Origin of the sequence: Halorientalis sp. IM1011, from assembly GCF_001989615.1 — an archaeon.
Classification (GTDB): Archaea; Halobacteriota; Halobacteria; order Halobacteriales; family Haloarculaceae; genus Halorientalis.
The window spans coordinates 111381-165469 of sequence record NZ_CP019067.1 but is presented as its reverse complement, the minus strand read 5'-3'; the positions used below and the strand labels follow the sequence as shown (position 1 = coordinate 165469).

60 protein-coding genes, 2 tRNA genes and 1 pseudogene (2 of these 63 cut by a window edge) are annotated in these 54089 nt (G+C 65.7%); 33 read left to right on the top strand and 30 right to left on the bottom strand.

Going from position 1 to position 54089, the window contains the following annotated elements:
• Positions 1 to 1545, bottom strand: the 5' portion of a protein-coding gene (locus BV210_RS00850) for a TrkA family potassium uptake protein (protein WP_077204815.1). It extends 87 nt beyond the left edge of the window; the window shows 1545 of its 1632 coding nt (coding positions 1-1545); its start codon is at positions 1543 to 1545; the stop codon falls past the left edge of the window.
• Positions 1546 to 1634: 89 nt separating this feature from the next.
• On the opposite strand from BV210_RS00850, the gene BV210_RS00845 reads away from it, so the two are divergent.
• Positions 1635 to 1874, top strand: a complete 240-nt coding sequence (locus tag BV210_RS00845) for a CDGSH iron-sulfur domain-containing protein (RefSeq protein WP_077204814.1) — start codon at positions 1635 to 1637, stop codon at positions 1872 to 1874.
• An 18-nt stretch (positions 1875 to 1892) separates the two neighbouring features.
• On the opposite strand, the pseudogene BV210_RS00840 reads toward BV210_RS00845, so the two are convergent.
• A pseudogene (locus BV210_RS00840) lies at positions 1893 to 2672 on the bottom strand (enoyl-CoA hydratase/isomerase family protein); the annotation flags it as partial.
• Positions 2673 to 2932: 260 nt separating this feature from the next.
• On the opposite strand from BV210_RS00840, the gene BV210_RS00835 reads away from it, so the two are divergent.
• From BV210_RS00835 to BV210_RS00805, 7 genes are all read left to right on the top strand, one after another.
• Positions 2933 to 3676: an ABC transporter ATP-binding protein gene (locus tag BV210_RS00835; protein WP_077204812.1), complete on the top strand. Its 744-nt coding sequence runs from the start codon at positions 2933 to 2935 to the stop codon at positions 3674 to 3676.
• A 1-nt stretch (position 3677) separates the two neighbouring features.
• Positions 3678 to 5087: a hypothetical protein gene (locus tag BV210_RS00830; protein ID WP_077204811.1), complete on the top strand. Its 1410-nt coding sequence runs from the start codon at positions 3678 to 3680 to the stop codon at positions 5085 to 5087.
• 111 nt (positions 5088 to 5198) lie between these two features.
• Entirely contained in the window at positions 5199 to 6596 is a 1398-nt protein-coding gene (locus tag BV210_RS00825; protein WP_077204810.1) for a response regulator, read from the top strand.
• 81 nt (positions 6597 to 6677) lie between these two features.
• Positions 6678 to 7463, top strand: coding sequence for an HAD-IIA family hydrolase (locus BV210_RS00820; RefSeq protein ID WP_077204809.1), 786 nt, complete (start codon positions 6678 to 6680; stop codon positions 7461 to 7463).
• Between the two features lie 96 nt (positions 7464 to 7559).
• Positions 7560 to 8156: a DJ-1/PfpI family protein gene (locus tag BV210_RS00815; protein ID WP_077204808.1), complete on the top strand. Its 597-nt coding sequence runs from the start codon at positions 7560 to 7562 to the stop codon at positions 8154 to 8156.
• A 50-nt stretch (positions 8157 to 8206) separates the two neighbouring features.
• Entirely contained in the window at positions 8207 to 9463 is a 1257-nt protein-coding gene (locus tag BV210_RS00810; protein ID WP_077204807.1) for a PQQ-binding-like beta-propeller repeat protein, read from the top strand.
• Positions 9464 to 9465: 2 nt separating this feature from the next.
• Positions 9466 to 10296, top strand: a complete 831-nt coding sequence (locus tag BV210_RS00805) for a hypothetical protein (protein ID WP_157525742.1) — start codon at positions 9466 to 9468, stop codon at positions 10294 to 10296.
• A gap of 9 nt (positions 10297 to 10305) precedes the next feature.
• Here BV210_RS00805 and BV210_RS00800 read toward each other — a convergent pair whose 3' ends face one another.
• The 4 genes from BV210_RS00800 to BV210_RS00785 form a co-directional block, all read right to left on the bottom strand.
• Entirely contained in the window at positions 10306 to 11097 is a 792-nt protein-coding gene (locus BV210_RS00800; protein WP_077204805.1) for a cyclase family protein, read from the bottom strand.
• Positions 11098 to 11146: 49 nt separating this feature from the next.
• Positions 11147 to 12046, bottom strand: a complete 900-nt coding sequence (locus BV210_RS00795) for a phosphatase PAP2 family protein (protein WP_077204804.1) — start codon at positions 12044 to 12046, stop codon at positions 11147 to 11149.
• Between the two features lie 164 nt (positions 12047 to 12210).
• Positions 12211 to 13131 (bottom strand): arginase, encoded by a 921-nt coding sequence (gene rocF / locus BV210_RS00790; protein WP_077204803.1) that lies wholly within the window; start codon positions 13129 to 13131, stop codon positions 12211 to 12213.
• A gap of 30 nt (positions 13132 to 13161) precedes the next feature.
• Positions 13162 to 14079 (bottom strand): NAD-dependent epimerase/dehydratase family protein, encoded by a 918-nt coding sequence (locus BV210_RS00785; protein ID WP_077204802.1) that lies wholly within the window; start codon positions 14077 to 14079, stop codon positions 13162 to 13164.
• Positions 14080 to 14234: 155 nt separating this feature from the next.
• Here BV210_RS00785 and BV210_RS00780 point away from each other — a divergent pair, with 155 nt between their 5' ends.
• From BV210_RS00780 to BV210_RS00770, 3 genes are all read left to right on the top strand, one after another.
• The gene (locus tag BV210_RS00780; protein WP_077204801.1) at positions 14235 to 14768 is read left to right on the top strand and encodes an Rrf2 family transcriptional regulator; all 534 of its coding nucleotides are present in this window, start codon (positions 14235 to 14237) and stop codon (positions 14766 to 14768) included.
• A gap of 196 nt (positions 14769 to 14964) precedes the next feature.
• Positions 14965 to 16128, top strand: coding sequence for an NAD(P)/FAD-dependent oxidoreductase (locus BV210_RS00775; protein WP_077204800.1), 1164 nt, complete (start codon positions 14965 to 14967; stop codon positions 16126 to 16128).
• A gap of 322 nt (positions 16129 to 16450) precedes the next feature.
• Positions 16451 to 17086, top strand: a complete 636-nt coding sequence (locus tag BV210_RS00770; protein ID WP_172824866.1) for a rhomboid family intramembrane serine protease — start codon at positions 16451 to 16453, stop codon at positions 17084 to 17086.
• Positions 17087 to 17118: 32 nt separating this feature from the next.
• On the opposite strand, the gene BV210_RS00765 is transcribed toward BV210_RS00770, so the two are convergent.
• Together BV210_RS00765 and cdd are read right to left on the bottom strand one after the other, a co-directional pair.
• Entirely contained in the window at positions 17119 to 17964 is an 846-nt protein-coding gene (locus BV210_RS00765) for a nucleoside phosphorylase (RefSeq protein WP_077204798.1), read from the bottom strand.
• Entirely contained in the window at positions 17961 to 18350 is a 390-nt protein-coding gene (gene cdd / locus BV210_RS00760) for a cytidine deaminase (RefSeq protein ID WP_077204797.1), read from the bottom strand. The genes BV210_RS00765 and cdd overlap by 4 nt, the downstream gene beginning before the upstream one ends.
• Before the next feature lie 96 nt (positions 18351 to 18446).
• Here cdd and BV210_RS00755 point away from each other — a divergent pair, with 96 nt between their 5' ends.
• On the top strand, positions 18447 to 19247 hold the full coding sequence (locus BV210_RS00755; protein WP_077204796.1) for a hypothetical protein: 801 nt from the start codon (positions 18447 to 18449) through the stop codon (positions 19245 to 19247).
• Here the strand turns inward: BV210_RS00755 and BV210_RS00750 are convergent.
• Positions 19244 to 20590, bottom strand: a complete 1347-nt coding sequence (locus BV210_RS00750; protein ID WP_077204795.1) for a phosphomannomutase — start codon at positions 20588 to 20590, stop codon at positions 19244 to 19246. The two genes, BV210_RS00755 and BV210_RS00750, sit on opposite strands and share 4 nt — an antisense overlap.
• A gap of 53 nt (positions 20591 to 20643) precedes the next feature.
• On the bottom strand, positions 20644 to 21084 hold the full coding sequence (locus BV210_RS00745) for a DUF5793 family protein (protein ID WP_077204794.1): 441 nt from the start codon (positions 21082 to 21084) through the stop codon (positions 20644 to 20646).
• A 115-nt stretch (positions 21085 to 21199) separates the two neighbouring features.
• Here BV210_RS00745 and BV210_RS00740 point away from each other — a divergent pair, with 115 nt between their 5' ends.
• The 7 genes from BV210_RS00740 to BV210_RS00710 all read left to right on the top strand — a co-directional run bounded on the left by BV210_RS00740 (position 21200) and on the right by BV210_RS00710 (position 28015).
• The gene (locus BV210_RS00740; RefSeq protein ID WP_077204793.1) at positions 21200 to 21805 is read left to right on the top strand and encodes a hypothetical protein; all 606 of its coding nucleotides are present in this window, start codon (positions 21200 to 21202) and stop codon (positions 21803 to 21805) included.
• A gap of 117 nt (positions 21806 to 21922) precedes the next feature.
• Positions 21923 to 23554: a type II/IV secretion system ATPase subunit gene (locus tag BV210_RS00735; protein WP_077204792.1), complete on the top strand. Its 1632-nt coding sequence runs from the start codon at positions 21923 to 21925 to the stop codon at positions 23552 to 23554.
• A 1-nt stretch (position 23555) separates the two neighbouring features.
• Positions 23556 to 25973: a type II secretion system F family protein gene (locus BV210_RS00730; protein ID WP_077204791.1), complete on the top strand. Its 2418-nt coding sequence runs from the start codon at positions 23556 to 23558 to the stop codon at positions 25971 to 25973.
• Between the two features lie 36 nt (positions 25974 to 26009).
• Positions 26010 to 26672, top strand: a complete 663-nt coding sequence (locus BV210_RS00725; RefSeq protein WP_077204790.1) for a class I SAM-dependent methyltransferase — start codon at positions 26010 to 26012, stop codon at positions 26670 to 26672.
• 152 nt (positions 26673 to 26824) lie between these two features.
• A tRNA-Gly gene (locus tag BV210_RS00720) sits at positions 26825 to 26895 on the top strand.
• Between the two features lie 398 nt (positions 26896 to 27293).
• On the top strand, positions 27294 to 27545 hold the full coding sequence (locus BV210_RS00715) for a hypothetical protein (RefSeq protein WP_077204789.1): 252 nt from the start codon (positions 27294 to 27296) through the stop codon (positions 27543 to 27545).
• The gene (locus BV210_RS00710; protein ID WP_077204788.1) at positions 27542 to 28015 is read left to right on the top strand and encodes a nucleic acid-binding protein; all 474 of its coding nucleotides are present in this window, start codon (positions 27542 to 27544) and stop codon (positions 28013 to 28015) included. Before BV210_RS00715 ends, BV210_RS00710 begins: the two co-directional genes overlap by 4 nt.
• Before the next feature lie 5 nt (positions 28016 to 28020).
• Here BV210_RS00710 and BV210_RS00705 read toward each other — a convergent pair whose 3' ends face one another.
• Complete coding sequence (locus tag BV210_RS00705; RefSeq protein WP_077204787.1) at positions 28021 to 28707, bottom strand: phosphoribosyltransferase; 687 nt, start codon at positions 28705 to 28707, stop codon at positions 28021 to 28023.
• Positions 28708 to 28779: 72 nt separating this feature from the next.
• On the bottom strand, positions 28780 to 29208 hold the full coding sequence (locus tag BV210_RS00700) for a hypothetical protein (protein ID WP_077204786.1): 429 nt from the start codon (positions 29206 to 29208) through the stop codon (positions 28780 to 28782).
• 69 nt (positions 29209 to 29277) lie between these two features.
• Here BV210_RS00700 and pdhA point away from each other — a divergent pair, with 69 nt between their 5' ends.
• Positions 29278 to 30423 carry a pyruvate dehydrogenase (acetyl-transferring) E1 component subunit alpha gene (gene pdhA, locus BV210_RS00695; RefSeq protein ID WP_084802531.1) on the top strand — a complete coding sequence of 382 codons (1146 nt, stop codon included), beginning with the start codon at positions 29278 to 29280 and terminating at the stop codon, positions 30421 to 30423.
• A gap of 61 nt (positions 30424 to 30484) precedes the next feature.
• Here the strand turns inward: pdhA and BV210_RS00690 are convergent, their stop codons facing one another.
• The gene (locus tag BV210_RS00690; protein ID WP_077204784.1) at positions 30485 to 31318 is read right to left on the bottom strand and encodes an HD domain-containing protein; all 834 of its coding nucleotides are present in this window, start codon (positions 31316 to 31318) and stop codon (positions 30485 to 30487) included.
• Between the two features lie 50 nt (positions 31319 to 31368).
• Positions 31369 to 31842 carry a redoxin domain-containing protein gene (locus tag BV210_RS00685; RefSeq protein WP_077204783.1) on the bottom strand — a complete coding sequence of 158 codons (474 nt, stop codon included), beginning with the start codon at positions 31840 to 31842 and terminating at the stop codon, positions 31369 to 31371.
• Positions 31843 to 31978: 136 nt separating this feature from the next.
• On the opposite strand from BV210_RS00685, the gene tatA reads away from it, so the two are divergent.
• Positions 31979 to 32299: a twin-arginine translocase TatA/TatE family subunit gene (gene tatA / locus BV210_RS00680; RefSeq protein WP_077204782.1), complete on the top strand. Its 321-nt coding sequence runs from the start codon at positions 31979 to 31981 to the stop codon at positions 32297 to 32299.
• A 93-nt stretch (positions 32300 to 32392) separates the two neighbouring features.
• On the opposite strand, the gene BV210_RS00675 is transcribed toward tatA, so the two are convergent.
• Positions 32393 to 32869 carry a cupin domain-containing protein gene (locus BV210_RS00675; RefSeq protein WP_077204781.1) on the bottom strand — a complete coding sequence of 159 codons (477 nt, stop codon included), beginning with the start codon at positions 32867 to 32869 and terminating at the stop codon, positions 32393 to 32395.
• 81 nt (positions 32870 to 32950) lie between these two features.
• On the opposite strand from BV210_RS00675, the gene BV210_RS00670 reads away from it, so the two are divergent.
• Positions 32951 to 33023, top strand: a tRNA-Arg gene (locus tag BV210_RS00670).
• A gap of 495 nt (positions 33024 to 33518) precedes the next feature.
• On the opposite strand, the gene BV210_RS00665 is transcribed toward BV210_RS00670, so the two are convergent.
• The 4 genes from BV210_RS00665 to BV210_RS00650 all read right to left on the bottom strand — a co-directional run bounded on the left by BV210_RS00665 (position 33519) and on the right by BV210_RS00650 (position 35731).
• The gene (locus BV210_RS00665) at positions 33519 to 34520 is read right to left on the bottom strand and encodes a potassium channel family protein (RefSeq protein ID WP_077204780.1); all 1002 of its coding nucleotides are present in this window, start codon (positions 34518 to 34520) and stop codon (positions 33519 to 33521) included.
• Positions 34521 to 34655: 135 nt separating this feature from the next.
• A complete protein-coding gene (locus BV210_RS00660; protein WP_077204779.1) occupies positions 34656 to 35051 on the bottom strand; it encodes a hypothetical protein in 396 nt (131 codons plus the stop codon).
• Positions 35052 to 35102: 51 nt separating this feature from the next.
• Entirely contained in the window at positions 35103 to 35378 is a 276-nt protein-coding gene (locus tag BV210_RS00655; RefSeq protein ID WP_077204778.1) for a hypothetical protein, read from the bottom strand.
• The gene (locus BV210_RS00650) at positions 35378 to 35731 is read right to left on the bottom strand and encodes a winged helix-turn-helix domain-containing protein (protein WP_077204777.1); all 354 of its coding nucleotides are present in this window, start codon (positions 35729 to 35731) and stop codon (positions 35378 to 35380) included. Before BV210_RS00650 ends, BV210_RS00655 begins: the two co-directional genes overlap by 1 nt.
• A 114-nt stretch (positions 35732 to 35845) precedes the next feature.
• On the opposite strand from BV210_RS00650, the gene BV210_RS00645 reads away from it, so the two are divergent.
• Both BV210_RS00645 and BV210_RS00640 read left to right on the top strand, forming a co-directional pair.
• Positions 35846 to 36406, top strand: coding sequence for a DoxX family membrane protein (locus BV210_RS00645; protein ID WP_084802530.1), 561 nt, complete (start codon positions 35846 to 35848; stop codon positions 36404 to 36406).
• A 27-nt stretch (positions 36407 to 36433) separates the two neighbouring features.
• On the top strand, positions 36434 to 36823 hold the full coding sequence (locus BV210_RS00640) for an SHOCT domain-containing protein (RefSeq protein ID WP_077204775.1): 390 nt from the start codon (positions 36434 to 36436) through the stop codon (positions 36821 to 36823).
• Between the two features lie 227 nt (positions 36824 to 37050).
• Here the strand turns inward: BV210_RS00640 and BV210_RS00635 are convergent, their stop codons facing one another.
• A complete protein-coding gene (locus BV210_RS00635; RefSeq protein ID WP_077204774.1) occupies positions 37051 to 37467 on the bottom strand; it encodes a DUF302 domain-containing protein in 417 nt (138 codons plus the stop codon).
• A 424-nt stretch (positions 37468 to 37891) separates the two neighbouring features.
• Positions 37892 to 38179, bottom strand: a complete 288-nt coding sequence (locus BV210_RS00630) for a ubiquitin-like small modifier protein 1 (RefSeq protein ID WP_077204773.1) — start codon at positions 38177 to 38179, stop codon at positions 37892 to 37894.
• Positions 38180 to 38300: 121 nt separating this feature from the next.
• On the opposite strand from BV210_RS00630, the gene BV210_RS00625 reads away from it, so the two are divergent.
• Complete coding sequence (locus BV210_RS00625) at positions 38301 to 39239, top strand: haloalkane dehalogenase (protein ID WP_077204772.1); 939 nt, start codon at positions 38301 to 38303, stop codon at positions 39237 to 39239.
• On the opposite strand, the gene BV210_RS00620 is transcribed toward BV210_RS00625, so the two are convergent.
• The 4 genes from BV210_RS00620 to BV210_RS00605 all read right to left on the bottom strand — a co-directional run bounded on the left by BV210_RS00620 (position 39236) and on the right by BV210_RS00605 (position 44199).
• Complete coding sequence (locus BV210_RS00620) at positions 39236 to 40201, bottom strand: halocyanin domain-containing protein (protein ID WP_077204771.1); 966 nt, start codon at positions 40199 to 40201, stop codon at positions 39236 to 39238. The two genes, BV210_RS00625 and BV210_RS00620, sit on opposite strands and share 4 nt — an antisense overlap.
• 191 nt (positions 40202 to 40392) lie before the next feature.
• Positions 40393 to 40791: a hypothetical protein gene (locus BV210_RS00615; protein ID WP_077204770.1), complete on the bottom strand. Its 399-nt coding sequence runs from the start codon at positions 40789 to 40791 to the stop codon at positions 40393 to 40395.
• A gap of 90 nt (positions 40792 to 40881) precedes the next feature.
• Positions 40882 to 43482 (bottom strand): heavy metal translocating P-type ATPase, encoded by a 2601-nt coding sequence (locus tag BV210_RS00610; protein ID WP_077204769.1) that lies wholly within the window; start codon positions 43480 to 43482, stop codon positions 40882 to 40884.
• 120 nt (positions 43483 to 43602) lie between these two features.
• A complete protein-coding gene (locus BV210_RS00605) occupies positions 43603 to 44199 on the bottom strand; it encodes an AsnC family transcriptional regulator (protein WP_077204768.1) in 597 nt (198 codons plus the stop codon).
• Positions 44200 to 44355: 156 nt separating this feature from the next.
• Between BV210_RS00605 and BV210_RS00600 the strand changes: the two genes are divergently transcribed.
• Positions 44356 to 44748 carry a hypothetical protein gene (locus BV210_RS00600; RefSeq protein WP_077204767.1) on the top strand — a complete coding sequence of 131 codons (393 nt, stop codon included), beginning with the start codon at positions 44356 to 44358 and terminating at the stop codon, positions 44746 to 44748.
• Positions 44749 to 44769: 21 nt separating this feature from the next.
• Here BV210_RS00600 and BV210_RS00595 read toward each other — a convergent pair whose 3' ends face one another.
• Together BV210_RS00595 and BV210_RS19620 are read right to left on the bottom strand one after the other, a co-directional pair.
• On the bottom strand, positions 44770 to 45342 hold the full coding sequence (locus BV210_RS00595) for a peroxidase-related enzyme (RefSeq protein ID WP_077204766.1): 573 nt from the start codon (positions 45340 to 45342) through the stop codon (positions 44770 to 44772).
• Between the two features lie 43 nt (positions 45343 to 45385).
• The gene (locus tag BV210_RS19620; RefSeq protein WP_157525740.1) at positions 45386 to 45547 is read right to left on the bottom strand and encodes a hypothetical protein; all 162 of its coding nucleotides are present in this window, start codon (positions 45545 to 45547) and stop codon (positions 45386 to 45388) included.
• 80 nt (positions 45548 to 45627) lie between these two features.
• Between BV210_RS19620 and BV210_RS00590 the strand changes: the two genes are divergently transcribed.
• Positions 45628 to 46116 carry a metal-dependent hydrolase gene (locus BV210_RS00590; RefSeq protein WP_077204765.1) on the top strand — a complete coding sequence of 163 codons (489 nt, stop codon included), beginning with the start codon at positions 45628 to 45630 and terminating at the stop codon, positions 46114 to 46116.
• A gap of 25 nt (positions 46117 to 46141) precedes the next feature.
• Here the strand turns inward: BV210_RS00590 and BV210_RS00585 are convergent, their stop codons facing one another.
• Positions 46142 to 46393, bottom strand: coding sequence for an MTH865 family protein (locus tag BV210_RS00585; protein WP_077204764.1), 252 nt, complete (start codon positions 46391 to 46393; stop codon positions 46142 to 46144).
• Positions 46394 to 46556: 163 nt separating this feature from the next.
• Between BV210_RS00585 and BV210_RS00580 the strand changes: the two genes are divergently transcribed.
• Positions 46557 to 48332: a bifunctional UDP-sugar hydrolase/5'-nucleotidase gene (locus BV210_RS00580; RefSeq protein WP_077204763.1), complete on the top strand. Its 1776-nt coding sequence runs from the start codon at positions 46557 to 46559 to the stop codon at positions 48330 to 48332.
• 61 nt (positions 48333 to 48393) lie between these two features.
• Positions 48394 to 49542, top strand: coding sequence for a rhodanese-like domain-containing protein (locus BV210_RS00575; protein WP_077204762.1), 1149 nt, complete (start codon positions 48394 to 48396; stop codon positions 49540 to 49542).
• A 7-nt stretch (positions 49543 to 49549) separates the two neighbouring features.
• Here BV210_RS00575 and BV210_RS00570 read toward each other — a convergent pair whose 3' ends face one another.
• Complete coding sequence (locus BV210_RS00570) at positions 49550 to 50335, bottom strand: sulfite exporter TauE/SafE family protein (RefSeq protein ID WP_077204761.1); 786 nt, start codon at positions 50333 to 50335, stop codon at positions 49550 to 49552.
• Positions 50336 to 50539: 204 nt separating this feature from the next.
• Between BV210_RS00570 and BV210_RS00565 the strand changes: the two genes are divergently transcribed.
• From BV210_RS00565 to BV210_RS00550, 4 genes are all read left to right on the top strand, one after another.
• Positions 50540 to 52240, top strand: a complete 1701-nt coding sequence (locus tag BV210_RS00565) for an acyl-CoA carboxylase subunit beta (protein WP_077204760.1) — start codon at positions 50540 to 50542, stop codon at positions 52238 to 52240.
• A gap of 72 nt (positions 52241 to 52312) precedes the next feature.
• Positions 52313 to 52507: a hypothetical protein gene (locus BV210_RS00560; protein WP_077204759.1), complete on the top strand. Its 195-nt coding sequence runs from the start codon at positions 52313 to 52315 to the stop codon at positions 52505 to 52507.
• 134 nt (positions 52508 to 52641) lie between these two features.
• A complete protein-coding gene (locus tag BV210_RS00555) occupies positions 52642 to 53307 on the top strand; it encodes a helix-turn-helix domain-containing protein (protein ID WP_077204758.1) in 666 nt (221 codons plus the stop codon).
• 54 nt (positions 53308 to 53361) lie between these two features.
• On the top strand, positions 53362 to 53580 hold the full coding sequence (locus BV210_RS00550; protein ID WP_077204757.1) for a helix-turn-helix domain-containing protein: 219 nt from the start codon (positions 53362 to 53364) through the stop codon (positions 53578 to 53580).
• A 36-nt stretch (positions 53581 to 53616) separates the two neighbouring features.
• Here the strand turns inward: BV210_RS00550 and BV210_RS00545 are convergent, their stop codons facing one another.
• Positions 53617 to 54089: the 3' portion of a 3-keto-5-aminohexanoate cleavage protein gene (locus BV210_RS00545; protein WP_077204756.1), read on the bottom strand. The gene runs 412 nt beyond the window's last position; only the last 473 of its 885 coding nucleotides appear in the window; its start codon lies beyond the right edge, outside the window; it ends in the stop codon at positions 53617 to 53619.

Below are 54089 nucleotides of genomic sequence, written 5' to 3'. Positions count from 1 at the left end.
TGAGAGATCGGTGATCACCTTGCCGCTTCGTTCGACTGCGATCACGGTACAGCCAGTCTCGGCGCGGATGTCGGCACCGGTGAGCGTCTCACCGACCAGTGATCCCGCGTCGAACCGCACGACCTCGACCTGTTTGTCGTAGGAGATGATGTCCTCCTCGAAGATGGTCGAGGCGAGCATCCGGCCGCTGACGGTCGCCAGCGCCAGGACGTAGTCGGCACCCGCCCGGTAGAGTTTGCGGACGCTCTCGGTCTGGTCGGCGCGGGCGATAATCTCGACGTCGGGGTTGAGCTCGCGCACCACGAGCGCCGCGAAGATCGTCATCGTGTCCGAGGACAGCGCGAGGATCACCGTGCTTGCGTCCTCGACACCGGCCTCGCGGAGCACGTCCTTCTCGGTCACGTCGCCGACGATGTCGACGGCTCCGTTTGCTTCCTTGTCGACTGTCGTACAGGGGATGCCCTCGGCGCTGACGCGTTCTCTGACGGTCGAGCCGACTTCGCCGTGGCCGCAGACGACGACGTGCCCGCGTCGACGGCGGCGCTTCTCCGAGAGCGTCATCTCCTTGAGTGGTTCGAGCTGGCGCTCGTGGCCGGCGACGAGCAGGATGGTCTGTTCGTCGAGTCGCGCGTCGGGCGAGGGTGGGCTGGTGAACTCGCCCCGGAACCACGCGCCGATGACGTTCGCGCCGGTTCGCTCGCGGATGCCGCTCTCGGCGATGGTCTCGCCCACCAGTTCGCTGTCCGAAAGGATCGGCAACTCGACGATCTCGAAGTCCTCGCCGATCTCGACGGCGTCGCCGACCTCGGCGGTGATCCCGGTCGTCACCTTGCTCGCGAGGCTCTCGCCGATGAGCCGCCGCGGTGAGAATACCTGATCGGCTCCGGCGTAGCGGTGGTAGCTCGCGATGTCCGGGTCCTCGACGAACGTGATACATCGCACGTCGGAAGCGACGGCTTTGGCCGTCAGCACGATGCTGGCGTTGGTCGAGTCGTCCACGTCCGCGACCAGCGCCCGCGCGGATTCCAGATTCGCCGCTTCGAGCGTCTCCGTCGACTCCGGATCGCCGTGGATCGCCGTCACCCCGTCCTCGATCAACTCCGCGGCACGCCCCCGGTCCGGTTCGAGGACCACGTAGGGCACGTCGAACACCTCGAGTTCGTCGATGAGCATCTCGATGCGCGTGGAGTAGGCACAGATCACGACGTGATTCTCGACCCCGTCGACTGCCGTCGGCGGCGTCGTCGAAATCGTCTCCTCGAACATCGGGAACAGCAGGACCGGCAGTGCGAGAAAGATCAAGACCACACCGGTCAGGTCCATGACGATCACCAGCAGGTTCGTCTGCCAGGTGTCCCACGTCGAGGCGTCCGAGCCGAACCCCGTCGTCGTGAACGTCTCGACGACGATCTGGAGCGATTTCAGGAAGGTGCGGTCGATCCCCTCGTAGGTCGCCATCGCCCAGTGGTAGAGCAAGGCGTAGCCCAGCATGATCCCGCCGAGCGCGAGAAGGTAGTACGCGGTTCGGCGCTGCCACGTGTCCATCGCTACCGGAGCCAACGGCCACCCGACCCTTACGCTTTCTGACAGCGACCGGGGCGGGCCTTTTTGGACGGCCCGGTCCACGCTACCGTATGGCGCGCGAGATCACTCACGAGGCGACCGGTCCGAAGATCGTGGACGAGGACGATATCGGCGAGAAAGGCGACATCGCGATCTGTATGTGCGGGCTGTCGGGCGATTACCCGTTCTGTGACGGCTCACACGAGGCGACGGCCGACGAGGACGACGGGACCCTGTACAAGTACGAGAATGACGACGACGAAAATCCGCGCCACGAGATCGCGGAGATGGTGTTCAGCGACGCGGAATGAGAGCAGGCGAACCGCCGGCTACTTGCCCTCGAACTCGGGTTCCTGATCGGTGACGAAGGCGGTGATGCCCTCGCTCAGGTCTTCGGTGTCCAGCAGGTGGCCGAAGGCACTGGCCTCCAGTTCGAGGCCCGCCTCCATGTTGTCCCACCCCTCCCGCATCGCGCGCTTGGTGTACTTCTGGGCGATGGGCGGGCCGCCGGCGACGTTCTCGGCGAACTCGAGGGCTTTCTCCTCGAACTCGTCGTCGGGATAGACCTCGTGTAGAAATCCGAGTTCGTGCATCCGTTCGGCGGGGATGCGCTCGGCGGTGAAGACGACGTACTTGGCCGCGCTCTCGCCGACGAGGCGCTGGAGGCGCTGGGTGCCGCCCCACCCCGGAAGCAGCCCGAGGTTGTGCTCGGGCAGGCCCATCTCCGAGGACTCGCTGGCGACCCGGAGGTCGGCACACATCGAGAGTTCGAGGCCGCCGCCGAGGGCGTAGCCGTCGATGCCGGCGATCACGGGCAGGTCGGTTTCGCGGAACTTGCCGAACACGCGCTGGCCGTAGCGGGAGTGTTCGACGCCCTCGCGGTTGTCCATCGCGCCGTTGGAGGACACGTCCGCCCCCGCCGAGAAGGCCTTCTCGCCCTCGCCGGTGATGTAGATGGCGCGGACCTCCTCGTGGTCTTCGAGTACGTCGACGGCCTCGTCGAGTTCCTCCAGCATCTGCGCGCTGACGGTGTTCATGTCCTCGGGTCGGTCGAGGACGAGGTGGCCGACGTAGTTGCCCGGTGTCTCGATGCGAATCGTCTCGAACTCCGTGTCGATATCGGTCATGGTGATCCCCCGTGGACCGCGCGGTCCACTCTGTCGCTGTGATTGCCCACGACCGGCCTAACCCTTCGGCGTCGGATGTGGGGCCGTTCAAATCACGAGGCCCGAACGAAGTGAGAGCCTCGGAACGGACGAGCGGCGAACGCAGTGAGCCGCGAGCCGCGAACGAAGTGAGGGTCTCGGGACGACCTCGCCATCCAAAACCCCGGCAACGTTTTTCTCACTGGCCCGACACCAGTCAGGGGATGACCGCCATCGAGACGGACGGGTTGACCAAGCGCTACGGTGACGTGGACGCGCTGGTGGATCTCTCACTGACCGTCCCCGACGGCGAACTGTTCGCCCTGCTCGGCCCCAACGGCTCGGGCAAGACCACTACTATCGAAATCCTCACTGGCCAGCTCGAACCGACCTCGGGGACTGCCTCGGTGCTGGGCCACGACCCCGTCAGCGATCCGATCTCGGTTCGCCAGTCGGTCGGCATCCTCCCCGAGCGCGAGGACCCGCCGAGCTTTCTGACGCCCCGGGAGTACCTGGAGTTCGTCGGGAGCGTCCGTGACCTCGACGACGTGAGTACCCGTATCGACGAGTGGGCCGAGCGCTTCGAGTTCGCCGGCCTGCTCGATACGCTCTCGACGGACCTCTCGGAGGGGGAGCGCCAGCGCGTGATGCTCGCGGCCGCGTTCGTCCACGAACCCGATCTCGTCTTCATCGACGAACCCCTCGTCAACCTCGATCCGCTGATGCAGGAACAGATCAAGGGCCACTTCCGGGAGTACGTCGAGCGCGGCAACACCGTCTTCCTCTCGACGCACTTCATCGAGGTGGCCGAGGAACTCTGTACCCGGGTCGCCATCGTCAGCGACGGCCGCCTCGTCGCCGAGCGCGACCCCCGCGAACTGGGTGAGGGCGAGCGCCTGCTCGACGTGTTCCGGACGGAAGTGAACGACGCGGCGGCCGACGCGCCGGCCGGACCGGCCCGGCACTGAGATGTCGCTCACGACCGAACTCTTCGGCCGGATGCTGCGCGAGGAGTGGCGACTCCACGAACACCTCTTCGGCGGTCGCCGGTTCGCCGCCTTCCCGGTCACCGTCGCGCTCCTCGCGGCGGGCGGGTTCGCCCTCCTCGCCTACACCGGCACCCCCTTCGATGCTATCGTCGCCGGCCTCCACGGTCTGCTCTTCTTCTTCGGCCTGCAGGTCGGGACGATCGGCCTCGTGGGCAGGGACGCCCTGCGTGACGCACTCGGTGATATGACGCTGCTGGTCTTCTCCGCGCGGACGCTTCCCGTCTCGTGGAACCGCCTGCTGGCCGTGTTCCTCTGGAAGGATCTGGTCTACTACACCGTCTTCTTCGTCGCGCCCATCGGCCTCGCGGCGGTGCCGACCGCCCTCTCGTCGGGTGTCTCTCCGACCCGGATCGTCCTGCTGTGGCTGACGCTGATCGGCGCGTTCGCGCTGGGCGTGACGCTCTCGCTGACGCTCGCGGGCGCGGCGACGCGGAGCCGGTTGCTCGTGGCCGGTCCCGTCGCACTGGTCGTGGCCGCCGTCCTCTGGCCGGGCGTCGACGCGCTCGCGTACACGCCGTACGCCCTCTACCGCGACCCCTCGGCGCTCGCGGCGGTCCGCGGATTCGCACCGATCGCGGTCTTCGGCGTCCTCGGGCCGCTCCTGTTCCGGCCGGCCGACAGCGGAGCCTACCGGACCACCGGCGAGCGGTTCACGACGCTCCGGGGCTGGCTCCGCGACGGCGACGGGCTGACCACGCGGGCGCTGCTGGAGGTGAGTCGGTCCAGCGGCTCTGTCTGGAAAGTCCTCTTCTCGATGGGCGTCCTCTTCGCCGTGACCGCCCTGCTGCTCGGGCAGATCACGTCGGCCACGGGACTGGAGCCCTCGCCGGGCGTGGCCTTCGGGACGCTGCTCGGGCTGGGCTCGTTCACCACCTACAGCTGGGTGACGCAGTTCGACAGCGCCGACGAGTACCGCCGGTATCCGGTGTCGGTCGCCGCCGTCCTCGCCGGCAAGCGCCGGGCGTATCTGTTGCTCTCGATTCCCGCGGGGCTGGTCTACCTCGGACTCGCAGCGATCTGGTACGATCCGGTGGCGCTAGTCCCCGGACTCGCCGTCCTCCCGCTGCTCTCGGTGTACGTCTTCGGCGCGACGGCGTTCGTCGCCGGGCTCTCGCCGACCGAACTGCTGTTCGACACACCGCGGTTTCTCGCGTTCGGCGCAGCGCTGTCGGTCGTCGCGATGCCGTTACTGGTGGCCGCGCTCGTCGAACCCGCGTTCGGGTCCGTTGCGACGATGGCCGCGATCGCGCTCGCCGTGGTCGCCGCCGTCGTCGGCGTCGTCCTCGGTCGACGGGCCGGACCGCGGTGGGAGCGGCGACTTCGCGACTAGAATCGCCCGAGGATATTTGACAGTGGGCCGATTCGTTGTGTGTAGTACGTATGGCCAGTCCGTCCGTCGTCCTGTGCTGCGTGTGTCGACCTCTCAGGGAGAATCACAACCATGAGTGAGGACATTCGCGTGCTGGTCGTCGACGACAGCGAGTTCTTCGCAGAGATGACCGCCGGAACGCTCGCGGAGGACCACGGCATGGAGTCCCACTGGGCCACCGGGGCCGACGAGGCGATGGACGTACTGGCCGACGCCGAGATCGACTGCATCGTCAGCGACTACGAGATGCCAGGTCCTGACGGGCTGGAACTGATGGCGATGGTTCGCGCGGAACACGGGGAGGTCCCCTTCATCCTGTTGACCGGGCGGGGTACCGAGGAGATCGCCAGCGAAGCGATCTCGGCGGGCGTTGACGACTACATCCTCAAACTCGAAGTCGTCGAGGATCAGCAGTACCAGCAACTGGCCAACCGGATCGAGAGCGCGGTCGACCAGCAGCGGACCCAGCGGCGCTACGAACTGCTCGTCGACAACACGCCGGACGTGGTCACACAGGTCGAACACGACGGGACGATCGTCGCCGCCAACCCCGCGATGGCCGACCTCGCCGGCGTCGACCGCGACTCCCTGCGCGGGGCCGACCTCACCGAGCAGTTCCCCGAGACGGGCGAGTCCTGGCTGACGGCCGGCCAGGCGGTGCTGGAGACCGGCGAATCCCGGACCTTCGAGAGCGAACTCGACGGCCGACACTTCCACAACATCGTCGTCCCCGTCGACATCCGCACAGAACGGGATACCTTCCAGTTGATCGCCCGCGACGTGACCGAGCGGACCGAGCGCGCCCGGGAACTCAAGCGCAAGAACGAGCGGCTGGATCGCTTCGCCAGTATGGTCTCACACGACCTCAAGGGACCGCTGGACATCGCGTCGATGAACGCGAAACTGCTGGGCGAGGAGTTCGAGGAGCCCCCGGAACAACTGGAAGCGATCCAGCGCTCCCACGACCGGATGGATCGGCTCATCGACGACGTGTTGACGCTGGCCCGGCAGGGCGACACCGTCGACGACCCCGTGGCGACGACCGTCGGCGCGGCCGCCGAGAAAGTCTGGCCCTACGTCGACGCCGATGCCACCGACCTCGTCGTGGAGACGGACGCGGAGATCATGGCCGACGACGCCCGCCTGCAGGAACTGCTGAGCAACCTCTTCCGGAACGCCATCACGCACGGCGACGCCGACACGGTCCGGGTCGGGACGTTCGCGTCCGGCTCCGGCGACGGACGTGACGAGACCGCCCTCGCCTTCTACGTCGCCGACGACGGCACGGGCATCCCCGAAGACGAGTACCAGACGGTGTTCGAGACGGGCTTCTCGACGGCCGGCGACGGGACGGGCTTCGGGCTGGCCATCGTCCAACAGATCGCCGACGCCCACGGCTGGACGGTCGAGGTCGGTGAGAGCGAGGCAAACGGCGCGCGCTTCGACGTGACCGGCGTCGAACCCGCCTGATCCTCGGCTGGGTGGTTCGCCGTTCCGCCGCTCGTGCCGGGACCACGGTCGTTATGCCGCTGGTGATCCTGCGTCGGGACGATGACATACCGCGGCGTGGTGCTCGATCTCGACGGGACGGTCTACCGCGGCGGCGAACTCCTCCCCGGCGCGGCCGAGACGGTCGACGCGATCCGCGAACTGGGACTCTCGCTGTGCTGTTTCTCGAATAACCCCACCAAGACGCGGGCGGCGTACGTCGACCGCCTCGCCGGTCTGGAAATCGAAATCGACGAAAGCGAAGTCCTCTCGGCGGGAACCGTCACCACCGACTATCTCGTCGACGAACACGCCGGCGACGACTGCTTCCTGATCGGGTCGCCGGGCCTGCGCGAGCAACTGGTCGACGCCGGCGTCTCGCTGACCGACGAGCCGACCACCGCAGACGTGGTGGTCGCCTCCTGGGACCGCGAGTTCGACTACGACGACATGACCGATGGCCTGCGCGCGCTAGAGGACCCGTCGACGGCCTTCGTCGGCTCCGACCCCGACCGGACGGTCCCCGCCTCGGGCGGCCGCTCGGTCCCCGGGTCGGGGGCGATCATCGGTGCCGTCGCGGCCGTCGCCGACCGCGACCCCGACCGCGTACTGGGTAAGCCCTCGCCGGAGTCTATCGCCGCCGTCGAGGACGCCATCGGCGTCGCGCCCGGGGAGTGCCTGCTCGTGGGTGATCGCCTCGACACCGATATCGCGATGGGTGAACGCGCCGGGATGACGACCGCGCTCGTGCTGACGGGGGCCGCCGACCGCGACGACGTGGCCGAGTCCGACGTGCGGCCGGATCACGTCCTCGATGGTATCGGCGACGTGCCAGACCTGCTGGACTGAGTGATCCGCTCACGACCGGCCGTTCACCGGTCCGGCTAGTTTATGTCCGTGCCACCCGTTATCGTACGACGTGTTCCAGCCGAACACGGATTCACCATGACTGGCAAGCAGATCCTGATGATCGTCGGCGACTTCGGGGAGGACTACGAGACGATGGTTCCCTTCCAGACCCTCCAGACAGTCGGCCACGAGGTCGACGCCGTCTGTCCGGAGAAGGAGGCGGGTGACACCTGCAAGACGGCGATCCACGACTTCCGGGGCGATCAGACCTACATGGAAGATCGCGGGCACAACTTCCAGGTGACCGAAACGATGGCCGTGATCGATCCGGCCGACTACGACGCGCTGGTCGTCCCCGGCGGGCGAGCACCCGAGTACCTGCGCACACACGACGAGGTCATCGAGACGGTCCAGCACTTCTTCGAGGCCGGCAAGCCGGTGGCGTCACTCTGTCACGGCCCGCAGATCCTCGCCGCCGCGGACGTACTGGACGGCTACGAGATGACGACCTATCCCGCCGTTCGAGCCGAGGCCGAGGCCGCGGGCTGTTCGTGGGTCGACGAGGTGACCCGCGACCGCAACCTCGTGACCGGACAGGACTGGAGCGATCACGTCGAGTGGCTCGCGGAGTTCCTCGACATGCTCGGCACCGATATCGAACACGGCGAACCGGTCGCGCCGGCGGACGACTGACTGGTCACTGAACCGCAAAGTTATCGACGGCGGCGGCGAAACCGTCCGGCGTGATTCGCCGCCCTCCACTCTCCAGACGCGCCCTGCTGTCGGGTATCGGTGCCCTCGGACTCGGTACCGGAGCAGTCGTGGCCGCCGGTGACGACCGGTCCGACGGGTCCGACTGGCCGATGTATCGCCACGACCCCGCCGGGACCGCACACGCGCCCGAGGCGAGCGTCCCGCGGGAGAAACCGACCGAACGGTGGAGCCACGAGTTCGACAACATGGGATTCAGGACACCGGGACCGATCCTCTACGATGGCCAGGTGTTCGTGGCTCGTGAGTCGCTGACAGCGTTCGATGCCGCCTCGGGCGACAGCCTGTTCCGAATCGCGTCCGACGACGACGGGAGCCAGTTCCTGTCCACCCCGGCGGTAGCGTCCGCCCGGGCATACGTGACGCCGAGTCTCGTCACGGCGTCCGAGTACGGGTTCCAGGCGATCGGAGTCGACGGAGGTCCGGATCTACCGGTGATCGACGGGAGCGGGCTGGCACGGCGCTGGTCTACCGACGAACAACCGGACAGTCAACTCCTCGCGTCGCTGGGGTTCGGCGACGGCCGGCAGTCCCCACCCGTCGCGGCCGGCGGGACCGTGTTCGCCCCAGACGACGGTATCGTCGCGGTGGACGCCAGTTCCGGCTCGGTTCGATGGCGGACTCCGGTCGAAAGCTTCGCCTCTCGTCCCGCAGTCGCCGACGGGAGTCTGTATACTGTCTCGTACGACGGGACGATCACGGAGTACGCGGTCGACGGGGGAACACAGCGCTGGACCGCATCGACGCCGGCAGTCCGACAGGAGCTACAGCCCACGGTTGCGAACGGGTCGCTGTACCTGGCACACGAGGCCGGCGTCACGGCGCTGGACCCGGACGGCGGTGACGAACGCTGGACGAGCGGCGAGCCGGACGGCGAATACGGTCGGTACGTCACGCCGGCGACGGTGACGCAAGACGCCGTCTACGCGGCGGGATCCGCGCTGCTCGGCGACGAGGACGACGGACTCGTCGCACTCGACGCCGAGTCCGGTGAACGGCTTTGGGACGCGCCTCTTCAGTCGATGAGCGAAGGTGACGACGGCCCGGCCGTCGCAGACGGTGTCGTTCTCCAGCCGGACCACTACACCCTCCGGGCGTTCGACGCCGCGACCGGCGAGGAACTGTGGCGGATCGACCGCGAAACACAGGTCTCACAGCCGGCCATCGGCCGCGACGGTCGGTTCTACCTCGCAGATGGCCTCTCTATCGCCGCCTACGGAGGTGCCTGATCGTGCCATACCGCGTTCCCGGGATGTCGGCACGGGACGAGACACTGGGAGGAGGCGTCACGGGGGCACTGAGCCACGGGACCAGCGTCTTTCTCAGCCGACCCGCACTGTTCGTCCCCTTCCTCGTCGCCGGACTCGTGATCGTCGGCGTCGAGCAAGCCATGCTCACCGATCCCGTCCCGGTCACGACGGCCCAGTCGGTGACCGGGAGCGGCGTCGATCTGAAACTACCGATCGTGCCGGTCGAACAGCGGCGCGTGACGACGCCGCCGACAGCCCTGTGGGGGCTCAAACTCCGCTGGCTCGCCGAGCGAGCGCTGTTCGCCGCAGCGACGACCGGGACCACTGCACTGGCCGGTGCGGTCGCCGTCACCGGAATGTACGAGGGCGGTCTCCGGCCCGGCATCCGCTCGCTCGACGCGAGTTCGGCAGCACGTGCGATCGGCTACGTGGTCGGATTCGGGCTGGCCCTGCTCCCCGTCTACGTACTCGTCTGGACAGCACCCCTCCTCGTCGTGCCGGCGTTCCTCCTGATTCTGTTCGGCGCCGCCCGCCTGTTCGTCGCGTTCCCACTGGTCGCGCGTGGCGAGTCGATCACGGCTGCGGTCCGGAAGAGCTGGGATCGGATGGCGGGCTACGGAATCTCGATCGGCCTCCTCTTCGTCGCCCTGGGTGTGTTCGGCCTGTCGCGGCAGTTCGGCTTCTTCGGCGGCGGCCTCGCGACGGTGCTGGTCGGCGTTCCCCAGATCGCGACCATGACCGTCCTCGCCTTCTGGACCGAACCGACCGACGAACCCGGCGGGAGTGTCACCGTCGACACCGACGACATCTGATCCGCCGCCTCACTCCTCGATCATCGCAACGGGACGCACCCACCCCGCGCTCGCGCTCTCGATCTTCACGGGGAAGGTGACGACCGGCACGTCGGTCCGGCGGGGCAACTCGTCGAGGTTGGCCATCTTCTCGATCTGGCAGTATTCGACCTCCCGACCCGCGAAGTGGGCGGGCCAGAGTTCAGCCTCGTCGCCGCTCTCGACGTAGCGACGGCCCATCTCGTCGAAGGGCTTGTCGAAGCCGTAGGCGTCGGTGCCGATCACTTTCACTCCGCGCTCGACGAGGTGTTTCGTCGCCGCCGCGCCCATGCCCGGGAACTCGGTCAGGTACTCCGGCTCACCCCACAACTCGTCTGCACCGGTCTCGATGAAGACGAGTTCGCCGGCCGAGAGCGTGTGATCGAGGTCGGCCAGTCGCTCGTCGAGCATCTCCGGCGTGATCTCCGCGCCGGCCGCCAGATCCCTGAAGTCGAGGATCACGGCGTTCCCGCAACACCACTCCAGCGGGATCTCGTCGATCGTCTTCGCCGGTTCGCCGTCGCACTCGGGGCCGTAGTGCCACGGGGCGTCCAGATGCGTGCCGGCGTGGGGGATCGCGGTGACCTCCTCCCACGCGAGCCCCTGTCCGTCGGGGAACTCCTCGCCGTCGACGTCGTGACCCATGGCCTGCAGGTTCTCCGCGAGGCTGGCCGCGCCCGCCTCGTGGTCCATGTACTCGATCTCGGGCGGGAAGGGTTCGCTGGCGACGCCCGGTTCGAGGCCGACGCTCAGGTCGATCAACTGCTTGGTTGCGAAGTCCATGCGTTCACGTCGGCCACCGGCGACAAGGGGTTTTCCCGGGTAACCGGGGTCAGGCAAACCGTTCGCCCAGCACCGGGGCCGCGACGACACCGCCGCCCGCCACTGCGGCACCGGCGAACGCGACCGGCACGGGCGGGTCGAGCACGTAGAACGCGCCGAACAGCGTCCCGACCGCGACCAGTACGAGGGCGCTGCCAAGCAGTTCGCGGCGGTTCGCGGGACGGCTCGGTGTCGCGTCGGCGACGGTGCGCCACGCGAGCCAGCCGCCGATCGCGGTCCCGGCCGCCGCCACGCTCTCGCCGGAGCCATCGACGACCACCCCGACGATCCCCGCCGCGACCGCGACGGCGAGAACGCGACCGGGAGCGGTGCCACCGTCCGCGAGCCAGTAGCAGGCTCCCAGCACCGCGAGACCGAGGGCGATCCCGGCGATCACGTCCACGGCGTAGTGGACGCCGAGGACGAGCCGGGAGGTGACGACTATCGTGACGACGACGCTCGCGAGGCCGAACCGCACGCGGTCGGACAGGTCGTCGAGGACGAGCGCCACCCCGCCCCAGACCATCGTCGACCCGAGGGCGTGGCCGCTCGGGAATCCCGGACCCGTACCGGTTGCGATGTTCTCGAACACCGCGGCCAGTACGGGCGGGAGCCACGCCACCGCGGGCGCGTCGGCGGCACCGGGCGGCCGCGGGAGGCCGAAGAGCGCTTTGACTGCGCCCACGAGCGCGACGTAGGCGAACACGAGCGCGAGGACGAACAGTCCGTGTCGCCTGTCGACGTACACGCTGGGCAATTCGGTCCCAGCCAGATAGAGGACGCTCCCGAGGGCGAACAGGAACCAGACGTCCCCGAGTTGCGTGAGGAGACCGAACAGCGCGATTACGGCTACATCTGTCCCTTCGTGCAAGAACTCGGTGATGCCGATGCCGCGGTCGATTCCGGGCATTGTCAAGGTGTGGGTGGATCGATCACTATCGACACGACGGGGACTGAAACGCGCCTACACGTCCACGACTCGGTCGGTGTCGTCGAAGGTTCGATGATCGGTGTGAGTGCCAGACGAACCAAAACAGTGACGGATACCGATCCGGCGATCCGGACACGAGCGCGTCACAGGATCACTTTCCCGAGCGCGCTCGCGGCGAGTTCCACGGCCAACTCGGCGGTCTGGTTGTGCTGGTCGAGGATCGGGTTGACCTCGACGAGTTCCATACTCGACAGTCGGCCGGCCTCGGCAGTGCGTTCGGCGATCAACTCCATGGCGGCGTGGGCTTCCCGATACGAGACGCCGCCGCGAACTGGGGTACCGACGCCCGGCGCTTCGGTGGGATCGAGCCAGTCCAGATCGAGGCTGACGTGGACGCCGTCGGTACCGTCGCTGGCGATATCGAGCGCTTCGGTGACCACCTCCGTGACGCCGCGGGCGTCGACGTCGGTCATCGTGTACGCGGTCACGTCGCTCTCGCGGATGTTCTCCCGCTCGCCCTCGTCGACGCTGCGCAGGCCGACCAGGGCGACGTTCTCCTCGGAGACGTTCGGAGCCGGTGCCCAGTCGGTGTCGGCGAAGATTCCTTTCCCGAGGATGGCGGCGAGGCTCATCCCGTGGACGTTGCCGCTGGGCGTCGTCGCTGGCGTGTTGAAGTCGCCGTGGGCGTCGAACCAGAGGATGCCGGTCTCGGCTTCGCGGGAGACGCCACCCGCGGTCCCGACAGCGATCGAGTGGTCACCGCCCAGAACCAGCGGTACGTCCCCCTCTTCGACGGTGTCGGCGACCTCGTGGGCGAGGCGAGTACAGACGGTCTCGGTCTCGCCGAGGAACTTGGCGTCGCCCGTGTCCGGCGTGCCGGCGTCGGGGTCGCTCCCCTCGGGCCGCGGGACGTGTACGTCGCCCCAGTCGGTGCAAGCCACGTTCAGGCCCTCGATCTCCTCGGCGAGGCCCGCGTATCGGATGGCCGAGGGACCCATGTCGACGCCGCGTCGGTCCGCCCCGAGGTCCATCGGGACGCCGACGATCCGCACGTTGCGGTCCATCACCTCGACCTCTGTCGCCGACCTACAAAATTACTGGTACTGCGCACAGACCCGCTCGATCCCCTCTTCGAAGTCGATCTCGGGCTCCCAGCCCGTCGCCGCGTTGATCTTCGAGATGTCCGCGCAGGTGTCGTGAACGTACACGTCCTCGGGGATCGGGTTCTCGACGTACTCCGGTTCGATGTCGGTCCCCAGTTCGTCGTTGAGCATCTCCACGACGGTGTTGAACGAGTAGGCGTCGCCGGTCCCGAGGTTGTAGATCCCGGTCAACTCGTGGTCGGCGGTCGTCTCGATCCCGCGAACGATGTCCTCGACGTGCGTGAAGTCGCGGGTCTGTTCGCCGTCGCCGTAGAGGACCGGGGACTCGCCGTTGGCCATGTCGTCGGCGAACTGTGCGATGACGTTTGCGTACTCGCCCTTGTGTTCCTCCGCGCCGCCGTAGCCCTGGTAGACCGAGAAGAAGCGCAGGCCGGCCATGTTCATGTCGTGGTAGTTGGCGAAGTACTCGGCGTAGCGCTCGCGGGCGAGTTTCGAGGCCTCGTAGCCCGTGTTCACGGCCACGGGCATATCTTCGGGCGAGGGCTCGGTCCGACTGCCGTAGATAGAGGAGGTCGTCGCGTAGACGACCGTCTCACAGCCTGCCTCCCGTGCCTGTTCGACCGTGTTGACGAATCCCTCCACGTTGACCCGGGCCCCGCGCTGGGGGTCGTCCTCGTGCATCTGGAGCGAGGACAGCGCCGCCAGGTGGAAGACTACGTCAACGTCCACGGGCAGGTCGTCGTCGAGGACGCTGGCGTCGACGAACTCGACCTCGTCGTCGAGGTTCTCGTCCGTCCCCAGGTAGCCGTCGTCGAGGGCGATGACCTCGTTGTCGGCGGCCAGATGGTTCGCGAGGTTCGAACCGATAAACCCAGCGCCCCCCGTCACGAGCACGCGTTTATCTTTCATACTTCGACATCTTAGCCACTAATCAAATACGTGTCGTTTCCCGGAACATCTGACGCGGAGCGCCGTCGGGAGCCCTCCGCTCTCGGCCCCCGGACACGTCCGCGAACATTCGGCTATCCGCCGGCTTTATGGAAAGCTACGTCGAACGTCCCGTAATGTCATCAATCGAACTCACGCCGAGCCAGAAAAACATCCTTCAGGAACTGGTCAACCTTCACCGACAGTCCGAGAGCGCGGTCAAAGGTGAGGACATCGCCGAACAGGTCGACCGTAACCCTGGCACGATTCGCAACCAGATGCAGAGTCTCAAAGCCCTCCAGCTGGTCGAGGGTGTACCCGGGCCGAAAGGTGGCTACAAGCCGACCTCGAACGCCTACGAGGCGCTCCAGGTCCAGAACATGGACGAGGCCGCGGACGTCCCCCTGAAACACAACGGCGAGCAGGTCCCGAGCGCGAACGTCGAGGAGATCGACCTCACGAGCGTCCACCACCCCGAGGAGTGCCGCGCCGAGATCAAGCTCCAGGGTTCGATTTCGGAGTTCCACGAGGGCGACACCATGACCGTCGGCCCGACACCCCTGTCGAAGCTCCGCATCATCGGCACCATCGAGGGGAAAGACGACACCAGCAACATCCTCATCCTCACGATCGACGACATGAAAGCCCCGGTCGGCGACGTCGCGAAGTGACCGCCTGACCGTCCAGCGACTCCACGATTTCTTCGTCCCGCTTCACCGACGCGACTCCGCCAGCCGTCGAAACACCGGCTAACGCCCTCGCTATCCCCCGAACCCCACTCCTCGAAACGGGGCCGCCTATAAAAACTGACGACATGGGGATGGCGATTTCAAAGCCTTTGTATCGGGTGACTACTCAGATCCGGGTATGACTGACGATGTCGTCGTGCTCGGCTCCGGCTACGCCGGTGCTGGCGCGATCAAGAGTCTCGAATCGGAAGTTGGCGACGACGCCGATATCACCTGGATCTCCGACGTCGACTACCACCTCGTTCTCCACGAGTCCCACCGTTGCATCCGGGACCCGAGCATTCAGGACAAGATCACGATCCCCGTCGAGGACATCAAATCCCCCAGCACACGCTTCGTTCAGAGCGAAGTCGAAGACATCGACACCGACGACCGGACAGTCGAGTTGGCCGACGACTCCGCGGTCGACTACGACTACCTGCTGGTCGCCATCGGCTCCCAGACCGCCTTCTTCGGCATCGACGGTCTCGAAGAGCACGCGCACACGCTGAAAGGACTCGACGACGCGCTCGGCATCCACGAAGACGTGAAGGAGGCCGCCCGCGAAGCCTCGCAGTCCGACCCCGCACAGGTCGTCGTCGGCGGTGCCGGCCTGTCGGGCATCCAGAGCGCCGGCGAGATTGCCGAGTTCCGCGACGACCACCGCGCGCCCATCGACATCCACCTCGTCGAGGGCCTCGACGAGATCTTCCCGGGCAACGACCCCGAAGTTCAGGGTGCCCTGCGCAAACGGCTGGAAGCGCTGGACGTGAACATCATGACCGGCGAGTTCATCGGCGAGGTCGACGAGGAGACGGTCTACATCGGCGACGAGACCGAACTCGACTACGACGTGCTCCTCTGGACCGGCGGCATCACGGGTCAGGACGCCGTCAGCGACGTGGACCTCGAACAGGACGAGCGCAACCACCGCATCAACACGGGCATGAACTTCCAGACGGAGGACGACCGCGTCTTCGCCATCGGTGACTGCGCCCTCATCGACCAGCCCGGCGAGAACCCCGCGCCGCCGACCGCCGAGGCCGCCTGGGAGGCCGCCGACCACGTCGGGACGAACATGGCTCGCGCGATGCGCGGCCAGCCCCTCGAGGACTGGACGTTCCAGAGCAAGGGGACGGCCATCTCGGTCGGCGAGGACGCCGTCGCCCACGACGTGAAGTACATGCCGATGGAGACCTTCGGCGGCTTCCTCGCCCGCAACCTGAAGAAGGCCATCGCCGCCCGCTGGATCGCCTCTATCACCGGTCCGGGCCGCGCCGCGAAGGCCTGGCCCGACATGTGAACTCCTGTTGAGTCACCATCACTAAAGGGCCGGACGACGACTCCGGGACATGGAGCCCTGGACCCCACGCGAGGCCGTCCGGTATACACCGATCTACTTCCTTTTCGTTTTGACCGTCGTTACCGTCCTGGAACTACTGTTCTACGACGTACCAGCCACCCTCGGCGACGCGGTCGTTCGTAGCCTGCCGGTACCGTCGGTATCGCCGGTGGGCTGGCCTTCGTCCACCTCACCCGCTGGCACTACGAGTTGAAGGCGGCCTGACGCCGACTCGTCAGTGACGCTACCTTTTTATCGTGCGTCCGTGAAGTCGACCGCGTTCGTGCCGAGTCGACCGATCCTGAGCGGATGGCTGCCCACCGTTCGAGCCCTCTCCCAGTTCAAACGAAAGTTCCCGTTCACGATCTTCCTGATCGCTGGGGTCGGCTGGCTGCTTGTCACCAACGGCGTCAGGATCGAAGACGTGTTCGGGCCGTCCCCAAGTCCGTTCAACCCAATCTTTCATCTCTCGAACCAGTTCTTCCACGCGAGTCTCGACCACTATCGGGGGAATATGCTCGTGCTCGTCCCACTCGGGGTCGTGCTGACGCTGCTGACGAGCGACAAGCACGTCCTCGGCGTGGTCGTCGGAGCCGATGCGCTGGCGAGTTTCGTCTACCACCTCGGCTCCGGTCCCGTGGTCGGCTCCAGTGGCATCGCGTTCGCCATCATCGGCGTGTTGATCGTCAGGACCGTCGGTGACGCAATGCAGAACGCATCGGTGGAATGGTTGTTGACCATCATGGTCGGCCTCTTTCTCCCCTTCTTTCTGGTGCTGTTCGTCGTGGCCGTCGCCCTCCACGGGACCTGGGTCGCACACTTCGGCCACTTGCTCTCCTTCGCGTTCGGTGGGATGTTAGAGGCCGCCTTCGTCCTCGTCGGTCACGCGACCGACGAACGGCTCGTACTCTCGTGGTGACGCAGTCGATCACCGGCCCGAACCGCTCTTTTTCACTCCAGCCCCAGCCCCGCGTGCCACTCGCTCGCGCCCGACTCCGAAACCCGCTCGTCCATCTCCGCCAGCAGATGCGTCGCGAGACTCGCCGTCTTCGCGGCCCGCCGCTCGCCTTCGGTCCGGAACTCGCCGGTGACGCGATTGGCGTAGACCGAACAGACCGCACCTGCCCGGAGGCCGTAGACGTTCGCCAGCGTCAGGATGGCGCTGGCCTCCATCTCGAAGTTCAGGACGTTCGCGGCCCGCAACTCCGCGACCAGTTCGTCGCTCCCGCGGGCCTCGAAGCCCTCGAAACCGGGGCGGCCCTGCCCCGCGTAGAACGAATCGGTCGAGCAGGTCAGGCCGACGTGGTAGTCGTAGTCCAGCCGTTCCGCGGCGGCGACGAGGGCGGCGACGACGGCGTGGTTCGCGACCGCCGGGTAGTCCTCGCGGACGTACTCGTCGCTGGTCCCCTCTTGCCGGACCGCGCCGCGGGTGATCACGAGGTCGCCGACGGCCGCCTCCTCCCGGATCGCACCGCAGGAGCCGACGCGAATCAGCGTCTCCGCACCCACGCGAGCGAGTTCCTCCGTGGCGATTGCCGCCGAGGGGCTGCCGATCCCGGTCGACGTGACCGAGATGGGTGTGCCCTCGTAGGCACCGGTCGCGGTGCGGTACTCCCGGTGCTCGGCGACCACGTCGCTGTGGTCCCACGCGTCGGTGATCTTCGGGACGCGTTCGGGGTTGCCCGGCAGGAGGACGGTTTCGGCCACGTCCTCGGGGCGGACATCGAGGTGGTACTGTTCGCCGTCGTTGGGGTCTTCGCTGTCCATGCGGCCCTCGTCCGACTGCTCCCCGCTCATTTTCCCAGTGTCTCGGCGCTGATGGCCGCGGGCAGCAGTTCGCCCAGTCGGTACGCCGTCGTCGCGTCACCCTCGTCGCAGACGACGACGAGGTCGTCGTCGCAGAACTCCATGAGGGTCTGCCGGCACATCCCACAGGGGGTCACGCCGTCGCGCTCGCTCGAAGAGACGGCGAGACGGTCGAACTCCCGGTGGCCGGCCTCGACCGCCTTCCCGACGGCCAGTTCCTCGGCGTGTAAGCTGTTGCTGTAGTTCGCGTTCTCGACGTTACACCCGGTGAAGACGGTGCCGTCGGCGGTCCGGAGCGCCGCCCCGACCCGGTACTCCGAGTACGGGACGTGTGCGTTCGCCTGCGCGGACCGCGCACGCTCGACCAGATCATCCATGGTCGATGCCGACGGGGCGACCGGACAAATACCCTCCCCACCTCCACGATCAGAACTGACGGACGATTTATGAGGCACTGTTGACAACATGTGTGTATGCGGTTCACGCATTCGATCTATCGGTCGCTGGTGGGGACCTATCTCGCCTTGCTCTTCGGCCCGTTGGCCGCCGCGCTGGCAGGCGCGTCAGGGGTCGTCGACCCGTGGGCGGCGCTGGCGGTCGTCGCCCTCGTTGCTGGGGGACTTGGATACGCGGTCGGGGGCCAACTGGACGTGGAGCGACTGGCCACGTCGCTCCCGCTGGCCGTTCCGCCCGTGATTCTGCCGCTCGGGTACCTGGTGTGGCTGATCGCACTGCTCGCGCACAACCCCGGCATCAGTCCCCTCAACCTGCTGGTCCGGCCGGCCACGCTCGGCCTGCTGGCCGTCGCACCGGCGGTCGCGCTCGTCGAACTCGGTACCCGGTCGGTGACGGTCTCACGGATCGAGACCGCGGAGGTGTTACACGCCTTCGAGACCCGTCCCGATCGGCGCGAACGGCGTGTCACGTACGGTGCGTTGTCGGTCGGCCTGGGGGCCGTCGCCGGTCTGCTGGGCGTGCTGGTACTGCTGGAGCAGGCACCTATCGCGCTCCTCCTCGGCGTAATCGTCGTCGTTGCGCTCGCGCTGACCGTGGTGCTCGGCTCGGACGACCGGCGGGTCGTCGTCACGGACGCCGGTGTGGCCGTCGACGGCGCGTTCACCGGCTGGGAGGACGTGGAGTCGTTCTCTGTCTCCGAGGACTCCCTGGTCGTTCGACCCCGGGGCTGGTTCACCGACGTGTATCGACTCGATCTCTCCGCGGGCCCCGACCCCGACCAGTTACAGTCCACGTTCGAGACCCACGCAAGAAATTAGTCGACGGCGCACTCGACTGCCTCGACGGTTTCTGCGATCAGTTCGTCCACCTCGTCGCTCTCCGCGTAGACCCGCACGTACGGTTCCGTCCCGCTGGGACGGACGAGCACCCAGGACGCGTCCGGGAAGGCCATGCGCACTCCGTACTCCGTCTCGACGGTGGCCTCCGGGAACAGTTCGGGAAGCCGTTCTTCGACCCGTTGCATCGTCGCCGCTTTCTGCTCGTCGGGACACCGGACGTTCGCTTTCCGGTAGGGACGTTCGGTCACTGGCTCTGTCAGCCGACTCAGCCCCGACGCCGCGACCAGTCGCGTCAGGACGGCCGCGCTGACCACGCCGTCGATCCAGTCGCCGAAGCCGGTGTGCATGTGCTTCCACGGTTCGGCGGCGAACACGACCTCGGTCTCCCTGTCGCCGTCGGCGCGTGCCGCGGCCAGTCCCTCGTGGAGGACGCCAAGCGCCGTTCGCTCGACGCGGCCGCCGGCGGCCTCGACCCGCTCGTCGATCCGGGCGGAGGCGTTGGGCGTCGTCACCACGACGGGATCACCGGCCGCGCTCTCGCGGACGTACCGCTCGGCCAGGACTGCCAGCACTGTGTCCTCGTGGACGATCTCCCCGTCTTCGTCGACGAGAACGATCCGGTCTGCGTCGCCGTCGTGCCCGATCCCGAGATCGGCGTCGCCGTCGGCCACGAACGCCCGCAGGTCGGCCAGACTCTCCGGGGTCGGCTTGCTCTCCCGGCCGGGAAAGTGGCCGTCGACGGTGGCGTTCAGCGCGCGCACGTCAGCCCCGAGCGCCCGGAGGACCTGTGGCGTCGCGACGCTACCCATCCCGTTACCGCAGTCGACGGCGACCGTCAGCCCATCGGGTGATGCACCGAACCCCGCGGCGTAGTCGACGACGGCCGCGCGGTATCGCTCCAGCACGTCCAGTTCGGTCGCCTCGCCCCACGCGTCCCAGGCCGCTGGATCGCACCCTTCCTCGACGCGGGCCTCGATCCGGGCCTCGGCGTCGTCGCCGTACTCCTGCCCGTCGACGAACAGTTTGAGCCCGTTGTCGGTCGGTGGGTTGTGACTGGCGGTGATCATCAAACCGCGTCGGCCCCGTGAGGCGTACGCGAGCGCCGGTGTGGGAACCTCGCCGATCCGGCAGACGGTCGCGCCGCCGCTCTCCAGGCCGGCCGCGACGGCCGCGGCGAGCGCCGGACTCGTCTCTCTTCCGTCGCGTCCGAGCACGAACTCGTCGCCGTCGGCCGCTGCCGCGCGACCGACGGCCAGCGCCAGTTCCGGCGTCACCCGACCGTCCACCGGGCCGCGGATACCGGCCGTTCCGAACAGTTTCATGACTGGCCAGAGCGGCGACACACACTTAGAGGCAGGCGGTCCGCTCGTCCGCCCTACAGTTCGACGCCGGAGGGGATCAGCGAGTGGTTCCGCAGGAGGTCCCCGTCGTCGTCGTAGACCAGGAGCGTCCGCTTGTCGGTCGTGTAGCGGTCGCCGCCGACCACGTCGATTTCGAGGCTGTAACAGCCGGGGGCGTCGCTCCCTTCCTGTCCGTAGGCCTTGGCGGCGTCGACGAGGTCGAGGATGGCGTCGGCGTCGGCGTTGACCTCGAGGACGAAGTCGCCGGTCAGGCGCTCGGTGATGGCGAGGACGCCGTCCGCGTCGGGGTCGTCGACCGGCGTCTGGAAGCGGAAGGCCAGATCGAGGTCGGTCCCGGGTGTCAGGCGCGTCTCGAGTTCGTCCGACGGGCCGTCGTACTCGACGTGTACCGTCGGCTGCTCGACCGGATCGGTCCCGACGTCGCGCAACTCGAGCGTGAAGTAATCGCGCCTCATTCGATGCTTCGACGTACGTCGTCCGCGCCAATGAACGTAACGCCTGTTTCGATCGGCATCGGGAACCCCGGTCGTGGCGTGGGGATTTTTGACGGCCGCGCTCGCGGTGGCCCATATGGTCTGGGTCAAGTCGGAGTACGCCGAGGAACTCGCCGTCGTGTCGGCGTGGCTGAGCGCGCTCATCCCGTGGTCGATATCGGTCGCCATCGGCGAACTCCAGGGCGGATCGCTGATCGAGTTTCACTTCCCCTTCCTCCTGCTCAGGGTCCTGCTCGGCGTCGAGGTCCCCGCGCCGAACCCGCTCATCCTGTTGCCGTGGGAGGCCATCGGATTCTACGGCGACGCGCCCGGCCCACTTCCCTTCGCCGTCTGGACCGTCGGTGCCGCCGTCGTCGGCCTCGCCGTCCTGCTGAGCCTCGCGATGTACGCCTTCGAGGACCGGTTCCGGACGGCCCGCGTCGACCCCGTGCGCGTCATGGGCGGCCTCCTGCTGGTCGCCGCCGTCCTCCACACCGTCGCCAGCGCACTCCTGCAGTTCGGGGCACTCCCCATCGAGGGCGTCCAGACCGACGCCTTCCCCGGCATCCTGCTGCCCGTCGGCGTCGTCTTCCAGTACGCCTTCGCCTACACGCTGCTCCGGGTCGAACGCGTCGACGACCCCGAGATAGACGCGACCGACGGACAGACCGAGTCCGGCGCTGTCGACACAGAGGAGACGTGACCGCCACGCGGCAGGGAACCTGTCAGTTTCCGCTATCGAACGAACGGAAACGAGATGCGAATTTAAGTGAGTGGGTCCGTAAGCGGCAGTAACGAATCGCCGGATCGAGGTCGATCTATGGCAGGACAGGACGCCAGCGCGGGTGACGACGTCGGAGAGTCGCGAGTCGAAGAGGTACGCCGCTGGCTCTCCTACACGGCCGACTTGCTCCGGGGGACGACGCTCCCGGTCCAGAACTACGACCCCGACAAACACGACCGCCTCATCTCCTTCTCCGGCCTGCCGAGCTACGAGGAAGTCGATCGCTACTGGCTGAACGTCCCCTTCTCGTTCGTCTCGATCAACTACGACCACGAGGAGGACAAACACCGCTATCACGTCGTCGAACCCCAGCTGGACGAACTGGAAGCGAACCTGCTCGACCGACTGGCCGAGGACATCCGCGAACCCCTCCTCTACCGCGAGAACGTGGCCGACGACCCCGAGGCGGCACTGCAGGAGGAACTCCAGGATAGACTCGAGGAGTACGGCGTCGACATCGGCCTCGAATCGTACTACCGCCTGTTCTACTACCTTCACCGCCGGTTCCACGGCTACGGGCGGATCGACCCGATCATGCACGACCCCCACGTAGAGGACATCTCCTGTGACGGTCCCGACCTTCCGATCTTCGTCTACCACGACGATTACACCGACGTAGAGTCGAACGTCGTCTTCGAGGGCCAGGAACTGTCGAACTTCGTCATCCAGCTGGCCCAGCGCTCGGGCCGGCACGTCAGCGTCTCCGACCCCGTCGTCTCCGCGACGCTGCCGGACGGCTCCCGGATCGAGTTGGCGCTTGGCGAGGAGGTGACCCCCCGGGGGTCGGCGTTCACCATTCGGAAGTACGCCGACGAGCCGTTCACGCCCATCGACCTGCTGGAGTACGGGACCGCGAACCTCGACATGCTCGCCTTCCTCTGGCTCTGCATCGAGAACAACCGTTCCTTGCTCTTTGCGGGCGGGACTGCGGCGGGAAAGACCACCTCGATGAACGCCGTCTCGATGTTCATTCCGCCACGAGCGAAGGTGCTGACCATCGAGGACACGCGCGAACTCTCGCTGTACCACGACAACTGGCTCTCGTCGATCACCCGGGAACGGCTGGACGACGACGACATAACGATGTACGATCTGCTGCGCTCGGCGCTGCGTCACCGCCCCGAGTACATCATCGTCGGCGAGGTCCGGGGTGAGGAGGCGATCACCCTCTTCCAGGCGATGAACACCGGCCACACGACGTTCTCGACGATGCACGCCGACTCCGTCCAGACGGTCATCAACCGGCTTGAGAACGAGCCGATCAACGTCCCGCGACCGATGGTCCAGAGTCTGGACGTGCTCTGCGTGCAGGTGCTGACCCGGACCGGGGGCGAGCGCGTCCGCCGGATGCGCACGCTCGCCGAGATCGAGGGGATCGACCAGCGGACCGGTGAACTGGACTACTCGAACACCTACTCCTGGCGGGCGACCGAGGACACCTTCACGAACAGCGGGAGCGACCTGCTCGACGAGATCCGCGAGGAGCGGGGCTGGAACCAGTCCGAACTGTTGCGGGAGATCCGCAACCGCAAGAAGTTCCTCGAGTATCTCCGCGAGGAGGGCGTCAACGACTACCGGCGGTTCACGGCGATGGTGAACAAGTACTACGCCGACAGCGACGCCGTCCTCGACCGGATCGAGGACGCCGGCGTCGAAGTGGAGTCCTGACATGGTCTCGGCGCTCACCCTGGTCCCGGCCCTGTTCGCGCTCGCTCTGGGGGCGCTCCTGATCGCGGCGGGGACGAGCGCCGCCGTCAACAAACGGCTTACCCGGATCTCGCGGGGCGTGTTCGGCCGGTTCGTCGACGACAGCGTCGAGCGCAGGGAGTTGCTGCAGTCGGCGTACGTCCCCGAGACCTACCGGGCGTACGCGGCCAAGACCTACCTCTACGCGGTCGTGTTCGCCGTGCTGGGTGGCATCGTCGGCGGCTACCTCGTGGCCCTGCTGATTCTCGCGGTGCCGCTGATCGGCGGGCTGATCGCGGGGCTCCCCAACACCATGACGGCCGTGCTGGGGCAACCGTCCACGTGGTCGCTGGAACTCGCTCCAAACGTCTTCCTCGCGGTCGCCGTCGGTGGCGGTGTGATCGCGTCGCTGGTGTCCGGGGCGCTGGCCTACACGATGCGCTGGCAGACGCTGGCCAGTCGCGCCGAGGCGCGTCGCCGCCGGATCAACGAGAGCCTCGCCCGGACCGTCGCCTTCCTCTACGCGCTCTCCCGAGGTGGGATGCCGTTCCCGGTCGTCATGCGAACGCTGGCGGACAACAGGGGGATCTACGGGGAGAGCGCCCGCGAGATGTCCGTCGCCGTCCGGCAGATGGACCTGTTCGGGACCGACATGATCAACGCCATCCGGCGGATGGCAAAGCGGACGCCCAGCGAGGAGTACAAGACCTTCGGCGAGAACCTCTCCTCGGTCCTCCAGAGCGGGCAGAACCTCCCGCAGTTCCTCCACGACCAGTACGAGCGCTATCAGGAAGAGGCCGAGGACCGCCAGGAAGAACTGCTGGAACTGCTGGCGACCATCGCCGAAGCGTACGTCACCGTCCTCGTCGCGGGGACGCTCTTCTTGATCACCATCCTCCTCGTGTTCGGGCTGACGACGACCGACACGCTCGGCATCCTCCGGTTGCTCGGATATCTGGCGATTCCGCTGGCCAACGTCGGGTTCATCGTCTTCCTGGACCAGCGGCTCGAACTGCTCGGCATCGGGAACGAGGGGACAGTCGTCCCGGACGCGTCCACGCTCGTCGGCGGTGGAGGAGGGGTCGCCGACCGCGACGTGCCCGCCGCCGACGGCGGCCATTCGAACGCGCTCGCCGACAACTTCGACCGCCTGGCCGTCTACGACCGGCTCCAGCGGTACAAGCGCGTCTTCACCTCACCGGTCGAGACGGTCCTGCGGAACCCCACGGCGCTGCTGTACGTGACGATTCCGCTGGCGCTCGTCGTGACAGTGGTGCGCCTGCCCACCGCGCTGACCGGCGTCGGCGTCAACGTGCGGGTCCTCGACGACCTCGTCATTCAGGCACTGCTGTTCGTCCTCTCGACCTACGCCATCGTCCGGTACGTCCAGCAGCGCCGACTCAAGCGGGTCGAGTCCGCGTCGCCGGAGATGCTCGAACGTCTCGCCAGCCTCAACGAAGCCGGGATGTCCGTGGTCGAGAGTTTCGACCGCATCCGCGGGAGCGACCTCGGCGCGCTCACGCCAGAGATCGAACGCATCTGGACCGACATCTCCCTCGGTGCGAACGTCGAGGCAGCGCTCGTGCGGTTCGGGGACCGCGTCCGCACAGTCCCAGTTACCCGCGCCGTAACCCTCCTGACCAACGCGATGCGGGCCAGCGGGAACATCGGCGCCGTCCTGCGCATCGCCGCCACGCAGGCCCGCGCGGACCTGCGGATGAAACGTCAACGTCGGCGGCAGATGCTCACCTATCTCGTCGTCATCTACGTCGCCTTCCTCGTCTTCCTGGTCATCATCGTCGCCGTCGAGGAGGTCCTGGTCCCGAGCCTGCCCAACAACGTGCCGACGCCGCCCTCAGACAATCGACTGGGCGTCGACGCGAGCCAGTTCACCCGGTTCGGGAGCGTCGACAAGGCCGCCTACACCCTCGTCTTCTTCCACATCGGCATGGTGCAGGCGTTCTTCTCGGGGCTGGTCGGCGGCCAACTCGGTGAGGGGTCGCTCCGGGACGGCGTGAAACACGCCGCCGTCCTGCTGACCGTGGCGTACGTGGTCTTCGTGTTGCTCTCCTCGCCCGTCGCCTCGATGAACATGGCCGACCAGTTCGGCGGGACGAGCGAAGTCGAAGTCGAGTCCGCGTCGCTCTCGGACGGCGGGTTCATTGTCGTCCACCGGGGGACCCCCGACGGCGAGGTCATCGGCGTCAGCGAGTACCTCCCCGCCGGGACCTCCGAGGACGTGACGATCCAGTTAGATCGGGAGATAGACGGCGAGGAGACCATCGTCCTGATACCTCACCAGGACACCGACGAGGATCGGACCTACGACGCCGACAACGAGACCGACACGGTCTACCCGCCAAGCGTCGACGCCAACCAGGTCGAGTTCACCTTCGACTAACGCAACCGTCTTGACTGCCGGCCCGGAAGCGCGGGCATGGACGACGACCCGGCCCGCGCGGGCGTCCGGGACACCTACGACTGGATCGCCGACCACTTCTCCGCCACCCGCGAGTACGCCTGGCCGGAAGTCGAATCCTTCCTCGACAGCCGCGATGGGACGGTGGGCCTCGACCTCGGCTGTGGCAACGGCCGCCACGCCGAACCCCTCGCCGACCTGACCGACCGCGTACTCGCCGTCGACGTGAGCCGTGGCCTGCTCCGGGAAGCACGCGAGCGGGTCGCCGACACCGACGCCAGCGCGGCCGTCCGACTCGTACAGGGCGACGCGGCAAGTCTCCCGATCCGGTCGGACACCGTCGATCTGGCCGTCTACGTCGCCACGCTACACCACCTCCCCGACCGGGACCTGCGCGTGACGAGTCTCGACGAACTCGCTCGCGTCCTCGCGCCCGGCGGTCGCGCGCTGGTCAGCGCCTGGAGTACGGCCCACGACCGGTTCGACGCCGAGGATGGGTTCGACACCACGGTGGACTGGACGCTGCCCGGCGGCGAGCGCGTGCCGCGGTTCTACCACATCTACAGTCCCGAGGAGTTCCGGGCGGATCTGGACGCGAGCGGGGTGGAGCCGGTCGAGGTGTTCGTCTCCAGCGGGAACTGTTACGCGGTGGTCGCCGACGGCGAAGGGAAAGCCACATAAATTGGCACGCGGAACATCCAGTTGTCACCTCGCGCCGCGGCGATCCAGCCTGGATCACTGGCGCGCCCGGTCGGGGCGGCATTCGAGCGGCGATGTCCTGCGGAGCGAAGCGACGCAGGGCCCGGCGCACGAGTGAACGAAGTGAACGACGTGCGGCGATGGTCTAGTGGTAGGACCTGAGCCTTCCAAGCTCATGGCCCGGGTTCAAATCCCGGTCGCCGCATTCCTGCGACGAACAATCCGTGAGTCGCAGGTATCGCAGAGGGATTTGAACCCTGGAAGTCACAGCCCGCACAGCCGAGCGGAGCGAGGCGGGCAGGAATGTCTTCCTCCGGTTCAAATTCCGACCGACGGAGTCGGTCGGCGTGCGCGACGGTAGTCGCGCACTCCCGGTCGCCGCATTGCGAGGCGCTCACTGTCGTTCGCGCCTCGGTTTGCGAACGGCGAGTTTACGAGCCGTGAGCGATATCGCTCACAATCCGTGAGCGACGAATGCGGCAGGAGGCGATTTGGACCCTGGGAGTCGCGCACTCTCGGGTGTCACATTTCGATGGACCTTGTGCCGGCAGAAACGGGTGAGCTGGACGCGAATTTATGACTGTGGACGAACAACCGATCACTATGGCCGCGGAAATCTCCGACCGAGTCCGAGACATCGCGGAGGCGAGTGGGGTTGCCGAGTCAGAAGTGCTCGAGCGAGCGCTCGAACGCGGACTCGAAGCACTCTGGGAAGACATGATCATCGCGGAGTATTTCGACGGCGATCTCGACCGGGAGGAGGCGGTCGACCGAGTCGGCCGAGCCAAAGTCGAACGGGCGGAACGGGAGCGCGACGCTGTCGAGGACGATGTCGACTGGGGACTGAACGCGTGACGCTGGTTGCGGTGGCCGACGCTGGACCGCTGATCCACCTCGCCGAGATCGAATCCCTCGATCTACTCTCTCACGTTGAGACACTCTATATCCCGGAAACGGTCGTGGAAGAACTCGATAGAGGCGGGAGCGGTGACGAAATCGCCGAAGTCGACTCCGAGATCGTGTCCGCTCCTGATGACCAGAGCCCCGAAACGGATCTCGACCCCGGTGAGCGTGCGGCATTGGCAGTGGCGACGGACCGAAAAGCGGTCTTGCTGACTGACGATTTAGAGGCCCGGGACGCGGCGAAAGAGTCGGGTGTCGAGGTACATGGGTCGATCGGCGTTATCGCTCTCGCACATGCTCGCGGATCGCTCGACCGATCGGAGGCAGCAGAACGGATGCGGGCCCTGCAGTACGACACGAGTTTGTTCGTGACCGAAGCGGTCGTCGAACGTGGAATCGAGATGCTAGACGAGCGTTCGTAATCGACTCACTCCACCAGCCGCCAGCCCTCACCCGTCGCCTCGGCCACGTCCCGGCGGACCATCTCGGCCATCACCTCGTCGAAACGGTCGGGCTGGGCGATCTCCATCTCGATGCGTTCGATGCCGTGGACTTCTCGGAGCGCGCGGCGGATGTCGGTCTCGGTCATGACCTCGCCCTCGCCCATCACGTCGGAAACGAGGTCGATCATGTCCTCGACGAAGTTCCAGGGGTAGACGACCCAGGTCCACTCGGCGAGGCGCTCGCCGACGAAATCGGGTTCGAAGGAGCTGGTTCCCAGTAGCTGGAGGGTGGCGGTGCGGACCTCGTCGCAGTCGCGGTCGGTCACGTACTCGTGGGCGCGGCTGATCGACCCGCCGGTGTCGGCGATGTCGTCGACGATCAACACGTCCTTCCCCTCGACCGACCCCTCGGGCATGGGGTAGCGGACGGTGGGCTCGTCGTCTTTCTCGGCGGTCCCGACGTAGTGTTCCATCTTGAGGCTGGTCAGGTCGTCGAGACCGAGGAAGTCACAGAGACAGCGGCCGGCGAACCAGCCGCCGCGGGCGAGCGCGACGACGATGTCTGGCTCGAACTCGGCGGCTTTGACCTGTTCGCTCACGTCGCGACAGAGGCCGTAGATGTACTCCCAGTTCGTAATCGTACAGTCGAATTCATCCGGCAGGTCGGACACGCGTGGTCACCGTTTACCTCCCGGAGCGCGGGCAACTTGAATGTCACCGCATGCGACTCGTGGGGTGGGCGGTCAGGGCTCGACCGCTTCCCAGGTGTCGGAGGTGATGTGGGCGTCCGCCCGCTCTGGGAAGTAGATGGCGAGGCGGCCGTCCTCCTCGGTGGCTTCGAGGTCGGGGGCGTTCTCCTGCCCGGAGTCGCGGGCGGGCTGGACCAGCGGGCGCTGGCGCTCCGGAAACGCTGTGATGGTTTCGTCGTGGGGGTGGTCGTCCGCGTCCGATCGGGCCGGGCGGAGGCGGCGCTGCTCGGCGACGGGCGCGTCGTCGACGACGAACGCCGAGCCGAAGTTGAGCGACGGGAACACCGAGAGGCGACGGCGAAGACCGTCGAGGGTCGACCGGACGAACCCGACCACCGCCTCCCGAACCGACGTGCCGGCACCCGATCCGTCCCCCTCTGGGGAGTCGCCTTCGTAGGGCTGCTGGGTGGGCGTGTTACCCATACCCAAAGATACGGCCGGCAGTACTAAACGATTGTGTCGGGGTGGTTCACCACTCCGAGCGATACCATTATGTCACGTCTGTCCGTGCCCTGCGACACTGTGACGGATCAGGGGAGCCTGGGCGACGGCGCTGGCGACCGCGTGCAGATTCTCGACGAGGACGGCCACGTCCGAGCGGACGCGTCCGTCCCGGACCTCTCGGACGAGCGTCTCGTCGAAATGTACCGCCAGCTCCGACTCGCCCGCCACTTCGACGAGCGGATGATCAGCCTCCAGCGACAGGGCCGGCTCGGAACCTATCCCTCCCTGGCCGGGCAGGAAGGGGCACAGGTCGGCTCGACCCACGCCCTGGCCGACGAGGACTGGATCTCCTTCCAGTACCGCGAGCACGGGGCCGTGATCGTCCGCGGACTGGAACCGGAGTACCTGCTCTACTGGATGGGTCACGAGCGGGGCAACGAGTGGCTCGCCGAGAAGAACGTCTTCCCGCTGAACATCTCCATCGCGAGTCACCTGCCCCACGCCACGGGGATGGCCTGGGCGGCCAAGCTCAAGGGCGACGACCGGGCCGTCGTCTGTCACTTCGGCGACGGCGCGACCAGCGAGGGCGACTTCCACGAGGCACTGAACTACGCCGGCGTGTTCGACGTGCCTGCGATCTTCTTCTGTAACAACAACCAGTACGCCATCTCACACCCCCGGGAGCGTCAGACCGCGAGCCCGACGATCGCGCAGAAGGCGGACGCCTACGGCATCGACGGTATCCGGGTCGACGGGATGGACCCGCTGGCGGTGTACGAGGTCACTCGACAGGCCGTCCGGAAGGCAAAGGGTCCCGAGGAAGGGCAGTGTCGGCCCACGCTGGTCGAGGCAGTCATGTATCGGTTCGGCGCGCACACGACCGCCGACGACCCCTCGGTCTACCGCGACGACGCGGAGGTCGAGGAGTGGAAACAGCGCGACCCGATCCCCCGACTGGAGACGTTCCTGCGGGAGCGCGGGCTGCTCGACGACGAGGCCGTCGACGCCATCGAGGGGGATGTCCGCGAGACGGTCGCCGACCTGATCGACGCGGCCGAGGAGTTCGAGCCCGACCCCGAGCAACTGTTCGCCAACGCCTACGAGTCGGACACGCCCCGGATTCGCGAACAGCGGGAGGTGTTCCGACAGCTCCGCGAGCGCCACGGCGACGACGCGTTGCTCGAAGACGAGTGATCGGTCCCCGGACGACACCGGCGTGACGTTCGACGGGAGAGAGCCGGTCGCCGGTCCAGACTCACAACTCGATCCGCTCGACGATCCGGTTCTCGTCTTCGCGTGCGTTGAGCGCGACGATCCGGAGGCGGTCTTCCAGTCCCGAACCCTCGACTTTGGCCTTCAGGAGGTTGTCGACCTGATAGACGCCGGCGGCGTTGGTCATCTCTATCTCGATGAGGACCGCGTTGTCCTCGCCGGGGTGGAGGGTGACTTCCTTGATCGCCTGACTGGAGACGGTGTTGATCCCGCGACCACCGCGCTCGTAGGGGATGCGCGAGCGGCCCTGCTCCATGTCCAGCGCGTCGGCGACGCGAACGACGCCGGCCTCCAGGGTCAGCGGGTCCTCCTCGACGTGGTGACAGAGGATCGCGTGGAGCACCTCGCCCTTCATCCGGACGGCCTCGGCCACCTCGTAGCCCAGATCGGGGAGGATACGGTCGAGCAGGTCAGCCGCGAGTGGGATCGAGTAGTACGGGTGTTCGTCGCGGTGGACGACGTGGCCGATGTCGTGCAGCGTCGCCGCGAGCGCGACGACGACGGCCTCGTCGGCCTCGTCGAGGCCCTGTTCGGCCGCGCCGTTGAACTCGACCCCCTCGCCCTTGAGGAGGTCGTAGAGACAGAGCGCCCGGTTGCGGACGATCTCTATGTGTTTCGTCCCGTGGTCGTTGTAGCGCTTTCGCGCGACCGGGTTGACGTTCTGGGCTTCGAGGTAGGCCGCTATCTCCGCGTCGTCGTCGACGTAGGTCAGGGCCTCGTTGAGTCGTTCGTCGGGGAAGGCGTGGTCGGCCTCGGGGTCGTAGACGCGACCGTCACCGCCCGTCCCCGCGTCGCTCTCGTCGGTGGCGTCGCTCATGGTCCAACGTGGCGGCGGGTGGAGAAAAAGACTCGGTGGGGCCGCGGCGATCAGGCGTCGGCGGCGGCCGACTCGACCTCGTCGTAGTCGGGTTCGACGCCGGGGTCGTCGCTGACCCACGCGTACGTCACGTCGCCGTCGCCGTTGACGACGAAGACGGCCCGCTTCGCCACGTCGTGGACGCCCAGATCGGCGAAGTCCATGCCGATGCCGTAGTCCTCGATGATCTCCTTGTCGGCGTCGCTGATCAGACCGAACTCCAGCCCGAGTTTGTCGCGGAACTCGTTGAGGGCGAACGGGGAGTCGACGCTGATACCGTAGACGGTCGCGCCGCCGTCCTCGAAGTCCGCCAGGCGGTCCTGGAAGGTGTTCATCTCGTGGGAGCAGACGCTCGTGAACGCGCCGGGGAAGAAGGCGAGGACGATCGGTGCGTCGTCCAGATTCTCCGAGAGTGTGAACTCCTCGATGTCGCCGTTCGCGAGCGGTGCAGTGAAATCGGGGGCTGCGTCGCCTTCGTCTACCATGACAGCCCTCCCTTCGAACGGGTGTGGGATTACTGTTGTGCCATCGATGCGCCTGTAGAACCGCCGATCAGCCGTCGTTACCGGGTGGGTTTGAGCAAAAAGCCTATAATAAGCCTCCAGTTATGCTCAGGTACAGATGACCGGACTATTCCCGTTAGTCGTTCCCGGGATCCCCGGTGGGCCGGAACTGCTCGTAATCCTGCTCATCGCGATCCTGCTGTTCGGCGCGAACAAGATCCCCGAACTCGCCCGTTCGTCCGGACAGGCGATCGGTGAGTTCCAGAAGGGCCGCGAAGAGATCGAAGAGGAACTCCAGGAGATGAAAGAACCCGACACGGAGTCCGACTCCAGCACGTCGGCCGATACGTCGACCGACACCGGCGGCTCGGTCGGCTCCGAAGTCGACTCGGAAGTCGACTCCACGACCGACACGAACACCGACACCTCGAACAACTGAGCTAGTTTTCGCTGGTTTTCCGGTTCGCCATCCCTCGCAGTCGCACCGCTACACTCGGTGCGGGGCCCGTCCTCCCGAACTCGTCGGTCCCGATCAGGCCTGCGGGTCGTTCCCGCATTCGCGACAGGCGAACGAGAACTGTCCGTCGTCGGTGAGGTTCATCCCGTGGTCGGTCTCCTCGTCGCATTCGGTGCAGTACACCAGTGCGTCGAGTTCGTCCCAGTCGTGACGGGCACCGGGTGCACCGATGGCGAACCCGCGGACGATGTCGTCGGTCTCGTTACCCCCGGTCTGGTATTCCCCCGGCTCGAACCGGATACAGCCGTCTTCGGGTACGTCGACGACTTCCTCGGGTGTCTCGAACGTGGCCGTTCCGTCGAGGATGTAGAACAGCTCCTCCTGATCGTGGTGGCGGTGCATGCCGCCGGAGAAGGACTCGCCGGGCTGGAGTTCGAAGTAGTTGAACGCGAAGTCGGTCGTCTCCAGCGCGTCCGAGACGGGTTTGCGAATCGAGTGGACGCCGAGTGGGTTGTTCTCGATGCGAACGTCGTCGAGCGAGACTTTCTCCATGGCCGTTCCTGCGGTGGCTCCGACATAACCGTTGGGAGCGAAGAGAAACCGTTTTTCACTGGACGGGCGCAACTGGGGATAGGGCGTGTGGCCTAGTGGACAGGGCGAGAGGTTCCTAACCTCTCGATCCCGGGTTCGAATCCCGGCACGCCCGTGCAGCGACGAACGAGTGTAGCGAGTGAGGAGCGAACCGGCATGACGGGATTCTAATCAGGGAGCGGGAGGTGAGCGAGCGTCGTGAGCGAACGGGAGCGACCGTGGTTCGAATCCCGACACGCCCGCTCCCTGCGGTCGCGGGCGTGTCGACGTCCCACTCGCTCACTTCGTTCGCTCGCGGGACTCCCGGCACGCCCGTGCAGTGCGAGGACGAACGGAGTGTGTCCTCGGCGTGCGAACGGGGAGCGAAGCGACCCGTGAGCAGGAGGAGCGACCGCAGGGAGCGACGACCGAACCGGACCCGGGATTCGAAGTAGACCAGACACGCGCAGCGAAGCGAGCATGTCTGGGCGTGGTTCGAATCCCGACACGCCCGCTCCCTGCGGTCGCGGGCGTGTCGACGTCCCACTCGCTCACTTCGTTCGCGGGACTCCCGGCACGCCACCTATCCACTCTTGTCCGATCAGATGGAGACCGGGCTGGCGACACGCCATCACTCGTCGTTCTGTGAGGGCCACTCTCGTTCGTCGGACTCGACGAGTCCGAGGAGCGTTCGCCGTCGCTGTGCTAACTCGTCGAGGGACTCGGAGAACGCGTCGTCGGAAACCACCGGAACCCCGGTCGCTCGAAGCGTATCGAGGTCCGGTGGCGGTGGGGAGCGATCGGCAGGCTCGACGAACTCGCTCTGAAGCGTTTCCAGATAATTCTCGACACTCGACCGGGCGTTCCGAAGAATCGTGTCGCTCGGGTGTGAGCGCTCGGACAGTCCGAACTGGAGAAGTGACAGCGTCTCGTCGAGGATGCTGACGCTCACGACCGGTGATTGGCCGGGGTGGTCGCTGTGGAAGTAATGGAGAATCGGATACGCCTTGTGGTTCGACGTCAGCGTGTTCAACTGTGTCGTATAGGTGTGTAAGGGGAGTTCGAGGCCCTCGAACTCATCGCCGGTCCAACTCGTGAGTAGAATCTCGGTACCGCTTGCACCGAGTCCGCTCACACCACTGGCGAACGATCGTTTCTGTGTGACCGCACTCAGGACGTTGAGGACGTACGTAACGCTGAGCGTGACGAAGAGCATCCCGCTCGCGGTGGCGACCCCCGTCAAAATCTGCCAGACTCCACCTCGCGGGACGAAATCTCCGTTTCCTAACGTGAAGATCGTATATCCGGAGAAATAGATCAGATCCGGCCAGGTGAGCGGTCCTCGGTGCAACGTATCGATGATCGAGCTCTCACCACTGGAAAAGACGAATACCCACCCGCCCCAGAGAAGTACGATCCACGTCGCCAGGCTCAGCGTGAGAATTATCGGGCCTGCGAGAGAGTGAACTCGTGAATTGTCCCCTTCGAACTGTCGTACTAGTCGCCAGGTCGTTGCCATCAACAGCGCGGTCAGCGGGCCAGCGCCGCCCTCGACCCAGAGCGTCGTCCAGAGGAGGTCGACGACGACACCGGTGAGGATGAACACACCGACTGCAAGCGGTAGTGGATCCATCGCTGTTCACCTGCGGACCGGAACTGGTCGGGTAGTGGTCATGGACAGATCAGCCGCCGTTTTTCTGTACGAACGGGGTGTGGCCACGAGACTCCGATAGCTTGATTGCGTCGTACGACGACGTAAGCGACTGTTCTACACGTCTTTGGTGCGGTTTTTGTATGCAATAGCTGCCAGAAGAACGTATACCGCGCCGATTATCCGCAGGCCTGTCGTGAATCGCTCGTTCCACTCGATAGAATCCGGGCGCTCGTAGAGGAGCGTGACAGCAACTTTGCGATACAGGTCTGGAAACACGAGGACGATCGCGCCGAACGCTCCGGTGACGTTCATCGTCCACCCATACGAGCGGCCGCCAAGGAGTGAGATCACGGCAATCAGAATCCCCTCCATTCGAATTCCCGGGTTGACCCAGGATCTCGTGGTCCCCTCGCCGGGTTCGGCGATAGCGAGTGTCTCGAAGAGTGCGACGATCTCGTCCGGGAACAGTGCTGTCACGACTCCGAGCACGCCTATGAGTGTCCGTAGCATAGGCTACAGTACGACCGGTTCGGATATAACGTTCGGCACAACACCCGGGACTCAGGGATTCGGGGCGTAGAGCGCATAGAGGATGGACAGCATCCCCGCTGCGGTGACGAGTGCCGCCACGAACCCGGCCTCGAAGATCGACACCTGGAGGACCTCGAAGAACACGCCTTCGAGGAAGCCGCCGAGACCGACGAGCGCGAAGCCGACGGCAACGTACAGGAGCAACTTCGTGCGATGCCGCTGATACCCGCGGTAGGCCTGGTAGGCGATGACCACTGCTAACGCGGTGGTGAACAGTTTGGCGACGACGAACAACGTGTGTTCCATCAGTCAGATCCCCGCATCTTCTCGAAGATGGATGCCATGCGGTCGGCGGGGTCCGGCCGGACGTCGATCTGGACGTCGAACCCCTCCGCCTGAAGGAGCACTTCGATGCGTTCGAGTCGCGCCTCGTACTCGCTGTAGTGCCGACCGCCGGGGTCGACGTGCGTGTACTCCTCGAGGAGGCCCTGTTCGACGAGTCGGCTGACGCGGCGAGAGACGGTCGGACGTGACATGTCGCATTCCTCACTGAGTTCTTTCGCGGATAGCCGGTCCGTCTTCGTCGCCACGAGGATATCGCGGGCGTACTCGTCGTCGAGCGTGGCGAAGATGTCTAGTCGATCGGACGCTCCGGACACACTCCCGTACTCGTGACAGGAGGGTAATATAGCCCCCCGATTTTCCGACTCAGAACGCTGGCTCGCTAGTATATACTCTCTTCCCACCTACTCGTAATTGAAGGTGAAATGATTATGTCTACACTCGACTCCGGCATGAACCGGCTCGAAAGCAGGATCGGCGGTCTGACCGTCGGCGGGAAAGTACACAGCCTCAGCGCGTGGTTCGTCCTCGCGCTCCGTCTCATGATGGGTTATGCGTTCGCCTACTCCGGCTTCACGAAGCTCACCGGTGAGTTCGCTGCCGGCGGCTATCTGTCCAACGTCGCGGCGACGAACGGCAACCCGCTGGCAGGCATGTTCGCGTGGATGGGTTCGACGCCGTGGTTCGTCGAGTTCGCGAACGTCGCCGTGCCGTGGGGCGAGCTGTTGATCGGCCTCGGCCTGCTCGTCGGCGCGTTCGTTCGCCTCGCGGCGTTCTTCGGCGCGCTCATGATGCTCATGTTCTACTTCGGTAACTGGGACATCGGCCACGGGTTCATCAACGGGGACTTCGCGTACATGCTCGTGTTCCTCGCGGTCGCGGCGTTCGCTGCCGGCCGCATCCTCGGACTCGACCAGTACATCGAACAGTACGAGATCGGCGGCCAGGCGCTCGTCGAGCGCTACCCCGCCCTCGAGTACATCCTCGGCTAACCACGCCGAACCCTCTGGAGTACACCGATGCAAAATCCGATTCGAGCACGCGGTATTCGATCGCTGGGACTCGTCGTCGTCGGAGCACTGACGCTCGCCGTCTTCGGCGGGCTGGCTCTGACGCACGCGACTGTCCCGGCTGCAACGACGTGGAACTGGCACGACGGCATGTGGAACGCCGGTCACATGGCCGGATGGAGCGGACTGGGGACGATGCTACTCGGCCTGCTGTGGATGGCACTCCTCGTCACTCTGCCAGTCTGTGTCGGCTACTGGCTGGCAACGCGGTTCCGGACGGACGGTCACACTGCGGATAGCGCACTCGCCGTCCTCCAGGAGCGGTACGCGCGTGGCGAGATCGGCGACGAGGAGTTCGATCGCCGCCGCGCCCGTCTCACGTCCGACGACCGCCGGTAGCTTTCGTTCTGTCGCTACTCGCTGATTTCGGATTTTCACGTCTCCGAAAGAGGATCAGCTCACTGTATTTTCGTGGACCACGTCTAACTGCCTGCGGCGACGGCTATACTCCATATCGACTCTCTATTGTGTGATATTCCCATTACGAATCAAGATTAGAGACTGCGACGAGGGACAGGGGACGTATCGTTATCGAGTCCAGTCAGGTGGACGAAGCCCTCGAAAAATCAGACCGCCGATGCGGGTTCGAATTCCTCCGAGACGGCTGCCAGTACACGATCGAATCGCTCGGTGACCTCGGTCGCGATGGAGTCTAGCGAATCGTTGTCTGCGATCCCGACCAGTTGCTCGGGGTCGACTGCACTCACGACGATGTCGCCGTCGTCGCGCTCGTAGACGATGACGTTACAGGGGAGGAGCGCACCGAGCTCGGTTTCCGCAGTCAAGCCCTCGTGTGCCAGCGGGGGATTGCACGCACCGAGAATCCGATACTGAGGGAACTCTTCGCCGAGTTTCTCCTTTAGTGTGCCCTGAATATCGATGTCACAGAGGACACCGAATCCCTCCTCTTCGAGTGCAGCAGTCGTCGCGTCGACGACGTCGTCGAACTCACCAGTGACTGCGGCTTGTATTGTGTACTCCATGGAATACTGTTTGCCCTGGTCAGGGTTAATGGTTTGGTCCAGCCGCGGTGTCAGGTGGAGTTTGCTCACCTCAGAGCACGATCTCTCCACTGTAACAGCTCTCCCGACGAGTACTCCGTGGCTGTGATCGTGGTGTCTCTGTGGACCCTGCCCAGCGAACTTATTTCACACGAGGGAAGAAACTTGCATTATATTCCGGGGGGCAGGAGCAAAATTTTTGTCGGATAGCATTCGACCCTAGTATGCAGTATGGCCCGATCGGAACGGTCCGGCTCCGGGGAGGGAGACCGGGACGGAGAGGAGACCGACCGCGAGTCCGAGATGCCGACACCGGGCGGACTCCGCGGTCTGGTCTAACCGGGTACAGTCCGTCCCGCGAGGGACGAACCACTGTGGAGCGAACCATTCTTTCCGACCGTATCCGTCACCGACGCCCACCAGCCACGCCCGGGGCGAGACTGACCGTCGCGCCGTCGGAAAGTACCGTCGCCGGCCCCTCCCCGTTCCGGACGTTCTCCTCGTCGACGAGGACGTTGACGTTGGGGCGGAGATCGCCGTCGCTGTCGAACAGCAGCGGACCGAGATTCTCGTACTCGTCGGCCAGTGCCGTGAGTGCCGCACCGACCGTCGTCCCCGACTCGAACTCCCGTTCGAGCCGTTTCTCGCCGATACTGTCCCTGATCGTGGCGTACGTGACGAACGCGACGTGCATGATCGCTGTCCGACCGGCGACCGGTTAAGCCCGGCGACGTACGAACGCTGTTAGCTCAGATCGACTCAACATTATTTCTGGAAGGAAAATAACTATGAGCAGAGGGTGTGTGGAAACTCCCATGGGACTGGTACGCGCACCCGCCGAGCGGTTCGAGGACCTTCCGGGCTACGAGTACGAGGCCAACTACGTGGACGTCGGTGAGGGAACCTCACCGGGCAACCAGAACGCGAAGCGTTCTGGTGACGTCGGCGGCCCCGAGATGGCCTACGTCGACGTCGAGGGCGACGGTGACGAGACCTTCCTCTGTCTCCACGGGGAGCCGACGTGGTCGTACCTCTACCGGAAGATGATCCCGACGCTCTCGGAGGTCGGGCGTGTGATCGCGCCGGATCTGATCGGCTTCGGCCGTTCCGACAAGTGGCCCGAGCAGGCCGACTACACCTACAGTGCGATGTACGACACGGTCGAGCGGTTCGTCGAGGAACTCGACCTGCAGAACGTCACTCTGATCTGTCAGGACTGGGGCGGCCTGCTCGGGCTGCCAGTCGCGGCGAACAATCCCGACCGGTTCGCCCGGCTCGTACCGATGAACACCGGCCTGATGGATGGGCACCAGTCGATGCCCGACGTGTGGCACGACTTCAAGGACATGGCCGCCGAGGCTCCCGATTTCGACGTGGGACGACTCGTGAAGGACGGCTGTCTCACCGATCTCGCCGACGAGGAAGTCGAGGCCTACCGCGCGCCCTTCCCGGACGAGGATCACATGGCCGGCGCGCGCATCCTCCCGAGTCGGGTCCCCACCGATCCGGACATGGACGGGGCCGAGACCATGCGTGCGGCCAAGCAGACGTTCGAAAACTGGGAGAAACCGGTGTTCATCCTCTTCTCGGACTCTGATCCGATCACGCACGGATCGCGGGATTACCTGCGAGACCTGTTTCCCACGGCGAGCGAACAGCCCGACACCTGGATCGAAGGCGGCGCGCACTTTCTGCAGGAGGATCGAGGCGAGACGATCGCCGAGGAGATCGTCGCGTTCGTCGAGCGAACCTAGCGGACGACGACCGCGCCGCGGCCGTTGTAGGGTTTGTCCGTCCGACAGAAGTAGCGGTAGACGCCCGGTTCGTCCATGGTCACGCTGTAGGAGTAACTCGCGTCGGCCGTCGTCCGACTGGCGCCCCAGTCGCCGTCTTCCCAGACCACGTCGTGTGAGCCGCCGCGACCGTTCCACTCGAACACGATCTCCGTCCCGGAATCGACGAGGATGGCAACCGGATCGAACGACCGGTTTTGCCCGTCGTGGCGCGCACCGACCGTCACCGAGACGGACGACTCGCCTGTCCTGTCGGTCAGACGGCCGGTGTACTCGCCGTACTCGTCGAGCCACTCGTCGACTTTCGGGTAGCCACTGAGCGACTGCTCTTCTTCGACGATGATCGCACCGCGCATCCCGATCGCACCGCCGAAGTTCGAACATCGGTAGAGGTAGACGCCGGGTTCGGTCAGCGTCACAGTGTAGGTCTTCCCGGACGAGGCGACGGGCCGCCCGCTGTCGAACAGGCCGTTGCGCTCGCGGACGTTGTGTTCGTTCTCCGGATCCTCCCAGATCCACTGGATCTTCGTTCCCGTCGTGACTCTGATCGCGGGTTTGCCGAACGCGAAGTTACTCCCCGATCCGTCGTCGACGCCGACGCCGATCGACACGTCGGTCCGCCCGATCATCGGATTGATCGATCCGTCGTAGTTTTTCGTGTTCGAGAGCCAGTCGTCGACGGTCTGCTTCGGGTTCTGTACGTCGGTTGGTTCGTCGGGCTCTGCTGGCTCATCCGACTCGTCGGGTGTCTCACCCTCCGAATCCGTCTCTTCGGGTGTGTCCGTCGGTGTTGCCGATTCGGTCAGTTCCTCGTCTTCGTCCGGAGTGTCGGCCGAGCCGTCGTCCGAACAGCCGGCGACACCCGCTGCTGTCGCGACGACTGCGGTCCGGAGGAAGGCCCGACGCTTCGATTGCCAGGTCATGCGGCAAACCTCTGTGTCCACAAATATAAATCACTTGACCTTCCTTCGGGATCCGATACCATGTGAGTCCCCGGACTGAACAGAGCGCACGTCGACTGTGCCCGGGATAGACCGACGATAGCAAGCCTGTCGGGTCGGTCGGTCGATACGGTGGGTAGCCCATATTGTCAGCGGCCATGTCTGTGCCGGCGTCAGGTGTCGATCCGAGTATCGACCGCCCCGTCTAGCAGGTGGCGCAACCGTTCCTCGTCGATCGAGAGGCGGAGCGTCTCCGTGGATTCGTCGAACGTCACCAGACCGACGGCCCGGAGTTTCGGGACGTGGCCGTGCCGGAGCGTCGTTCGGACCTCCGTCGCTGCCGGTACCGCCTCGCAGTTCGAGTCGAGTTCCCGCTCACGCTCTGGGATCCGCCGTGACGCCGTGGTCAGCGAGACCTGACCGTCGGCGTCGGCGAGCGTCCACAGCAACGCCAGACGACGGGCCGACGCGAGCGCACCGAAGAGACTCGCCGGGTCTCTCACAGAGGGAAATCCGCTGTCGGTCGGTTCGGACTGGCGTCGTGTCGACCACTCGATCTCGGGTTTCGACATACCCGACCGTACGCGCCGGACCCGGATGAGCGACGTACCCGACCTGTTTTGTTTTCGGGTAGTTGCGGGTCGGTGCCCTCCAGTTCCGACTCAGCGGAACCGGCCGAGCAGCCGGTAATCCTCCGTCGGCGTGTACGAGCGGAACACGAGGCTGTTCGCCAGCACGGAGACGCTTGACAGCGCCATCGCACCCGCCGCGAGCACGGGTTGCAACAGCCCCAGCGAGGCCAGCGGGATCATCGCCGTGTTGTACCCCAGCGCCCAGAACAGGTTCTGCTTGATCTTGGCCAGCGTCCCCTCGGAGACGCGGATGGCCTTCAGCACGTCCTGGGGGTCCGACCGCATCAGCGTCACATCTGCGGCCTCGATTGCCACGTCCGTTCCGCTGCCGATGGCACAGCCGACGAACGCCGCCGCCAGCGCGGGCGCGTCGTTGACACCGTCACCGACCATCATCGCCCGCTCGCCGTCGTCCTGAATCGCCTCGATAGCGTCGGCCTTGTCCTCCGGCAGAACCTCCGCGCGGACGTTCCCGGGGTCGATCCCGACCTGTTCGGCGACGGCCTCGGCCGTCCGCTCGTTGTCGCCGGTGATCATGTGGACGGACAGGTCACGTTCGCGGAGCGCGCTCACGGCCGCTTTCGCGGACTCTTTGACCGTGTCCGCCGTCGCGACGACACCGACCAGCTCGCCGTCGACAGCGACGAGCATCGCGGTCTTGCCTTCGCTCTCCAGACGCTCCATCGTCTCGGCCGCCGGTGCCGGATCCACGTCGTGCTCGTCGAGCAGTCGGCGGTTCCCGACGAGGACCTCGCCGTGACTCGTCGTGGCCTGCACACCCTGCCCGGGGACGTTCTCGAACTCCTCGGGTTCGGCGGGGTCGAGGTCCCGTTCGCGCGCGCCGGCGACGATGGCTTCCGCGAGCGGGTGTTCGCTGCCCCGTTCGGCACTGGCTGCGGCGTCGAGGACGTAGGATTCGTCGATCTCGGGTTGCAGCGTTCCGCCGTCGGCCGCGGCACCGCCGTCCGGGGTCGGCCCGAGGACTTCCACGTCGGTCAACTGCATCTCGCCTTCGGTCAGCGTCCCCGTCTTGTCGAAGACGACGGTATCGGTGTCCCGGACTCGCTCCAGCACGTCACCGCCCTTGAACAGGACGCCGTTCTGCGCGCCGATGGAGGTGCCGACCATCGTCGCCGCGGGCGTCGCCAGTCCCAGCGCGCAGGGACAGGCGATCAGGACCGCGCTGGCGAAGACGATGACCGAGAACTCGAAGACCGAGATGGCACCGCCGGCCGCCGCGGGACCGCCGGCGACGAGTCCCCAGAGCGGGAGGGCGTCGACGAATCCCGCCAGCACCTCGGGGAACGCGTACCAGATCCCCGCCCAGAACAGCGCGTTCACGATGACCGCGGGGACGAAGTACGCGCTGATGCGGTCCGCGACGTTCTGGATCTCCGGCTGGCGGCTCTGGGCGTCCTTGACCATCGAGACGATCTGCTGGATCGCCGTCTCCGAACCGACCTTCGTCGCCTCCACCACGAGCACGCCGTTCTGGTTGACCGTCGACCCGACCACTTCGTCGCCTTCACTCTTCTCGACGGGGACCGATTCACCGGTCACCATCGACTCGTCGACCGCGCTGGAGCCGTCCACGACCGTCCCGTCCGTCGGAATCTTCTCGCCCGGCCGGACCTTCATCCGGTCGCCGACCTCGATGTCCTCGACCGGGATCTCCCGTTCGTCACCGTCCTCGTCGACCAGCGTGGCCGTGTCGGCCTGCATCTCCAGCAGCTGTCGGATCGCCTCGCCGGCCTGTCCCTTCGAGCGGGCTTCGAGGTAGTTCCCCAGCGTGATGAACACGAGGATGAGCGCCGCGGTGTCGAAGTACAGCCCTTCGGAGGCGAGCAGGCCGAGCAGGACGACCACCGAGTAGACGTAGGCCGTCGACGAGCCGAGCGCGATCAGCACGTCCATGTTGGCCGTCCGGTTCTTGACTAGCGCCGTGTAGCTGTTCTCGTAGAACTCACGGCCCAGCACGATCTGGATGGGCGTCGCGAGCAGGAGGGCGATTACGCCGGACCACTCGCCGACGAACGTCCCCGCCAGCAACCCCTCGGCAAACAAGTGGACCCCAGCCATCGCCACCAGCGGCAGGGAGAGCGCGGCACCGAACAGTACGAGTCGTTTCTGCCGATCGATCTCTGCCTGCCGGGCAGCGTCCTGGCGATCCTGCGAGGACCCACTCGCCCCCTCGCCGTCATCGCGCTCGTCGTCCCTGACCGGTGTGTAGCCCGCGTCCTCGATGGCATCGTACAGCGCTGACTGGCCGGTCTCGGCGGGGTTGTACGTCACGCTGGCCTCGTCGGTCGCGTAGTTGACCTCGGCCTCGATCACCCCGGGCTGGTCTTCCAGTGCCTGCTCGTTGGTCTCGGCACAGTTCGCACAGGACATATCGGTGATCGGGATGGTGACCGACTCACGGACGACGCCGTACCCGGCGTCCTCGATGGCCGCGTAGATCTCGGCCAGCGAGGTCTCGTCGGGGTCGTAGGTCACCGTCCCCTCGTCGGTGGCGAAGTTCACGTCGGACTCGGCGACCCCGTCGAGATCCGCGAGTGAGTCGTCGATCGTGCCCGCGCAGTTGGCACAGCTCATCCCCGTCAGCTCCAGCCGCGTGCGCCGTTCGGTCATCTTACTCGAACATAGGGGACCCACGTTGAAGCGGTTTGTCCTTGTTTTACCGGCCCAGAAAGCGGCCGGATATTTCGTTTCGAAACCGGCACCTGGTGTCAGTCCGGTATATTAACTCCGTCAGGAGGTCGCGCCGTCTCGAAGGTCCTCGTAGTGGTCGACGAACCGGGACTGACAGGACGAACAGCAGAAGTGATACAGCGTGCCATCGAGTTCGACACTCTCGCCTTCGGTGTCGACCGTGTTGCCGCACTCGGCACACTCGGGGGCGAACTCCGCCTCGGCCATCGAGGGCGACCAGGCGGTGTCGGAGAGCAGGTCCACGTCGTATCCGTCGATCGTGTCCATCTCGATGGCCTCGGAGAGCATCCCGCCCACGTCGCCGTCGGAGACCGTGGCGGTGGCCACGACGCGTCCGTCGGCGGTGGTGAAGACGTGCTCGACCGGGTCCGCGTCCGCCAGCCCGTCGGCGACAGCGCTCGCCCGGCCGGGTCGAACCTGGAGGTCGACCAGCACCGGGACACCCTCGTGGAGAACAGTTCGGTCGAGGTCGACCGTGAACCGACGGACCACGCCGATCTCCTGTAACCGTTCGATCCGGTCGGACACCGCGGGCGGCGAGAGGTCGACCGCATCGGCGATGTCGCTGTACGGACGACGCCCGTCCGAGAGGAGGATGTCGAGGATCTCCCTGTCCGTGTCGTCGAGTCCGCGCATGCGGGCACTGCGCCCGGTTCGGGGAAATCAGTTTCGCCGTCTACCGACTCAGTTTCGCTGTCTACCCGTCCCCGCCGTCCAATCCCATTCTGCAGCGGACACGTCCCGAGTATCCGAACCAAGAACTAAGAACCGAGAGACCGAACGGTCCGGAAAATGGAACGTAATCTCGTCGACATCGTCTGGGACGATTTACGAGAACGGGTCGGTGACGACCTCCGGACGGTCGTCCAGTACGACGCCAGATCTTCGGCGGTGAAGTTCCGGCCCGACGTGAGAGAACAGTACGAGCTGGACGAACGACAGCAGATCCTCGACGACGCCATCGTCCAGCAACTCAGCTTCTCCGACCAGGAGACGGTGTTCAAGACCGGGGAGCTGAGATCGTTCGTCCGCGTGTTCGACGAGGCGTGGGTGCTCACGTGGCGCGACCCGTCGAACGTGAAGGCCGGCTTCCTGATCTCGATCCAGCGCGACGGCGACGCCACGATGGAAGACGTGGAGTACTGCATCCAGTATCTCGACGACGAGGTCGAACCGCAGCTCTGACCGCCGGCGGTCGACTGTGGCTCACCGACCGAGCGTGTAGAACTCCTCGTTCGGCCGCATATCGGCCAGGTGAGCCATCCGGTTCGAGAGGTTGTAAAAGGAGACGACGTTCCCGATATCCCAGATCGCTTCCTGACTGAAGCCGTGATCACGGAGTCGCTGGAGGTCCTCGTCCGCGATCCGCTCCGGCTCCTCGGTGAGTTTGACGGCGAAATCGAGCATCGCGCGGTGGGCGTCGTTGACGTTCGCCGTTCGGTGGTTCGCGGCCAGTTGCTCGGCCAGATGGGGATCGTCGGCGTAGATTCGACAGAGCGCGCCGTGGGCGACGATGCAGTACAGGCAGTCGTTGACGCCAGAGACCGTGACGATCAGCATCTCGATCTCCTCGCGCTCCAGCGCCGTCTCCTCCAGCAAGGCGTCGTGATACTCGATGAACGCCCGCGCCTGTTTCGGGCGATACCCCAACGCGAGGAAAACGTTCGGCGTGAATCCGGCGCGCTCGGTCTCTTCCTCGATGCGTTCCTGCAGGTCCTCTGGCAGGTCCGCCACGTCCGGTACCTCGAACCGCGTCATCGCCTCGATATCTTCTGGCATGCCAATTGCATCGGTCACCAGTGGCTTCAGTGTTCGGCGTGGATCACTCCTCCCAGGTCGAATCCCCATCGACTACCGCTCCGTCGCGCCAGCGGTAGAACAGCCACAGGAGAGCGTAGACGGCCACGCCGCCGAAAAAGAGGGCGACCGGCACGACGAACGGACCGAACCGACACAGTACCGTCTCGGCGACCGACGTGAGCATACGCCAAATGGCTGTGGAAGCCGGTTAAGCGTCCCCATCGCGACCGAAGGTTCATATCCGGGAGCGAACGAGTTCGATGTGTGTACAGGGCAGGCCACCTCGGCGTCTCGCTGCTGGTCGTGCTCCCGGTCGCCGTCGCGCTGGTGCTGGTGGGGCGTCCGGATCTGGCCGTCCTCGGGGAGCTCTGCGTGCTCTCTGTCGCGTCCCTGCCCGACGTGGACCACGAACTACCGCTGGTGTCCCACCGCGGCGTGACCCACACCATCTGGTTCGCCCTGCTCGTCGGCTTCGGTTTCGGCTCGGTCGGGTGGGTCCTCGGCGGTCGACCGACCACACCAGTCGCGCCCGAACTCGCGGTGGCGGGATTCGGGTTCGGGACGCTGGGCGTCTGTGCCCACCTGCTCGGCGACGTACTCACGCCGATGGGTATCAGGCCGCTGTGGCCGCTCTCGGGGCGCGCGATCACACTGGATCTCGTCCGGGCAAAGAATCCGCTCGCCAACTACGGTCTGCTCGCGCTCGGCGTCGCAGGTACCGTCGCGGCGCTACTGGCTGTCGCGCAACCGTGACCGGAGAACCGATCGAATAGCCGGCTCAGATCAGATCCTGATTTTCGAGTTCGTCCACGATATCGTCGACGAATGTCTCGGCACTGTCGTAGGGGAAATCACCGCCAGAGAGTTTGGTATTCAGTTCCATCGCCGTCATCGAGAAGTCCCCGGACTCGAACGTCGTCGACGGCCCGTTGGGCAGGGCGGGCACGAGATCCATCGGACTGGAGATCGGATAGTCGGCCCCCCCGAAGGCATCGATCATCTGCTGGCGCAGGTCGTCTCTGTCTGCCATGATTTACCCAACGGTTCTCGAAGCTAATGTAAAAATATCAGTGTGTGTTTTATTATAATTTGGAACCCCCCCGGCCCATGGAACGAGCACGCGATTCGTTCTGGGTCGGGAGTAACCCGCCACAACCTTTGATTCCGATGCTACCGAGATGGGTACTCCAGGAATGGCCCCATCGGAAGACCACCTGGGTTCGTGGCGGAACTGCGACGGGCGCCGAGTCGCTACCGACGGCGACCCGGACGTGGTGCTGACACACGTGAGCGACCTCCACGGCCAGCTGGCTGCCCGGGATCAGGTCTACTACGACACGCAGCAGTCCAATCCCGGACTCGAATTCGACGGCGACGATCGCGTGATCGAACGCGCAGGCGGCGTTCCGGTCCTCTCGGCGAAACTGGACGAACTGCGCGAGGAGTACCCCGTCCGGACACTGATGTGTGGCGACACGTTTCACGGCTCCGCGGAGACGACCTACACGAACGGCCGTGTAATGTTGGAACCGATCGATCGACACCTGTGTCCCGACGTGTACGTCCCCGGGAACTGGGATTACTCGAACGAGGCCCCAGAGGACGGGAACGTCACAGCACTGCTGGACGAACTCGACGCGTCCGTGCTGGCCGCCAACCTCTACGACTGGGACTCGACCGATCGGCTGTACGATGCCTACGAACTGCTCGATGTCGGCGACGTCGTCATCGGCGTCGTCGGCATGACGAACGTCTACGTGGATCGGATGGCGCCCGCGTTCTACCGGGGAAAGTACCGGTTCGGAAAACACCCGAGGCTCCTCGAATCCGCTGCAACTGAGGCTCGCGAGGAGGGGGCCGACATCGTGGTCGGCGTGACCGAGATCGGCCTCCCCTGGATGGTGCAGGCCGCAAAGGACTGTCCGACGGTCGACCTGCTGTTCAGCGCCCACACCCACGAGTACACGTACGATCCGTTGCTCGTCGACGGGACCGTCGTCGTCGAGTCCGGGATGGGCGACGCGCTCGGCCGCGTCGACCTCCGAATCCGTGACGGCCAGCTGCAGTTTCGCCACTGCCTCTACTGCCTGACCGAGAACAGCCCGTACACGCCGAACCCTGACCCGGAGGCGGCGGCGACCATCGAGGCCGTGCGGCGACCGTTCTTCGACGACGATCCCGACTTCGAGCGTGGGGCCGGACGGCTGGACCGACCGCTCGATACGGTCGTCGGTCGGACGGAGACAGCCCTGTGCCGGCAGTCGTTTCTGGAGAGCACCTGGAACACGCTGTTCAACGACGCCGTGCGGTCGCACTTCGGAACCGATCTGGCCGTCGCGCACGGGTTCCGCTACGGAACCGTGGTCCCGCCCGGCGAGATAACGCTCGGCGACGTGTACACGGCGTTCCCGATGACGGCACCGGTCGCGAAGGGTGTCGCGTACGGGCAACAGCTGACCAGTCACATGGAGCGGTTCCTCGAAGACAACTTCACGCCGTACCCGTACGCCCAGGAAGACGGCCGGGTCCGGTCGTACTCCTCGAACGTCGAAGTGATCGTCGACCCGACCGCGAAGCGCGGCCGCCGCCTGGTGGAGTTGCGGATCGACGGCGACCCGATCGATCCGGAGGCGACCTACTCGGTGGCGACGTTCCGCAGGCCGGGCGACCCGGAACGCGACCTCGGGAACTGCGGCTTCCCGTTCCATGACGTGCAGGTCGACGACGAGACGACCCCGGCCGACGTGGTCGTGGCTTACCTGGCCGAACACTCGCCTATCGACTACGAGGCGTCGGGACGGGTCCGGACGGCCGACGACGGCGGCGACGCCCAGAACACGCCCGCAGACGGCCCGTACCCGTTCGTCCAGCCGGGTGTGGACTACGCCGACGGCGACGCCTACTGCGAGACGAGACTGATCCCCCGCGGGAATCGCTTCCCCGAGGAGGGCCACAACCACCACCGATAGCGGTCCGACACCCGCACGAGCGGTACGGCCCGACGACTGCACACCGATATCTTGGCAACCAATGGTCGAAACCATCACCGTCGAACGACTCGCGGATCGAATCGACGCCGACGAACAGTTCACGCTCGTCGACACGCGACCGACCGACAGTTACGAAGCCTGGCACGTGCGGGGTGCCGAAAACGTCCCGTACGATCCCAGCGAGGGGCTCGATCGATCCCAACTGGACGAGGTGTCGTCCATGACCGACGGGCACTCGATCGTCGCCATCTGCGGGAAGGGGCTGACCTCGACGCCCTTCGGCCTGGAACTCGCGGAGAACGGCTTCGAGGACGTCTCGGTCGTCTCGGGCGGCATGGAAGCCTGGAGCAAAGTCTACGAGGTCGTTCCGATCCGGACCGACGACGACGATCTCGTCGTGCGACAGGTCCAGCGGCGGGCGAAGGGGTGTCTCGGGTACGTCGTCGGGTCGCGGTCGGCGGGGACGGCCGTCGTGGTCGACGCGACCCGGCAGACGGACCAGTTCAAACTCGCTGCACAGGACGCCGGTCTGGTGATCGACGGCGTCCTCGACACGCACGTCCACGCCGATCACATCTCCGGCGGTCCGCAACTCGCCGACGATATCGGCGTCGAGTATTACCTCGGCGAAGCCGCCACGGATCGCGGCGTCGAGTACGAGTTCACACCGTTGGCCGACGGGGACGTGATCGAAGTCGGTGACGTGCCCGTCGAAGCACTCCACGCCCCGGGCCACACCTCGGAGATGGTCAACTTCCGTGTCGGTGACGAACTGCTGTTGACCGGCGACACGCTGTTCGTCGACTCGGTCGGTCGAACCGAACTCCAGTTCGGTGAGTCCGACGCAACTCACGGCGCGGAACTCCTCTACGAGACGCTCCACGAGACGATTCTGGAACTGTCCCACGACCGTACTGTCCTTCCCGGACACGTCACCGTGACCAGTGACGGTCGCTACGAGAACGGCTCGCCGGGACAGGCGATCTCGGCTCGACTCGGTGATCTCGGAGCGGAACTGGATCTGCTCGAACTCGACCGGGAGGCGTTCGTCGAGCGCCTGACGGACGACGCTCCGGAGAAACCACCGAACTACGAGGACGTCATCGCGATCAACACCGGGACGGATCGTGCCGAGACGGAGAACGAGGCCACCGAACTCGAACTGGGGCCGAACAACTGCGCCGCCTGACCCCCCGTTACAGTTCCGGAACCGACGTGAACAGGAGGACGAAGGCGTTCACGGTCAACAGCAGGAGGACCAGCCACTGAAAGATGCGTTCGGGGATGTGGTCGAAGATGTACACTCCGATCCAGGCGCCGAGAAACACCATCGGAATGGCGACGAGCGCCTCGACGAGAAGCGGTGTCGTGACCGCACCCGTGTACGTGAGTGACCCCAGGCGATACAGCATGAGTGTCCCGAAAAAAGCCGTGAACACGGCCTTCATCTCCTCGCCGCTCCAGAACCCACTCGCCGACATGAAGGCCCCATAGACGATCATGGGAGGGCCAGGGACTGCCACGGCACCGCCGAAGATCCCGGCGAACAGCCCCGCTGACGCGCCGACGATCTTCCCCGGGCGGTAGTCTTTCTTTTCGATCCAGTCGGTGACCGCGTCCAGTTGCTGTGTCGCACCCACGACGACGACCGCCACGACCAGCACGACACCGATGGCGACTCGCATCTGCGTCTCGTCGAACCGGCTGAACACGTAGATGCCCAGCGGCATTCCGACGACGAGGCCCCCGACCGGGACGATCCAGCGCCGCCAGTCGAACGCGTCGCGGACGCTCCACCACACGCGTGCGTTGCTCACGACGGCGGTTGCTGTGAAGACGATTGAGGCACTCGATGGACTCCGAAAAAGTGGCAAGATACCCATCGACACCTGTGCGAACCCGAACCCAGCGATACCGTGTACAAATGACGCGACCAGAATGACGACGGCCGTGAGCGCAGTCGTTCCCCACCCACCGATCATCGTGAGACCCTCCGGGGCCGTTGCATGGGCGGGGGACTTTCACGACTACCGTGATGTCGGTTGTTGCGGGTTCGTTCGCAACTGGTGTGAGTGTTACACCCATACATATTTTACCGTCGGGCGTGAGTGTGCTGTCACTATGTGTGTCAATTGTAAACACTGCGTGAGTTTCCAGACTGGGGCGACGCCGGGGGCGTGACGACCATGGAGATCACAGTCGACGGCGAGACGGACGAGGACACTGCACGGGTGATAGCCACGGCGGTCGCCGAACATCTCGGTCAGCCGGTCGAGATCGTCGATCCCGGCGGCGACCGGGTCGCAGCCGACGAGGAGGAGTGGAACGGAGGCGGTGACATCGTCACCGAACGCGAGCAGAACCTCCGCGATCAGATCGAGGAGATCGTCTCCGGCGGTCCGGAGCGCGGCCACGAGAAACTGGAGAATCTGGGAAAAGCGTTCGTCCGCGACCGGCTCGATCTGCTGTTCGACGAGATCACCTACGAGGACGGCACGTTCGCCCGCTTTTCCGACGACGACGAACTCCCCGCGGACGGCCTGCTGACCGGCGTCGGAGAGATCGACGGCCGCGAGGTCTTCTTCACCGCCAACGACTACAGCGTGAAAGCCGGTTCGCTCGGGCAGATGGGCGTCGAGAAAGAGATCCGCCTCTCCGAACGGGCCGCCGAGGCCGGCGCACCCATCGTCCGCCTGATCGACTCGACGGGTGCGCGGCTGAACGCCGACGAACGCGAGCAGGGTGACACGCACATGGATCGGTACCGCGGCGGGAAGATGTTCTACAACCAGTGTCTCCACTCCGGCCAGATCCCCCAGATCGGCGTCCTCTACGGTCCGGACATCGCCGGCTCGGCCTACACGCCCGTCTTCTGTGACTTTTTGATCATGGTCGAGGACATCTCCGGCATGGCCATCGCTTCGCCCCGCATCGTCGAGGCGATGACCGGCGAGGCAGTCGACATGGAGGAACTGGGTGGCCCCGACGTGCACGCGACCCAGTCCGGCAGCGCCGACCTCGTCGTGCCCGACGAGGAGAGCGCCGTCGCGGCCGTCAAGGCCCTGCTCTCCTATCTCCCCCAGAAATACGACGCGCCCAACCCGACACGCGAGCCGAAACCGCCGGTCAAGAACCCGAAGGGGCTGGACGCAGTGATTCCCGAGGAGCCCAACGCGGCCTACGACGTCCACGAGGTGATAGACCGCGTCGTCGATCGGGACTCGTGGTTCGAGACCAAACCACGGTTCGCCCCGGAGATAGTCACCGGCTTCGCCCGCATGGGCGGTCGCCCGGTCGGGATCGTCGCCAATCAACCCGAGCACGTCAGCGGCGCGATCTTCCCCGATTCGGCGGAGAAGGCCGCCGAATTCGTCTGGATCTGTGACGCCTACGAGATTCCCCTCGTGTATCTCTGTGACACGCCCGGGTTCATGGTCGGCTCGAAGGTCGAACGCGAGGGGATCCTCCAGCGCGGCCGGAAGTTCATCTACGCCACCTCGAACGCCCAGGTACCGAAGTTCTGCGTGATCACCAGAAAGGCCTACGGCGCGGGGATCTACGCGATGTGTGGTCCGGCGTTCGGAGCCGACGCGACGCTCGCGCTCCCGAGCGCCGAGATCTCGGTGATGGGGCCCGACGCCGCCGTCCACGCGCTGTTCGGCGGGCAGCTGGAAGACATGGAGGGCGAGACTCGCGAGGCGTTCATCGAGAGCGCCAAAGAGCAGTTCGACGACTTCGTCGACCTCCGGGCACAGGCCGCGAAGATGCAGGTGGACGAACTGCTGCCCGCGGGCGACCTCCGCGAGCAACTTCTGGCCCGACTCTCTGCGTTCCGTAACAAACGGCGCGACGACCCCGACCGCCACCACGGGACCATCCTATTTTGACCTAATATGACCTTGGTCGTAAGGCGATTATCTACGTAAACAATTATATGCAGGGATTCCCTGAACGAACGTATGGGGGACCAGACTGGTACACCAGTACCGACGACGTGGAACGATCCGGACGTCTGTCCGTTCTGTGAGATGCAACTCGAATCGCCGGGGGCCGGCTTCGTCGACCACCTGAAGTCCAATCCCGCCTGTGAATCTGGATTCGACCAGTGGCGCGGGAACATCGACAGCGACATCCGCGGCGGCTGGTCCGGCTAGTGGACCGGCGGCGAGTAGTCTTCTCACGACTCCAAACACGGGTCGCCCGAAAAGGGTGGTCCCGTTAGCGATGGTGATCCAGCGGCGACCGTCCGACCCGCGAGACGTATCCGCATGGACACGCAAGGGGGGCCATGCTCGTCGGCACCTTCTCGCTCCCGCCAGCCGCCGTCGCCCTGGAACACACGCTCACGGAAGTTCCGGCGCTGGAGGTGGAAGCCGAACGGATCGCCGCGCACTCCACCAAGTGGACGATGCCGTGTCTGTGGGCCGCCAACGCCGACTTCGATAGCGTCGACGACGCGCTGGCGGACGACCCCACCGTCGAGGACGTCGTGGAGGCCTACGAGTTCGACGACCAGAAGTACTACCAGCTGGACTGGGCAGAGCCCATCGAGGGCCGAATCGACGCGTACCTCGACAAGAAGGCCTCCATGTTGGACGCCAGCGCGAACGCCACGGGCTGGCGGGTCCGGATACGGTTCACCTCGCGCGAGCAGTTCGAGCGGTTCCGCGAGCACCTCCACGACAACGACGTGCCGTTCCAGCTGGAGCAACTCGGGAAGCCGGAAGCGCCCCGCCAGACATTCGGGGACGTGACCCCGGACCAGCGGAACGCCCTGGCTCTGGCGAGGAACCACGGGTACTTCCGGATCCCTCGCGAGGTGTCGACCCGAGAGCTGGCGGACGAACTCGACATCTCACACCAGTCGGTCTCGGAACTCCTCAGACGAGGAACCGAGAACCTGATCGACGCCACCATCGTCACCACCGACGAGGGGCCGGAGGAGAGCACTTGAAAGCCCGCCACGGCAGGCCGGTCCCCCAACCGTCCGGACGGAATACGTCGGACCATGACGACCGCGAACGACGGTACGGCCGACGATCCGGAACAGATCGACCTGGACCTCCTCAGAAGCGCCCTCCGGGAGGGGTACTTCGGAGCGCCCCGGGAGATATCGCTCGTCGAACTGGCCGACAGAAACGGGATGTCGGACCGGGAGGCGTCCGTGACACTGCGCCGGACCCTCGACAGAGTGCTGTGTGAAGTCGTGCTCGCGGAGGAGCCGTGAGGGGGCCGCACCGACCCGGGTCGGGGGACGCCGCGGTTACTCGATACTCAGTATCTCGCGGGCCTCGTCGGGCGTCGCTGGCTCACGGCCCACGTCCCGGGCCATCCGGGCGGCCTTCTCGACGAGGTCGGCGTTGCTCTCGGCCATCTCGCCCTCGCTGACGTAGAAGTTGTCTTCGAGGCCGACCCGGACGTTGCCGCCCATCGACAGCGCCGCGGCGACGAGTCGCCACTGGTCCTCGCTGATCCCGATGACCTGCCACGTGGCGTCGTCGGGGAGCTGGCGGACCTGGTGAGCGAGGTTCTCGGCGGTCGCCGGAATCCCACCCAGAACGCCCATGATGAGGCTGAAGTGGAGGGGATGGTCGAGTTTGCCCTCCGCGAGCAGCGGCCGGGTGTTGCCGACGTGCCCGGTGTCGAAACACTCCAGCTCGGGTTTGACGCCGGCCTCGTTCATCGCGGTCACCATCTCCCGGATCTCCGAGAAGGAGTTCTCGAACACCATGTCGA

Coding starts and splice junctions, on each gene's coding strand:
- BV210_RS00845 (WP_077204814.1), top strand. CDS start 1,635: ATGGCGCGCGAGATCACTCACGAGGCGACCGGTCCGAAGATCGTGGAC.
- BV210_RS00835 (WP_077204812.1), top strand. CDS start 2,933: ATGACCGCCATCGAGACGGACGGGTTGACCAAGCGCTACGGTGACGTG.
- BV210_RS00830 (WP_077204811.1), top strand. CDS start 3,678: ATGTCGCTCACGACCGAACTCTTCGGCCGGATGCTGCGCGAGGAGTGG.
- BV210_RS00825 (WP_077204810.1), top strand. CDS start 5,199: ATGAGTGAGGACATTCGCGTGCTGGTCGTCGACGACAGCGAGTTCTTC.
- BV210_RS00820 (WP_077204809.1), top strand. CDS start 6,678: ATGACATACCGCGGCGTGGTGCTCGATCTCGACGGGACGGTCTACCGC.
- BV210_RS00815 (WP_077204808.1), top strand. CDS start 7,560: ATGACTGGCAAGCAGATCCTGATGATCGTCGGCGACTTCGGGGAGGAC.
- BV210_RS00800 (WP_077204805.1), bottom strand. CDS start 11,097: ATGGACTTCGCAACCAAGCAGTTGATCGACCTGAGCGTCGGCCTCGAA.
- BV210_RS00795 (WP_077204804.1), bottom strand. CDS start 12,046: ATGCCCGGAATCGACCGCGGCATCGGCATCACCGAGTTCTTGCACGAA.
- rocF (WP_077204803.1), bottom strand. CDS start 13,131: ATGGACCGCAACGTGCGGATCGTCGGCGTCCCGATGGACCTCGGGGCG.
- BV210_RS00785 (WP_077204802.1), bottom strand. CDS start 14,079: ATGAAAGATAAACGCGTGCTCGTGACGGGGGGCGCTGGGTTTATCGGT.
- BV210_RS00780 (WP_077204801.1), top strand. CDS start 14,235: ATGTCATCAATCGAACTCACGCCGAGCCAGAAAAACATCCTTCAGGAA.
- BV210_RS00775 (WP_077204800.1), top strand. CDS start 14,965: ATGACTGACGATGTCGTCGTGCTCGGCTCCGGCTACGCCGGTGCTGGC.
- BV210_RS00765 (WP_077204798.1), bottom strand. CDS start 17,964: ATGAGCGGGGAGCAGTCGGACGAGGGCCGCATGGACAGCGAAGACCCC.
- cdd (WP_077204797.1), bottom strand. CDS start 18,350: ATGGATGATCTGGTCGAGCGTGCGCGGTCCGCGCAGGCGAACGCACAC.
- BV210_RS00755 (WP_077204796.1), top strand. CDS start 18,447: ATGCGGTTCACGCATTCGATCTATCGGTCGCTGGTGGGGACCTATCTC.
- BV210_RS00750 (WP_077204795.1), bottom strand. CDS start 20,590: ATGAAACTGTTCGGAACGGCCGGTATCCGCGGCCCGGTGGACGGTCGG.
- BV210_RS00745 (WP_077204794.1), bottom strand. CDS start 21,084: ATGAGGCGCGATTACTTCACGCTCGAGTTGCGCGACGTCGGGACCGAT.
- BV210_RS00740 (WP_077204793.1), top strand. CDS start 21,200: ATGGTCTGGGTCAAGTCGGAGTACGCCGAGGAACTCGCCGTCGTGTCG.
- BV210_RS00735 (WP_077204792.1), top strand. CDS start 21,923: ATGGCAGGACAGGACGCCAGCGCGGGTGACGACGTCGGAGAGTCGCGA.
- BV210_RS00730 (WP_077204791.1), top strand. CDS start 23,556: ATGGTCTCGGCGCTCACCCTGGTCCCGGCCCTGTTCGCGCTCGCTCTG.
- BV210_RS00725 (WP_077204790.1), top strand. CDS start 26,010: ATGGACGACGACCCGGCCCGCGCGGGCGTCCGGGACACCTACGACTGG.
- BV210_RS00715 (WP_077204789.1), top strand. CDS start 27,294: ATGGCCGCGGAAATCTCCGACCGAGTCCGAGACATCGCGGAGGCGAGT.
- BV210_RS00700 (WP_077204786.1), bottom strand. CDS start 29,208: ATGGGTAACACGCCCACCCAGCAGCCCTACGAAGGCGACTCCCCAGAG.
- pdhA (WP_084802531.1), top strand. CDS start 29,278: ATGTCACGTCTGTCCGTGCCCTGCGACACTGTGACGGATCAGGGGAGC.
- BV210_RS00690 (WP_077204784.1), bottom strand. CDS start 31,318: ATGAGCGACGCCACCGACGAGAGCGACGCGGGGACGGGCGGTGACGGT.
- BV210_RS00685 (WP_077204783.1), bottom strand. CDS start 31,842: ATGGTAGACGAAGGCGACGCAGCCCCCGATTTCACTGCACCGCTCGCG.
- tatA (WP_077204782.1), top strand. CDS start 31,979: ATGACCGGACTATTCCCGTTAGTCGTTCCCGGGATCCCCGGTGGGCCG.
- BV210_RS00675 (WP_077204781.1), bottom strand. CDS start 32,869: ATGGAGAAAGTCTCGCTCGACGACGTTCGCATCGAGAACAACCCACTC.
- BV210_RS00665 (WP_077204780.1), bottom strand. CDS start 34,520: ATGGATCCACTACCGCTTGCAGTCGGTGTGTTCATCCTCACCGGTGTC.
- BV210_RS00660 (WP_077204779.1), bottom strand. CDS start 35,051: ATGCTACGGACACTCATAGGCGTGCTCGGAGTCGTGACAGCACTGTTC.
- BV210_RS00655 (WP_077204778.1), bottom strand. CDS start 35,378: ATGGAACACACGTTGTTCGTCGTCGCCAAACTGTTCACCACCGCGTTA.
- BV210_RS00645 (WP_084802530.1), top strand. CDS start 35,846: ATGTCTACACTCGACTCCGGCATGAACCGGCTCGAAAGCAGGATCGGC.
- BV210_RS00640 (WP_077204775.1), top strand. CDS start 36,434: ATGCAAAATCCGATTCGAGCACGCGGTATTCGATCGCTGGGACTCGTC.
- BV210_RS00635 (WP_077204774.1), bottom strand. CDS start 37,467: ATGGAGTACACAATACAAGCCGCAGTCACTGGTGAGTTCGACGACGTC.
- BV210_RS00630 (WP_077204773.1), bottom strand. CDS start 38,179: ATGCACGTCGCGTTCGTCACGTACGCCACGATCAGGGACAGTATCGGC.
- BV210_RS00625 (WP_077204772.1), top strand. CDS start 38,301: ATGGGACTGGTACGCGCACCCGCCGAGCGGTTCGAGGACCTTCCGGGC.
- BV210_RS00620 (WP_077204771.1), bottom strand. CDS start 40,201: ATGACCTGGCAATCGAAGCGTCGGGCCTTCCTCCGGACCGCAGTCGTC.
- BV210_RS00615 (WP_077204770.1), bottom strand. CDS start 40,791: ATGTCGAAACCCGAGATCGAGTGGTCGACACGACGCCAGTCCGAACCG.
- BV210_RS00610 (WP_077204769.1), bottom strand. CDS start 43,482: ATGACCGAACGGCGCACGCGGCTGGAGCTGACGGGGATGAGCTGTGCC.
- BV210_RS00605 (WP_077204768.1), bottom strand. CDS start 44,199: ATGCGCGGACTCGACGACACGGACAGGGAGATCCTCGACATCCTCCTC.
- BV210_RS00600 (WP_077204767.1), top strand. CDS start 44,356: ATGGAACGTAATCTCGTCGACATCGTCTGGGACGATTTACGAGAACGG.
- BV210_RS00595 (WP_077204766.1), bottom strand. CDS start 45,342: ATGCCAGAAGATATCGAGGCGATGACGCGGTTCGAGGTACCGGACGTG.
- BV210_RS19620 (WP_157525740.1), bottom strand. CDS start 45,547: ATGCTCACGTCGGTCGCCGAGACGGTACTGTGTCGGTTCGGTCCGTTC.
- BV210_RS00585 (WP_077204764.1), bottom strand. CDS start 46,393: ATGGCAGACAGAGACGACCTGCGCCAGCAGATGATCGATGCCTTCGGG.
- BV210_RS00580 (WP_077204763.1), top strand. CDS start 46,557: ATGGCCCCATCGGAAGACCACCTGGGTTCGTGGCGGAACTGCGACGGG.
- BV210_RS00575 (WP_077204762.1), top strand. CDS start 48,394: ATGGTCGAAACCATCACCGTCGAACGACTCGCGGATCGAATCGACGCC.
- BV210_RS00570 (WP_077204761.1), bottom strand. CDS start 50,335: ATGATCGGTGGGTGGGGAACGACTGCGCTCACGGCCGTCGTCATTCTG.
- BV210_RS00565 (WP_077204760.1), top strand. CDS start 50,540: ATGGAGATCACAGTCGACGGCGAGACGGACGAGGACACTGCACGGGTG.
- BV210_RS00560 (WP_077204759.1), top strand. CDS start 52,313: ATGGGGGACCAGACTGGTACACCAGTACCGACGACGTGGAACGATCCG.
- BV210_RS00555 (WP_077204758.1), top strand. CDS start 52,642: ATGCTCGTCGGCACCTTCTCGCTCCCGCCAGCCGCCGTCGCCCTGGAA.
- BV210_RS00550 (WP_077204757.1), top strand. CDS start 53,362: ATGACGACCGCGAACGACGGTACGGCCGACGATCCGGAACAGATCGAC.